At 44.9% G+C, this 57,671-nt stretch carries 51 protein-coding genes and 1 pseudogene (1 of these 52 running past the window's edge); 42 read left to right on the top strand and 10 right to left on the bottom strand.

Features of this window, described 5'->3' with window-relative positions; all coding sequences use genetic code 11:
• The 7 genes from wecB to MHI52_RS24905 all read left to right on the top strand — a co-directional run.
• Positions 1-1,006 carry the 3' portion of a non-hydrolyzing UDP-N-acetylglucosamine 2-epimerase gene (gene wecB, locus MHI52_RS24935; protein WP_076329077.1) on the top strand. Its footprint begins 86 nt before the window's first position, so only the last 1,006 of its 1,092 coding nucleotides appear in the window; its start codon lies off the left edge, out of view; its stop codon occupies positions 1,004-1,006.
• The gene (locus tag MHI52_RS24930; protein ID WP_017692517.1) at positions 999-1,985 is read left to right on the top strand and encodes a polysaccharide biosynthesis protein; all 987 of its coding nucleotides are present in this window, start codon (positions 999-1,001) and stop codon (positions 1,983-1,985) included. Before wecB ends, MHI52_RS24930 begins: the two co-directional genes overlap by 8 nt.
• Positions 1,982-2,809 carry an SDR family oxidoreductase gene (locus MHI52_RS24925; protein WP_339284143.1) on the top strand — a complete coding sequence of 276 codons (828 nt, stop codon included), beginning with the start codon at positions 1,982-1,984 and terminating at the stop codon, positions 2,807-2,809. The genes MHI52_RS24930 and MHI52_RS24925 overlap by 4 nt, the downstream gene beginning before the upstream one ends.
• The gene (locus MHI52_RS24920; RefSeq protein WP_405157830.1) at positions 2,791-3,732 is read left to right on the top strand and encodes an NAD-dependent epimerase/dehydratase family protein; all 942 of its coding nucleotides are present in this window, start codon (positions 2,791-2,793) and stop codon (positions 3,730-3,732) included. Before MHI52_RS24925 ends, MHI52_RS24920 begins: the two co-directional genes overlap by 19 nt.
• Positions 3,729-4,445, top strand: coding sequence for a glycosyltransferase (locus MHI52_RS24915; RefSeq protein WP_127547109.1), 717 nt, complete (start codon positions 3,729-3,731; stop codon positions 4,443-4,445). The genes MHI52_RS24920 and MHI52_RS24915 overlap by 4 nt, the downstream gene beginning before the upstream one ends.
• Before the next feature lie 96 nt (positions 4,446-4,541).
• The gene (locus tag MHI52_RS24910; RefSeq protein WP_282320348.1) at positions 4,542-5,258 is read left to right on the top strand and encodes a glycosyltransferase; all 717 of its coding nucleotides are present in this window, start codon (positions 4,542-4,544) and stop codon (positions 5,256-5,258) included.
• 249 nt (positions 5,259-5,507) lie between these two features.
• Entirely contained in the window at positions 5,508-6,038 is a 531-nt protein-coding gene (locus tag MHI52_RS24905) for a GNAT family N-acetyltransferase (RefSeq protein WP_282320349.1), read from the top strand.
• A 144-nt stretch (positions 6,039-6,182) separates the two neighbouring features.
• Here the strand turns inward: MHI52_RS24905 and MHI52_RS24900 are convergent, their stop codons facing one another.
• Both MHI52_RS24900 and MHI52_RS24895 read right to left on the bottom strand, forming a co-directional pair.
• Positions 6,183-6,353, bottom strand: a complete 171-nt coding sequence (locus tag MHI52_RS24900) for a hypothetical protein (RefSeq protein ID WP_164783209.1) — start codon at positions 6,351-6,353, stop codon at positions 6,183-6,185.
• Positions 6,350-7,588 (bottom strand): glycosyltransferase family 4 protein, encoded by a 1,239-nt coding sequence (locus MHI52_RS24895; protein WP_127547116.1) that lies wholly within the window; start codon positions 7,586-7,588, stop codon positions 6,350-6,352. The genes MHI52_RS24900 and MHI52_RS24895 overlap by 4 nt, the downstream gene beginning before the upstream one ends.
• 186 nt (positions 7,589-7,774) lie before the next feature.
• Between MHI52_RS24895 and MHI52_RS24890 the strand changes: the two genes are divergently transcribed.
• Both MHI52_RS24890 and MHI52_RS24885 read left to right on the top strand, forming a co-directional pair.
• Positions 7,775-8,134 (top strand): hypothetical protein, encoded by a 360-nt coding sequence (locus tag MHI52_RS24890; RefSeq protein ID WP_076253288.1) that lies wholly within the window; start codon positions 7,775-7,777, stop codon positions 8,132-8,134.
• A 218-nt stretch (positions 8,135-8,352) separates the two neighbouring features.
• Positions 8,353-9,882 carry a DHA2 family efflux MFS transporter permease subunit gene (locus MHI52_RS24885; RefSeq protein ID WP_235193922.1) on the top strand — a complete coding sequence of 510 codons (1,530 nt, stop codon included), beginning with the start codon at positions 8,353-8,355 and terminating at the stop codon, positions 9,880-9,882.
• A 92-nt stretch (positions 9,883-9,974) separates the two neighbouring features.
• Here the strand turns inward: MHI52_RS24885 and MHI52_RS24880 are convergent, their stop codons facing one another.
• Positions 9,975-11,048, bottom strand: coding sequence for a glycosyltransferase family 4 protein (locus MHI52_RS24880; RefSeq protein WP_235193923.1), 1,074 nt, complete (start codon positions 11,046-11,048; stop codon positions 9,975-9,977).
• A gap of 475 nt (positions 11,049-11,523) precedes the next feature.
• Between MHI52_RS24880 and MHI52_RS24875 the strand changes: the two genes are divergently transcribed.
• From MHI52_RS24875 to MHI52_RS24820, 12 genes and pseudogenes are all read left to right on the top strand, one after another.
• Positions 11,524-12,606 carry an ABC transporter ATP-binding protein gene (locus MHI52_RS24875; RefSeq protein WP_405157829.1) on the top strand — a complete coding sequence of 361 codons (1,083 nt, stop codon included), beginning with the start codon at positions 11,524-11,526 and terminating at the stop codon, positions 12,604-12,606.
• A complete protein-coding gene (locus tag MHI52_RS24870) occupies positions 12,603-13,319 on the top strand; it encodes an ABC transporter permease subunit (protein WP_017692528.1) in 717 nt (238 codons plus the stop codon). The genes MHI52_RS24875 and MHI52_RS24870 overlap by 4 nt, the downstream gene beginning before the upstream one ends.
• 4 nt (positions 13,320-13,323) lie before the next feature.
• Positions 13,324-14,718 carry a GldG family protein gene (locus MHI52_RS24865; RefSeq protein WP_282320351.1) on the top strand — a complete coding sequence of 465 codons (1,395 nt, stop codon included), beginning with the start codon at positions 13,324-13,326 and terminating at the stop codon, positions 14,716-14,718.
• Positions 14,715-15,731 carry a DUF4340 domain-containing protein gene (locus MHI52_RS24860; protein WP_405157828.1) on the top strand — a complete coding sequence of 339 codons (1,017 nt, stop codon included), beginning with the start codon at positions 14,715-14,717 and terminating at the stop codon, positions 15,729-15,731. The genes MHI52_RS24865 and MHI52_RS24860 overlap by 4 nt, the downstream gene beginning before the upstream one ends.
• A gap of 267 nt (positions 15,732-15,998) precedes the next feature.
• Positions 15,999-16,988 carry a YhcN/YlaJ family sporulation lipoprotein gene (locus MHI52_RS24855; RefSeq protein ID WP_341008710.1) on the top strand — a complete coding sequence of 330 codons (990 nt, stop codon included), beginning with the start codon at positions 15,999-16,001 and terminating at the stop codon, positions 16,986-16,988.
• Between the two features lie 246 nt (positions 16,989-17,234).
• Positions 17,235-17,459 carry a helix-turn-helix transcriptional regulator gene (locus MHI52_RS24850; RefSeq protein WP_017692532.1) on the top strand — a complete coding sequence of 75 codons (225 nt, stop codon included), beginning with the start codon at positions 17,235-17,237 and terminating at the stop codon, positions 17,457-17,459.
• A gap of 449 nt (positions 17,460-17,908) precedes the next feature.
• The gene (locus MHI52_RS24845; protein ID WP_405157827.1) at positions 17,909-19,135 is read left to right on the top strand and encodes a hypothetical protein; all 1,227 of its coding nucleotides are present in this window, start codon (positions 17,909-17,911) and stop codon (positions 19,133-19,135) included.
• A gap of 96 nt (positions 19,136-19,231) precedes the next feature.
• Positions 19,232-19,588 (top strand): DUF262 domain-containing protein, encoded by a 357-nt coding sequence (locus MHI52_RS24840; RefSeq protein ID WP_405157826.1) that lies wholly within the window; start codon positions 19,232-19,234, stop codon positions 19,586-19,588.
• A 44-nt stretch (positions 19,589-19,632) separates the two neighbouring features.
• Positions 19,633-20,913 carry a hypothetical protein gene (locus MHI52_RS24835; RefSeq protein WP_405157825.1) on the top strand — a complete coding sequence of 427 codons (1,281 nt, stop codon included), beginning with the start codon at positions 19,633-19,635 and terminating at the stop codon, positions 20,911-20,913.
• A complete protein-coding gene (locus MHI52_RS24830) occupies positions 20,906-22,795 on the top strand; it encodes a DUF262 domain-containing protein (protein WP_405157824.1) in 1,890 nt (629 codons plus the stop codon). Before MHI52_RS24835 ends, MHI52_RS24830 begins: the two co-directional genes overlap by 8 nt.
• 146 nt (positions 22,796-22,941) lie before the next feature.
• Positions 22,942-23,019: pseudogene (locus MHI52_RS24825) on the top strand (LuxR C-terminal-related transcriptional regulator); the annotation flags it as partial.
• A gap of 480 nt (positions 23,020-23,499) precedes the next feature.
• Positions 23,500-24,039 carry a DUF4303 domain-containing protein gene (locus tag MHI52_RS24820; RefSeq protein ID WP_405157823.1) on the top strand — a complete coding sequence of 180 codons (540 nt, stop codon included), beginning with the start codon at positions 23,500-23,502 and terminating at the stop codon, positions 24,037-24,039.
• Positions 24,040-24,179: 140 nt separating this feature from the next.
• Here MHI52_RS24820 and MHI52_RS24815 read toward each other — a convergent pair whose 3' ends face one another.
• Complete coding sequence (locus MHI52_RS24815) at positions 24,180-24,527, bottom strand: hypothetical protein (protein ID WP_405157822.1); 348 nt, start codon at positions 24,525-24,527, stop codon at positions 24,180-24,182.
• 581 nt (positions 24,528-25,108) lie between these two features.
• Here MHI52_RS24815 and MHI52_RS24810 point away from each other — a divergent pair.
• Genes MHI52_RS24810 through MHI52_RS24800 form a run of 3 tightly spaced genes read left to right on the top strand, consistent with a single transcriptional unit; the run spans position 25,109 to position 26,426 of the window.
• Positions 25,109-25,438 carry a hypothetical protein gene (locus tag MHI52_RS24810; RefSeq protein ID WP_405130749.1) on the top strand — a complete coding sequence of 110 codons (330 nt, stop codon included), beginning with the start codon at positions 25,109-25,111 and terminating at the stop codon, positions 25,436-25,438.
• A complete protein-coding gene (locus tag MHI52_RS24805) occupies positions 25,435-26,004 on the top strand; it encodes a hypothetical protein (protein WP_405130748.1) in 570 nt (189 codons plus the stop codon). Before MHI52_RS24810 ends, MHI52_RS24805 begins: the two co-directional genes overlap by 4 nt.
• Positions 26,005-26,009: 5 nt before the next feature.
• Complete coding sequence (locus tag MHI52_RS24800; RefSeq protein WP_405130747.1) at positions 26,010-26,426, top strand: hypothetical protein; 417 nt, start codon at positions 26,010-26,012, stop codon at positions 26,424-26,426.
• A gap of 606 nt (positions 26,427-27,032) precedes the next feature.
• On the opposite strand, the gene MHI52_RS24795 is transcribed toward MHI52_RS24800, so the two are convergent.
• Positions 27,033-27,272, bottom strand: a complete 240-nt coding sequence (locus MHI52_RS24795; RefSeq protein ID WP_405157821.1) for a hypothetical protein — start codon at positions 27,270-27,272, stop codon at positions 27,033-27,035.
• Positions 27,273-27,587: 315 nt separating this feature from the next.
• On the opposite strand from MHI52_RS24795, the gene MHI52_RS24790 reads away from it, so the two are divergent.
• From MHI52_RS24790 to MHI52_RS24775, 4 genes are all read left to right on the top strand, one after another.
• The gene (locus MHI52_RS24790; protein ID WP_341008705.1) at positions 27,588-28,451 is read left to right on the top strand and encodes a MurR/RpiR family transcriptional regulator; all 864 of its coding nucleotides are present in this window, start codon (positions 27,588-27,590) and stop codon (positions 28,449-28,451) included.
• A gap of 9 nt (positions 28,452-28,460) precedes the next feature.
• Positions 28,461-29,189, top strand: a complete 729-nt coding sequence (gene nagB, locus MHI52_RS24785) for a glucosamine-6-phosphate deaminase (RefSeq protein ID WP_076319846.1) — start codon at positions 28,461-28,463, stop codon at positions 29,187-29,189.
• Positions 29,186-30,406: an N-acetylglucosamine-6-phosphate deacetylase gene (gene nagA / locus MHI52_RS24780; RefSeq protein WP_405157820.1), complete on the top strand. Its 1,221-nt coding sequence runs from the start codon at positions 29,186-29,188 to the stop codon at positions 30,404-30,406. The genes nagB and nagA overlap by 4 nt, the downstream gene beginning before the upstream one ends.
• A gap of 164 nt (positions 30,407-30,570) precedes the next feature.
• On the top strand, positions 30,571-30,942 hold the full coding sequence (locus MHI52_RS24775) for a hypothetical protein (RefSeq protein ID WP_339185899.1): 372 nt from the start codon (positions 30,571-30,573) through the stop codon (positions 30,940-30,942).
• An 817-nt stretch (positions 30,943-31,759) separates the two neighbouring features.
• Here MHI52_RS24775 and MHI52_RS24770 read toward each other — a convergent pair.
• The 3 genes from MHI52_RS24770 to MHI52_RS24760 all read right to left on the bottom strand — a co-directional run bounded on the left by MHI52_RS24770 (position 31,760) and on the right by MHI52_RS24760 (position 36,510).
• Entirely contained in the window at positions 31,760-33,346 is a 1,587-nt protein-coding gene (locus MHI52_RS24770) for an oleate hydratase (protein ID WP_405157819.1), read from the bottom strand.
• A 155-nt stretch (positions 33,347-33,501) separates the two neighbouring features.
• Positions 33,502-34,077, bottom strand: a complete 576-nt coding sequence (locus tag MHI52_RS24765; RefSeq protein ID WP_405157818.1) for a TetR-like C-terminal domain-containing protein — start codon at positions 34,075-34,077, stop codon at positions 33,502-33,504.
• A 1,077-nt stretch (positions 34,078-35,154) separates the two neighbouring features.
• The gene (locus tag MHI52_RS24760; RefSeq protein ID WP_076253298.1) at positions 35,155-36,510 is read right to left on the bottom strand and encodes a dipeptidase; all 1,356 of its coding nucleotides are present in this window, start codon (positions 36,508-36,510) and stop codon (positions 35,155-35,157) included.
• Positions 36,511-36,725: 215 nt separating this feature from the next.
• Between MHI52_RS24760 and MHI52_RS24755 the strand changes: the two genes are divergently transcribed.
• The 7 genes from MHI52_RS24755 to MHI52_RS24725 all read left to right on the top strand — a co-directional run bounded on the left by MHI52_RS24755 (position 36,726) and on the right by MHI52_RS24725 (position 49,482).
• Positions 36,726-39,131: an AraC family transcriptional regulator gene (locus MHI52_RS24755; protein WP_405157817.1), complete on the top strand. Its 2,406-nt coding sequence runs from the start codon at positions 36,726-36,728 to the stop codon at positions 39,129-39,131.
• Positions 39,132-39,479: 348 nt separating this feature from the next.
• Positions 39,480-40,394: an ABC transporter permease gene (locus MHI52_RS24750; RefSeq protein ID WP_405159423.1), complete on the top strand. Its 915-nt coding sequence runs from the start codon at positions 39,480-39,482 to the stop codon at positions 40,392-40,394.
• A 12-nt stretch (positions 40,395-40,406) separates the two neighbouring features.
• Complete coding sequence (locus tag MHI52_RS24745) at positions 40,407-41,294, top strand: carbohydrate ABC transporter permease (protein WP_017692544.1); 888 nt, start codon at positions 40,407-40,409, stop codon at positions 41,292-41,294.
• 18 nt (positions 41,295-41,312) lie between these two features.
• Complete coding sequence (locus tag MHI52_RS24740) at positions 41,313-42,818, top strand: extracellular solute-binding protein (protein WP_076329047.1); 1,506 nt, start codon at positions 41,313-41,315, stop codon at positions 42,816-42,818.
• A 239-nt stretch (positions 42,819-43,057) separates the two neighbouring features.
• Positions 43,058-46,405, top strand: a complete 3,348-nt coding sequence (locus MHI52_RS24735; protein WP_405157816.1) for a glycosyl hydrolase — start codon at positions 43,058-43,060, stop codon at positions 46,403-46,405.
• A gap of 20 nt (positions 46,406-46,425) precedes the next feature.
• A complete protein-coding gene (locus MHI52_RS24730) occupies positions 46,426-47,247 on the top strand; it encodes a polysaccharide deacetylase family protein (protein WP_340984344.1) in 822 nt (273 codons plus the stop codon).
• 90 nt (positions 47,248-47,337) lie between these two features.
• Complete coding sequence (locus MHI52_RS24725; RefSeq protein ID WP_405157815.1) at positions 47,338-49,482, top strand: glycoside hydrolase family 105 protein; 2,145 nt, start codon at positions 47,338-47,340, stop codon at positions 49,480-49,482.
• A 190-nt stretch (positions 49,483-49,672) separates the two neighbouring features.
• Here MHI52_RS24725 and MHI52_RS24720 read toward each other — a convergent pair whose 3' ends face one another.
• On the bottom strand, positions 49,673-50,548 hold the full coding sequence (locus MHI52_RS24720; RefSeq protein WP_340984347.1) for a DUF72 domain-containing protein: 876 nt from the start codon (positions 50,546-50,548) through the stop codon (positions 49,673-49,675).
• Positions 50,549-50,734: 186 nt separating this feature from the next.
• Here MHI52_RS24720 and MHI52_RS24715 point away from each other — a divergent pair, with 186 nt between their 5' ends.
• A complete protein-coding gene (locus MHI52_RS24715) occupies positions 50,735-50,887 on the top strand; it encodes a hypothetical protein (RefSeq protein ID WP_353883418.1) in 153 nt (50 codons plus the stop codon).
• Between the two features lie 62 nt (positions 50,888-50,949).
• Positions 50,950-51,417 (top strand): Lrp/AsnC family transcriptional regulator, encoded by a 468-nt coding sequence (locus MHI52_RS24710; RefSeq protein WP_315370740.1) that lies wholly within the window; start codon positions 50,950-50,952, stop codon positions 51,415-51,417.
• Here the strand turns inward: MHI52_RS24710 and MHI52_RS24705 are convergent.
• The gene (locus tag MHI52_RS24705; RefSeq protein WP_315370739.1) at positions 51,398-52,603 is read right to left on the bottom strand and encodes an MFS transporter; all 1,206 of its coding nucleotides are present in this window, start codon (positions 52,601-52,603) and stop codon (positions 51,398-51,400) included. The two genes, MHI52_RS24710 and MHI52_RS24705, sit on opposite strands and share 20 nt — an antisense overlap.
• 741 nt (positions 52,604-53,344) lie before the next feature.
• Between MHI52_RS24705 and MHI52_RS24700 the strand changes: the two genes are divergently transcribed.
• From MHI52_RS24700 to MHI52_RS24680, 5 genes are all read left to right on the top strand, one after another.
• Complete coding sequence (locus tag MHI52_RS24700; protein ID WP_253502930.1) at positions 53,345-54,088, top strand: class I SAM-dependent methyltransferase; 744 nt, start codon at positions 53,345-53,347, stop codon at positions 54,086-54,088.
• Between the two features lie 27 nt (positions 54,089-54,115).
• Positions 54,116-55,099, top strand: a complete 984-nt coding sequence (locus MHI52_RS24695) for an MBL fold metallo-hydrolase (RefSeq protein WP_405157814.1) — start codon at positions 54,116-54,118, stop codon at positions 55,097-55,099.
• A gap of 198 nt (positions 55,100-55,297) precedes the next feature.
• Positions 55,298-55,714: a hypothetical protein gene (locus tag MHI52_RS24690; protein ID WP_036605873.1), complete on the top strand. Its 417-nt coding sequence runs from the start codon at positions 55,298-55,300 to the stop codon at positions 55,712-55,714.
• Positions 55,711-56,754: an FAD:protein FMN transferase gene (locus tag MHI52_RS24685; RefSeq protein ID WP_051446925.1), complete on the top strand. Its 1,044-nt coding sequence runs from the start codon at positions 55,711-55,713 to the stop codon at positions 56,752-56,754. Before MHI52_RS24690 ends, MHI52_RS24685 begins: the two co-directional genes overlap by 4 nt.
• Positions 56,755-56,790: 36 nt before the next feature.
• On the top strand, positions 56,791-57,447 hold the full coding sequence (locus MHI52_RS24680; protein ID WP_340984350.1) for a ferric reductase-like transmembrane domain-containing protein: 657 nt from the start codon (positions 56,791-56,793) through the stop codon (positions 57,445-57,447).
• The last annotated feature ends 224 nt before the right edge of the window (positions 57,448-57,671 follow it).

Below are 57,671 nucleotides of genomic sequence, written 5' to 3'. Positions count from 1 at the left end.
ACATATTCTGGTGCATACGGGACAGAACTTCACGGAAAGTCTCAGCGGTCTCTTTTTCAAGGAAATGGGCCTGCGCGCACCGGATTACGTTCTTCAGGATGAAGCGGCCACTCTGGGACGACAGCTATCCTCGATGTTTACGCAGATGGAAGATCTGATTTTGCAGGAGAAGCCCGATAAATTGCTGCTGCTCGGCGATACCAATAGCGCATTATGTGCAATATTGGCTGAGCGCATGGGTGTTCCTGTTATTCATATGGAAGCAGGCAATCGTTGCTTCGACCTGGATGTGCCTGAAGAGAAAAATCGTAAGGTTATTGATGCCATCTCCACCGTTAATATGCCTTACACGGAACAGAGCAAGAAACATTTGGTCAGTGAAGGGGTACCAAGCAGGCGTATCGTGCTAACGGGCAATCCCATCTATGAAGTCATGCAACACTACGACGCGCAAGTAAGTTCCAGCAAAATACTCAAAAAGCTCAAGCTGAAGTCCGGGCAATACTTCCTGGTTACTGCCCATCGAGCCGAGAATGTGGATCATGCCCCTCATTTGCTGGAGATCATGAAAGGGCTGAATCAGGTCGCAGAGGAACACGGGTTGCGTGTGATCTGCAGTATTCATCCGCGTACAGCGATCCGGATTGCGGAGCATCTTCATCTGGAGATGAACCCGCTGGTGGAGTTTCACGAGCCGTTTGGATTCTTCGACTTTGTAATGCTTGAACGTCATGCACGCTGTGCACTTACGGATAGCGGTACCGTGCAGGAGGAGTGTTGCATTATGGGCGTGCCGACCGTAACGATGCGTCGAACTACCGAGCGGCCGGAAACGGTCGATTGCGGCAGCAATGTAGTCTCCGGTCTGGATGCCGCGCGCATCGCTGATTGCGTGAAAGTCATGACAAAGATGTCTAGCGACTGGGATTGCCCGCAAGGTTACAAAGCCACAGATGTATCCAGTAAAGTGGTTAAATTTCTGCTTGGAGGGAAAATGCATGTTTGAAAATAAGCGTATACTCGTGACTGGCGGTACGGGATCATGGGGTTATGAACTTGTGGCTCAACTACTGCCCCAGCAGCCCAAAGAAATTATTGTATATTCCCGGAACGAGTCTAGCCAAGTGGCTATGAGTCGTGAATTTGAAGACCCGCGTCTTCATTTCCGGATTGGAGATATTCGTGACAAGGACGCTTTGACGGCGGCTTGCCAGCATGTGGACTATGTATTTCATCTGGCAGCGCTCAAGCATGTTCCGGTGTGTGAAGACCAGCCGTACGAAGCACTCAAAACCAATGTGATTGGTACACAGAACGTAATTGAGGCCGCTATTGAGAACAAGGTAGAAAAAGTAATCTATATCTCGACTGACAAGGCTGCCAATCCGTCCAACTTTTATGGCATGACAAAAGCGATCGGCGAGAAATTAATTGTATATGCAAACTTGTTACACAGCGATACCAAGTTTGTTACGGTACGGGGTGGGAATGTGCTGGGAACAAATGGAAGTGTGGTACATCTGTTCAAGAATCAAATCCGCCAGAAAGGGCAGGTCTCCATCACGGATATGAGTATGACTCGATTCTTTCTTACGCTGAAGGATGCAATTACCTTGCTGTTCAAAGCTTCGGTGGAAAGTGTCGGCGGAGAGATCTTTGTCATGACGATGCCTACCTGCAAAATCGTTGATCTCGCGGAAGTACTGATTGAGGATTCCGGTGTGGAGAATGTGAGCATTGTGGAACGGGGCATTCGTCCAGGGGAGAAAATCCATGAAATATTGATGAGTGAATTCGAGAGCATGACCACCGTTGTTTACGATGAGCAGTACCTGGTAATTCTTCCTACACTGGGCATACCGGGCCTGCGTGAACATTATACCAATTGTCCTCCGGTCTCCTTTAACAGTTTCAGTTCTGAACACCAACTCATGACCAAAGAGGAGATTCGTGAAATTCTGAAACGCGGAGGATTCTTGTCATGAAACTGCTGATACTTGGTGGAAACGGAATGGCCGGCCATATTTTGGTCGACTATTTCCGCCGTCAAGGTGTACACAGCGTCTTCTACACATCTCGGGATGTAACGGACCCCAATGGTCTGCTCCTGGATGTGAACGACAGCTTCATGGTTGATCGATTGGTAGAAGCTGTGCACCCGGATGTGATTATTAATGCTGTAGGTGTGTTGAACAACTTCGCAGATGAGGACAAAATTACTGCATATCATATTAACGGTTTCCTGCCACATCGTCTGCGGCGGGTTGCAGATACGATTGGTGCACGCCTGATTCATATCAGCACGGACTGTGTGTTCAGCGGAGAACGGGGAGCATACCGGGAAGATGATGTTACGGATGGGACTTCAGCTTACGCCATCACCAAAGCACTTGGCGAAGTTCAGGATGAAGGTCATCTGACGATCCGTACGTCCATCATTGGACCCGAGATTCGCCAGGGCGGCATTGGTCTGATGCAATGGTTTATGTCCAGCACAGGTGAAGTTGGGGGGTATACCCGCGTATTCTGGAACGGTGTGACCACCCTTGAGCTGGCCAAATGGGTAGACCATTACCTGGCCTCATCGGTTAGTGGTCTGATCCACTTAGCTCATCCGGCACCTGTCAGCAAGCATGACCTGCTTATATTGTTCAAGCAGACCTGGGATAAGCAGGATGTGACGATTGTGCGCGATGACAGTGTGGTGCAGGACCGTACGCTGGTGTCCACTCGCGAGGATGTGAAGACAGACCTGCCGGATTATTCTACAATGCTGAAGGAGTTGGCATTATGGATGGAGCAGAGCTGAGAGGCAAGAACGTACTGATTACAGGCGCCTCCGGTTTTACCGGGCGACATGCCGTATCTTATTTTCGGGAAGTTGGTGCAGTGGTTGCGGCGGTAGTCCGGAGGCAGGATGTGTATTCATTCGGAAAAGGTGCACAAGTCCATGTCTGTGATCTGAACGATAAACAGCAAGTACGTCATCTGATCGGCGAGGTGCATCCCGACTATGTGTTGCATCTCGCTGGCAAAAATTCAGTGCCTGATTCGTGGTCTGATCCGCTACTGGTCCTGGAGACGAATGTGATGGCCGTGCTGTATCTGTTGGATGCGCTTCGCAGTTGTCCGACAGCACGTACCGTTATTGTAGGATCGCGGTTAAAATATACGCCGGAACCTGGCCGGATTCCCCAGCCTCCGCATCCATACAGCCTCAGTAAAGCGCTGGAAGAGATGGTGTCCTTGTCGTGGATGTCGCTCTTCGGACAACAGATCATGCTGGCGGAGCCAGGCAATCTGATTGGTGCGGGTCCTTCCACAGGCATCTGTTCACTGCTTGCACGCCATGTTGTTGCCTGTGAGCAGGCGGGGAAAACCGAGGCATTCCGTCTGTCCGGACGGGACAATACCCGTGACTTTCTGGATGTGCGGGATGCAGTCAGAGCGTATGCAACCCTCTTGATACAAGGGTCCAGTGGTACAGTATACCCGGTGGTGTCTGGAGTTGAGCGCAGTCTTGGTGAAATTGCAGAACTGCTGTTGTCCATGACAGAAGCGGAAGTTCCTGTTCGCTGGGATGGGGCATCTTCTGGTCCGGATGGTTCGGGGAAACAAGAGGAATTATCACTGCTGCGCAAGCTTGGCTGGCAGCCGATGATTCCATTTGCCACATCACTTCAGGATATCCTGAGTGATGTTCGTGTCCAGCAAGGGAGGACGACAAGTTGAATCCGAGAGTATCCATTGTCATTCCATTCTATAACTGCCCTTATGTGCCTCAGGCGATTCAGAGTGCGCTGAACCAGACGTATCCCCATGTGGAGATCGTTGTTGTGAATGACGGTTCAACCCGGCATGCAGAGTTGCTTCAACCCTATCTTCCTTATATTAATGTGCTTGGCAAAAGCAATGGCGGGACGGCTTCGGCACTTAATCATGGCATACGCCATGCCTCTGGTGATTATGTAGCCTGGCTCAGTTCGGATGATTATCTGTACCCGGATAAAATTCGTTATCAGCTGGAGTTTATGCAACGCGAGAATGTGCTCGTCTCACATACGAACTTTCATTATATCAACGAGCATTCGGCAGTTACCAAAATGCATGGTGGGCCTGAACCGATGTCGGATATGGATTTACTAAGACGGTTTGTTAACGGCAATCCAGTGAATGGCTGCACGGTCATGATTCGCAAGGATCTCTTTAGTGGGGTGGGGCTGTTCGATGAACTTCTTCCCTACACCCATGATCTGGATCTCTGGATGCGTATTGTACTGAACGGTCATCGGTTCCCATACCTGAATGAACCGCTTACTGCCTATCGGTGGCATGGGGGAATGGGATCGGTACGTCATGCGGATGTCATCGGCAGAGAGGCATCCATGGTATGGTCCAGATATCGGGAACCGCTGTTGCAGCGAATAGCGACGCTTGGCGGGTAGCGTAGGGAGGGCAGTTATGAAAGCCAAAAGATGGCTGATTAACGCCCTCTTTGCGCAGCATTTTACCTAAGACAGTAAGAGGAGGGGAAGGCCCGAATGGAGCCAAAAGTATCGATCGTCATTCCTTTTTACAATTGTGCTTATATCGAGCAGGCTGTTCACAGTGCCATTCACCAGACGTATCCGCATATCGAGGTCATCGTAGTGGATGATGGGTCAACCGAGCACGTGGAGCGGCTACAGCCATTCATGGATTCCATCCGCTATATTCGCAAAGAAAACGGTGGAACCGCGACAGCATTAAATGAGGGCATCAAACATGCAACAGGGGATTACTTTGTTTGGCTCAGCTCAGATGATGTGATGCTACTGGATCGGGTGGAGAAACAACTGACGTTTATGCGCGAGGTCAAGGCTTCATTCTGCCATGGTGCCTACCATTATGTGAATGAGAAGAGTGAATGGTTGGATACGGTGCATCCGGAAGTGGGAAGTCGTCTGGAGATGTTGCAGGTACTGCTGGAAGGTTGTCCGATCAACGGCTGTACTGTCATGTTAGAGATGGAAGCATTTGAGCGCTTCGGACTGTTCGACACTGATTTTCGCTACACCCATGACTATGAGATGTGGATGAGGCTGTTTCCAATGTATGAGCTGTTCTACTACAATGAACCTCTGATGTGTTACCGATTGCATGAATCGATGGGGACCAAACGCCATTTCAAGGCACTGGTTGCCGAGATGGAACAGGTTCAGGCGAAGCATCGGCCTATTCTGTTCAACTTACTTCAGGTTGGCGGGTACTGGAAGTAGATGGTTTTGGTAATGATGGCTGAATGAAATAGGTATTAAATGGACAGGAGAGCACCCTTATGAAACACTTTTTAAGTGTTATAAGTGGAAGCTCTTTTTTTGCTTTATGGACAGATATGTGGACACAAAGGGTGATCGATTGCTGAAGTCTCTGTATAATGAAATGATTCATACACAGAAGGGACTGGACTATGCGCAGATATCAATATCTTAAACCCAACTATTAATAAACTAATGGAGGTAAGAGTATTGATTACAGAGTTACACACAGAACGGTTATATTTGCGACAAATGAACGTATCGGATGCGGCCGGCTTGTTTAAAATTTGGTCTGATCCGGATGTAACTAGATTTATGAATATCACTCATTTTACGGATGAAAATCAAGCTATAGCCATGATTAATCTTCTGAATGATCTTGCTCAGGAAAACAAGGCCATTCGGTTCTCTATCCTTGTGCAAGAGTCCAACGAAATCATAGGTTCATGTGGTTATAATTCACTGGATTTTGACAATCTCAAAGCAGAAATCGGGTATGACATTGCCAGATCACAATGGGGGAAAGGATATGCTACGGAAGCGATCTCTTCTTTATTAGCTCATGCATTCTCGACTATGAAGCTGAATCGTATTGAGGCAAAGGTTGACCCCGATAATGTGAATTCTATCAAGCTATTACAAAAGCTCAATTTCACATATGAAGGTACTCTCAGAGCATACGAGAGGGTAGGCGAAACGTTCAGTGATCTGAATATGTATTCCAAGTTGGCGACAGATTAGAGAGATCTGTAATAGCGTGTCCTCGGTCCGTTAGAACACATTTGAAGCGAACAAGGGGTGTCCTCAGTCATTCATATGACAGATGGGACACCCCTTGTTTGATATTTCGGTATGTTATATAAAGACGGCATATCATTGGACAACTCAATCTTTTGAATTCATGATCGCCATGGATGCAGGATCGGGAAATATATATCCTTTAGGCAACTTTTTCATCAATTCATTCATTACAGCGTAATCCACGTTGATGTGAGGTGTGGAAACTGGAGTCGAAAACCAGCGATTGTATAGATCACTTGGTACAAGTAACGTCATATTGTATGTCCTCCTCTGTAGATGGCTTCTTGGTAGACTTGAAATGTACGCAATCCCATCACTTCCAGTGAACGATTTTGTTCAGCCCAGGCTTTCGCCGCCGCACCCACTGCTCTCCGGGTAACATGATCCTCAAGTAGTGCATCCAACAGTTCACGGAGCGAGTCGACATCCTGCGGAGGAACAACCCATCCCGTGCGTCCAGGGTCAACCATCTCAGGCATGCCGGCTGTACCACTGACGATAACAGGTACACCCGCTAGTTGCGCTTCGGTAACGGAGAACGGCTGGGTGTCCTGCAGACTGGGCTGGACATAGATATCTGCATGGCGCAGGAAGGAAGGAATATTGTCCAGCTTGCCCCAGAACACAACATCGGCTCCAATCCCCGTTGACGCGGCCTGTGAACGCAATTCATCGGTTAGATTGCCTTCTCCTGCGATCCAGCAGACCCAATCGGAACGTTTATTTTTCAGACTGGCTAAGGCCTTGATTAACACATGAACGCCCTTGATATATTCAAGTCGTCCCGTAAAGGCAATGACTTTCTTGCCCGCAGGTGGTCGCTGGCGGAACTTCACAGCTGCTGAGGCACGGTAGGCTGGGAGATCTACAGCATAGGGAATCTGTCTGAACTTTGATTCAGGAACGGCAAGCTCTGTAAGCGTACTCTTGATCCAGTGGCTTGACACGAGAATGAGCTCGGACTGTGCTGCACTTCGCTCTTCCAATGAGAGAAAATAACGTCCACGCTTGGATTGCAAATATGAAGGGAGAGTAAGCTGTGGGTTGGAATTTTGAGCATCGTAAAAGGCTTCGCGTGCAAGAGCGCCATGATAGCTTGTAACCAGTGGGATATTGCGGTTCAAGATGCGTTTTATGGCTACGGCAGCTACCGGATCTTGCGCATGAATAACGTCATAGTCCTCCACCCCCAGATAAGCGGCTGCCATCTCGAAGGCATATCTATTCAGTTCATAATAAGCGAGGAGAGGATCGGCAGTGAATTGTGGAAGATCAGTCGGATTGAGTTTGGCTTGCAACATGGGCCACACCTTATCCTTGGAGAAAGCTCGGTTCAGATTACGAACATATACTTCGTTATTGGCACCATTTGTGCCCATGATATCAACCTCTACACCAAGTGCGATTAACCTGTCGGCCAGTTGTTTAACATATGTCCATATGCCTCCCATATGTGTAAGCTCCCAATACGTAACGAGCAGAACTTTCATAGCTACCTCCTTGTCACGGCCTGCACCGGCCGAGCTTCTATCCTTTTATTCTATGAAAAAAGAGGACCGGAAGGTCGGGCATTTCCGTGTAATTGGTCGAAAATGGGTGAATGCAAATGGCAATGGACGAGAGGAAGCATATCCTATGTACAGGAAGGTTCGTGTGCTCCGAAGGAGGGATCTACAGTGGCGGTATATTTACTTGAGATTCATGAGAATCTGTTACAGACATTTGTTCCCGTCAAGTACATGGATGTGGAGTTGGCCTATGTGGGCGGCGAGGAAGGGACGGATGTATTTGTTGGTGGAGCCAGTATTCACGGAGAACTGTATCGACACCTTTTTCACCTAACGTCAAATTCGGGGGGAGCGGGCGGTAATCAGGTCATTCATAATCTGGATGTGTCATCCGAGCCTTATGAACTGAGGATCATCAGCAACAGTTCTTCACCGAAGCATCTGGTTATTCGAATATATTGCAGAAGTATTCACGGTCAGACATTGGGCATACTGTCAGAATATCAGATGATGAAGCTTGCAGATTGATATGGACATCATTGCATAATCATGATTTACCAACGTGTGGAGCAGGGAAGGTGCCTGTTCCATTTTTTTGTGGTGCATCCATAGTAGAATTGTCTGAAAAAATAGCTTGACAGCAAAGGTATTTTCATTAGAATTAGATCAGTATTAAACGAAAGTTTAAAACGACGATTTAAAACGATAGTTTGAAATTAGTCGTCAATATAGGCTGAGTGAGACGCATGGATAAGCCTGCGATCTACTGGCTGGAAAAGAGTGTGGAGAACGTGAAAGAACAAACAGCAGTACCCCAGGAGCCGGCAGAGTTTTCGCTTAAAGCCATTATACTGCCACTCCTGGCAATTATCGTCGGAATGATTATGGTTATTCTGGACAGCACGGTGGTGAACGTGGCCATTCCAAATCTGGTTCAATATTTTGAGACGGATCTTAAAACGATCCAATGGACGGTTACGGGTTACACCTTGGCTTTGTCTGCAGTTATTCCACTGGCAGGCTGGTTAACGGACCGTTTTGGTGCCAAAAGAGTATTCCTGTTCACCATTGCCATGTTTACCTTGGGTTCAGTGTTATGCTCGATCGCTCAATCACCTGAGCAATTAATCATTTACCGTATCATTCAGGGTCTCGGTGGAGGCATGGTTGCTCCTATTGGTATGGCGATGGTCTTTCGTCTGGCTCCGCCTGAGCGAAGAGGTTCCATCATGGGGATGCTGGGAATTCCCATGCTGCTTGCCCCCGCATTGGGTCCGGTGTTGTCCGGGTGGTTTATTGAATCACTGAGCTGGCACTGGATCTTCCTGATTAACTTGCCTATTGGTATTGCAGCTTTCATTCTATGTATCAAGTTTCTGCCTGATACAGATCGTGGACGCACACCTGCACTGGATCTGCTCGGCATGATTCTGGCGCCAATTGCGTTCTCGATGCTGGCTTACGGTGTGAGTGAGGGTGGAACGAGCTGGACGTCTGCAACAACTTTGACGGGTGTCATTGTGGGTGGTGTAGCGCTCATTTTGTTCATTATTGTGGAGCTTCGTCATCAAAATCCATTGCTCGAACTCCGGGTATTCAAATCATCTGATTTCTCACGGGGAATTATTCTCGCATGGGTGTCACAAGTGGCGCTGTTCGGTGCGATGATCCTGATCCCGCTTTATTTGCAGCAGATTAAAGGTTACACTGCACTGGAAACAGGATTGATTCTACTGCCACAGGCATTGGCTTCCGGAGTGGGTATGCCGCTTGGTGGTCGGTTGTTTGATAAAATCGGTGCTAGACCTCTGGCCTTCGTGGGTCTGGGTATTATCTCAGGAGCATTGTTTATTCTGTCCTCCATTACGGCAGAGACAGGTCTTGGCCTGATTATAACGGCTCTGGTCATGATGGGTCTGGGTATGGGCTTGTCCATGATGCCACTCAATACGCATGTATTAAATGCTGCTCCGCGTAAGTTGGTTGGACGGGTGACACCGCTCACGGCTGCTGCACAGCAAGTGGTCGTGTCCTTTGCGGTTGCAGGGCTTACAGGCTTCCTGACTTCAAGAATCGCAGACAATACAACGAGTACAGAGCCGACCGCTATCGTGCATGGTTTGGTAGCTGGTTTCAATGATACGTTTTTCCTGGCCGCTTGTATTGCATTGTTCGGATGTTTGCTCAGTCTGATTCTGCGGAAACCAAAACCGATGCCGGAAGAAGAACTTCAAAATGGCGACAAGCCTGATCCCGCGATGATGATGGGACACTAAGATTTTATAAAAACCATAAAAACCATAAAAACCATAAAAACCATACTAAGGCAGTTCAGAGAAATTTTGCTGAACTGCCTTTTTTGCTATGCTCAATGGAAAATTCGCAGTGCTGTCATCATTTCACGGAAAGAAATGGCATATCGATCTGGTGAAAAAGACAAGCTCATATGCTGTCTGCCCTGAATGCGAATATACTCACGCAGTTTCTTGTTATTCATGAGGTCCCTTGCTTCGGCTACAGCGGCCTCTACATTTCCAATTGGATAAAACTTACCAGTCTTATTATGTGTGATAAATGAACGCACACCATCCGAATCCGTGCTGAGCACCGGGCAGCCACAAGAGATAGCTTCAGCGACGGCATAACCGAATCCTTCAAGCAGAGAAGTGGATAACATGATGCCCCCTGAAGCGGCAATCATGGAATAATATGCAGGCATCTGAGAATGAGGAACATTGATAAAAATGCCAATTCGATCCTCAAGCCCGTATTCTGCCAGCATGTGCCGGAACATGACTTCATCTTCTGGATTAGCCAAAGTTGGATCGTGGAATAACCATAGTCTGGCTTCCGGATTTTTTTTGACGATTTCACTCGATATGATTAGATATTCACGCCAATTTTTGTTGTGTTCAAGTCGTCCTACCCAAGCCAGCACCGGATAGGGTGGGGTATCCACCAAGATTGGTGCGAAGGTGTCCGTATCCAGCATGTTGGGAATAACAAACCGATGAAGCCAAGGACAGATATGAATGAACATATCCAGCAGGTGGTCTGTGGGAGGTATAACGGCAGCATCACAATGAGCTTGGAGGTAAGGGACACCCATCTGTATCGTTTCCAGAGCTTGATCGCGCGCTCCGAGTCCCTGCGCTTCAAAAATAATCCGTCCGGTATAACCAAGTCCTCTCAAGCGGCCAGGCATAGCGATGTCTGAAGTGGCAATGATGGCATCATAATGATGAGTATGGATGATATGATGGATATCCTCGTCACTGGACGCGGTGAAAATGGGTGTATCACTGTTGTTCTGCAATCCCGAGCCTGTGCTGAGATACAATAGGTGCGCTTCAATGCCATGGCGTTTCAGAACAGCGGTGCGCAGTCGATTTAACGTATCCACGCCACCGCTCGGAACATAAAACGTGAATAATACTTTCACACGATTCACCCTCTGACTTTTGGTCAGGAGCACATTCTCCTGTACTCTATGTTACGTTGGCTTTAAGCGCAGGGTGTGGGTGTTGGTCAGAATGTTCACATTTTGGACATATATTTTTAAGCTGTCTTTTAAGTGTCATTAAGCTGAGGCTAGGATAGCTCCCGTAATATACAAGGAACTTCCCGTGCCCATCATCTATTACATAAGTTCAACGTAACATTTACACGATAACGGAGAGGGCAGAAATAACTTGAAGAAGCGAAGCGTTCGCCTAAAAGCTTTCTGAAAAGAAAGCTACATCGGAAGCATACGCTATCTCCGGATTTTTCCTTCTGAATGAAGGAATCAAAAAAATCTGGGGATAACAGTGATCGGAAGGTTATTCTGCCATCGGAGTGCAAGTGTAAATATTTTCAGTTGAATTTATATAACGAACGATGCTGCACGGGTATTTTAACGGGAAAGGATGAATGATGTGCTCGAAGTGAAACAGGTCAGCAAAGTTTACGAAGGGCAACGCGGCGTACATCAACTGGATTTCACCATGGAACGTGGTGAGATTGTTGGCTTTCTCGGACCCAATGGTGCTGGGAAAACAACAACGATGCGTATGATTACGGGTTATGTGCATCCAACCGCGGGTACCATTATGGTGGATGGGGTATCAGTGCATGAGCAGGGTCAGCGTGTTCGTTCCAAGATTGGGTATCTGCCTGAAACGCCGCCACTCTATCCGGATATGACCGTGCAGTCCTATCTTAAATTCGTAGCCAATTTGCGAGATGTCCCGGCACGTGAGGTTAAGCTACGGGTCAGTGAGATGGTTAGCAGACTTGGACTTCAGGGTCGGGAAAGGCAAATGGTACGTGGGTTATCCAAAGGATACAAGCAACGCCTCGGGCTAGCAGGAGCCATTATTCACAAGCCGGATCTGCTGGTTCTGGATGAGCCAACATCGGGCCTTGATCCAAATCAGATTATTGAGATCAGAGATCTGATTCGAGAACTGGGGGAGAACCATACGGTGCTGCTCAGTACGCATATTTTGCCTGAAGTGAGCACGCTCTGTAATCGAATGTTGATCATCAATCAGGGACAGCTCGTGCTGGATGGTTCACCTCAGCATTTCGGATCAGCAATGGGGGATCAGTTCAAAGTGTCGATTGAAGTGAAGGCCACTGCGGAGCAATTACATAATGTGCTGACACCATGGGAGAAGGTGCGGAGTGAAGTCATTCATACGTCGGATGCGAATACCGCCAAAGATACTTCACTTAATTCAGATTCGGCGAATACGGTTAAAATGCTGCTTACTGGAGAAAACTCGGAAGATTTCCGGGAGGAGCTGTTCTACCTTCTGTCAGGTGCAGGATTACCGATACTGGAGATGAAGAAGGAGAACCTGAGCCTGGAGCAAATCTTCCTGAAGCTGACCACAACCGAGGCAACAGACACAGACGCAAATTCGGACATCGACTCGTCGAGTATATCGGGAACATCAGTTGGTACATCAGCCGATACTTCGCCCCAAGCTCACAAAGGGGAGGACTCCAAATGAGACGAATGATGGCGGTATGTAATAAAGAGCTGCAAGCTTATTTTCTGTCACCAACGTCCTATTTTGCTTTTGCCGTGTATGTACTGATGACTAGTTTGCTGTTTTATTCAAGCTTTGTATATTACCAGCCGAGTATTGTCGATTATCGTCTCGTGTTGGGCGATACGTTGTCCATGCTGCTGTTTGTCGTGCCATTGTTAACGATGCGACTGGTTGCAGAGGAATTTAGACAGGGAACGGATGAATTGTTGCTGACTTCTCCGGCACGTGTAACAGAAATTATTTTTGGCAAATATCTTGCTTCTCTGGCCATTCTGGTCGTGCTCATCCTGTGCAGTCTGGTGTACCCATTCATTATGTCGTTCTACGGGACATTGGATATGACGACGGTATGGATGTCTGCGCTGGGGTTATTTTTCCTGGGCGGAAGCATGATGGCGATTGGACTGTTCGCTTCTACATTATCCCAGCATCAGATGGTGTCTGCGGTGGCGGGTTTTATTATTTTGCTCGTTTTGTGGATGCTTGATTCATTCGCAGGAAATACAGGTTCTGCTTTGCAACAGTGGCTGGACCCGTTTGCTCTGACCAACCGGTTCGACAGCTTCATGAAAGGTGTGCTTAGTGGGCCGGATATCTTGTATTATGTCACCCTTTCGGGTGTGTTTCTGCTGTTAAGCATTCAAATTGTGGAACGGAAGCGGTGGAGGTGAGAAGATGAAAAAATGGTTAAGTCATACCAACAGTACCGTGCTGTCCGTAGCGGTGATTGGCATCTTTATTTTGCTAACACTGTTCCTGAATTCACTTGGCGGCTTCCAGCTGGATCTGACCTCGAACAAACAATACACGTTATCTGACCAGTCTCTTACTGCGATCAAAAATGTGAAGGATGACGTCAACATTCTGGTGTTAACGGTCGAAAATGCCAACAACACCGTCCTGAACCGTGAGGTGACGGATATGGTCGAGGAATACACGAAACGTAACAGCAAGTTGAAGCTAAAACAGTATAATCTGACGCAGGAACCTGCGCTTGCATCCAAATATGGCATAACAGGCAGCTCCATTGTGCTGGAGCAGGGAGATCAACACAAAGTGATTGATATCGCCAGTTTGTTTACCGCGACAGGTGACGGCAGTGACGGATCATATCAGTTCACAGGTGAGGAAAAACTTACGCAGGCGCTCATGAATATGTCATCCACGGAGATGCACAAAATGGTCTTTTTGACTGGGCATGAAGAGCTGAGTCTCGCTCAGATGACTACGCTGCAATCCTCCTTGGAACAAAATAATGTGCAGACGGAAGAGTTGCAGCTGAATCAAGCCGGAAAGGTTCCGGAAGATGCAGATGTACTCGCCATTATTGGCCCACAACGCGATCTCAGTGATACCGAAATGAAAGCCATTCGTACATATCTGAGTAATGGAGGCAAGCTGTTATTATCCCTCGGATTTGTAGAAGATATGAAATCCAGTTGGAAAAACATCGATGCCCTCATGGCTGACTATGGCGTCGTTGATGAGCATGCGGTCATGGTGGATAATCAGCAAGCCAGTACGATGGGACCACTCTGGGTGGTGCCGGAGTATGGTACACATGCAATTACGGACAAACTTGCTGCAAGCCAATTGTATCCGATGTTGTCGTTGTCGATTGCGCTGACCAGCAAAGAACAGGATAAATATACCCTTTCACCGTTAATGCATTCTTCGAATGACAGTTATGGGGAGACAAATATCGGCGGCTTATTGCAGAATGAAACAACCAATGATGCCGAAGAGGACATTCAGGGCCCCGTTGAATTAGGATATGCAGCCGATACGACGGATGGTAAACCGAAGGCAGTTATTCTGGGCTCATCCATTTTCATGCAGGATTCGGAAATTGCGAATGGTGGCAATCGGGACTTTATTTTGAATACGGTAAACTATTTGAGTGAGAAAGAAAATGGATTGACGATTCGCCCACGTGTACAAGCTGGGTATGAGATGGCATACCTGAATGGCGAACAAGCCAGAACGATTTTCTTCGTGGCTATTGTAGCATTCCCACTCATCTTTGTTATCATTGGTGTACTCTTATGGTGGAGGCGCAGACGAGTATGAGAAAATGGGTTCCAACGATTCTGGTGGTCATCGTACTAATTGTGGGCTGGATGTACGCGGCTAGTCAAAATTATTTTCGAGAAGAAGAAGCGGTGCAAGCCAAGTTGCTTGGTATTCAATCCGGGGATGTTCAATCTATTACAATACATGACACAACGGAGGCGACATCCGATGCAGCAGCAACTTCGACTTTGACGCTTGAAAATGGCGTATGGCAGATGGTTGAGCCAAAAGCCTATCCTCTGAACGGTTACAGTGTTAGCAGTTGGTTAGATGCTCTGAGTGGTGCAAATCAGGAACTGGTGGTAGAAGAAGCGCCAACGGATCTGGATAAATACGGATTAGGAACAGATGCTACACGTATGGATATCAAACTCAAAGATAATCGGGAGATCAAACTGGCTATTGGCGGCCAGCTTCCAGCAGATGATGCATGTTATGTGCGTGTTGATTCGGGCCCTGTGGTTGCCGTGCAGACAGAGGCGATTACCAGCATAGCTTTGTCTCGTCGTGATTTGTTGGACACTATACCTTTTAACATGGATGAGACAAATGTTGGGTCTCTGGAGTGGGAAGGTGAAGCAGCTACCTGGATGTTAAAAACGACATTGGAGAACGATGCGGCAGAACAGACCTGGACATTGAATGGAAAAACGATTGAAGCCACAGATGCCGTATCTCTTATCGGCAAAATCAAAAACTTGTCGACAGCAGATGATGTGCGCAAAGCTTCCGAGCTGAAGAATTCGGTTCCCCGATTCACCCTGTCTGTTGAACAGACGGTCAATGGGCAACAAGTTCGAGATGTATATCGAGGAATTACGGTGCCATCCGAATCGGATCAGATCTGGGTCATTACACCGGATGGTCAATGGGCATATGGCATGGATGCGACAAGTCTAACGGAAGCCGAGAAATTCCCGGATACAATTAAAGCATCCATAACTTCTTCAGAAGAGTCATCTAGTTCTCCAAAGGACGAAACGACTTCCTCATCAACAGACGGGAAATGAGCGGGGCGGAAGATAAGTGATGTTATTGTGTTGAGATGCAAATATGATTTCGAGGCAGTGCTGCGAACAAGCAGCACTGTTTTTTTTATTTTATATAGCGAAGAAACTCACGGTCCACAGATCAAAACTAAAGATCAATAAACAAAGACCAAAACCAGAATACCTGAATCTACAGGGTAAGGTACCATATCCTTTCAGCATATCGGTACGTACAGAAGCGCATCCTATCTTTGTGACCAAAACCAACAAACATTGGAGGATGAGTACATGCCAGCAGTCAAAAAGGCAACAGCTATTACGTTATCATTATCTACTGCAATCTTTGTAATGGCCGGTTTGACAGGTTGTGGCACGAATCGGGATACCAACAATATGCATACGCAAAGTGTTCGTCAGCAAGCCAACGGCATTAACCGTTATGGTGTGGAAACAAATGGCATGGATGGCATCCGTGCGAAAAGTTATCGCATGCACAATGTTACTGACCTGAAATCCAGTGAAGAGCTGGCAAAACGTATCACGGAGATGAAGGAAGTAAAATCCGCCCGTGTCATGTTAACGGATCGTAATGCTTATGTGGCAGTTCGTTTGGCAGATGGTCATGCAGGCAAGTTGGAGAGCAAGTCCAATGGTCGTACGAGCATGCTGAATGGAACGATGCGTAATCATGCCAGTGATACCATGCGTGGGGGCAACATGAATCACGATATGGGTGGTATGCGTGTGAATGGCGGTACGGGCACAATGTCTCCGTACAGCACTAGCGGAATTGCTCCAGGACTGAACACAAATTCGGCAACGGATCGCAGCCATATGGGGAATGACCGCAGCATCTATGGAACCATGGGCACAGGCGCCGTTGGCATGATGCGTGGTCTGACAAACAGCGGCAAAGCACGTGGGACAGACGATGGGCATTATGGTATGAAAAGTGAAGGACAACGTGTAGATAGCACGGACGATAACACATCAGCTGAGATTAAGGGTAAGATTTCAGCCAAAATCAAACAGTTTGCACCAAATATCGAGAATGTATATGTATCAGCCAATCCAGACTTTGTGGAGCATGTCGAGAACTATGCCACAGATATTCGTAACGGTAAGCCCGTTAGTGGCATGATCGATACGTTCCAATCGATGGTGGAGCGCATCTTCCCAACGAACGGAACAGATACGAATCACCGTGATGGCATCCTTGACGATGGCCTGATGAACCGTAATAATAACGATGGCATGATGAACCGAATGAATCGGTAGTTCTGAAGACAGATGAACAAGTGTGCCTTTGCGCGGATGGCAACATCTGCTGCAGGGGCATGTTTATCTTACATAATCTCAAATATATAGACAACTGCTCACGTTCTCTTTGGACAATGAATCACATGTTTACTGCCCATTTTTCTTATAAAACTGAACCAACGCCCTTGACCTGACATAAGATGAGTTGACTGTATCCCCTTAACCTTGTTACACCAACACAACCCGAGCAAGGAGGGGTGAACATTGAAGGGTATCGATCATAAAAGCAAATTTTTGTTGACCCACCGTGAACGCGAAGTATTCGAATTACTGGTTCAAGACAAAACAACGCGTGACATCGCAGGGCAGTTATTCATCAGCGAGAAAACGGTGCGTAACCATATTTCGAATGTGATGCAGAAACTCAATGTTAAGGGTCGTTCGCAGGCAGTTGTCGAGCTGATTAAGCTTGGAGAACTGAAGATTTAGTTGCGAATTACAGTTAGGATTAAGTAGCAGCATGAAAGCCTTTCTCTATTCTTTGTCATGAAGAATGGGGCAAGGCTTTTTTGCTGCAGAAATTTTGAAATTAAATATCCTATATTCCTCAATAAGTATAGTTTGTTTTGTTTTTAATCTAAGTGCAGTTTTTCGTGAATAATAAAAGGGGAATTATAGTATAGGTACTTTCGAATGAAGGAAGTACATGTGGAGTTTGTCATGATATGGTAGGGTATGAATATTATTTACTTGAATTTAGATTTTGACAGAAGTAAGCTGTTATTTTAGGCGTAATGAAATATGTGCTTAATTACAAAATAATCACCTTAGCTAACATAATACAAATACTCTAGTCAATATCAAGATGAAAATGGTATTTATTGGTAAAATTAAAAGGACGATATTTAAAAATACATAGTATAACGAGGGGAAATCATATGCAAGATATCTTTGAACGAGTAAAGAAAATGTATGAAAATAGGCAATTGGGTTTGTGGAGTGTCCCAGAAAATAGTGTGTTAGAAGAAAAATTACAGTATTTGATTTTAAAGCAAAGATATTTAAATTTGAAAATGTTTTTAGAGAAACAAAAGAAAAAATTTGAATTTTTAGATGTTCAAGAACTGCAAGAATTATTGTTTTTCTACAATGATCTGAATGAAATAAATTTTATTGGTACAGATATGTTTGCGAATGCTTTGTTTCTGAAAAATAAGGTGCCATTTTTATATCGTAGTGTAGGAAAAGATATAGATAAGGATAGAGTATTCGGGGAAACGGAATTGGAGTATTCAGAACATGTACAAATGATTTTCAAGGAGTGCCTGAATCAGATTGAAACTGGTGGAGCTGGAAAATTATTTTCATATACTAAATGCTTTGGTAAAATGCTGTATAAGTATGCTACGTTACGCAACAGTAATCTAAATACAATTATTGAGGTAAGAAAAGAAGCCATTATTAATGCCATATCGGAAGAGGGAAAGGATGTTATAAGTATTCAACGATATATAAGAAATTGCGCAATGAGAAATGGGAAAAGTGGTTTGCCTTATTTCACAATTGATATGAGTAATGCAAGAGATAATAGTGTTGAATATTTAAAATATTGGATAATTGAATTTCTTGGGAAACAGGAGTGGTATAGGTATAAAGATATTGTGGATCCGATTGGAGATGCAGAAGTAGTCTGTAATTTTACCAATGCTTCGCGATGCGATCATATAAAATTTTATGATAATGTTGAGAGATTGGAATTTAGTAGGGATGAGTTTTGTGTTTTGCTATATAAGTATTTTAAAGAATACGCGACAAAGATTGAAATTCAAAATTGGTTTGGTAGTTTTGTTTCTAGAACATTGGAAATACTTAAAAATTTTGAAGAAGGAAATTATAAATGTTTTTATCAAAAAATAATAGATGATGATTTACAAGGTATAGACCATAAAAAAATCAATAATATATTAAATATGGTTGATTGGGAAAATGAAATTAGATATATGTCCAGACGAAAAGGAGAAAAAAAGGAGCAAAATCGTGAGCCATCACATATGAAGGTTTATAAAGGCGATAATGCAGAAATGCTTTCAAAGCAATGGAAATATATATTGTTTAGTGCTATTGAAAGAAAATATTCTCATATTGATTATTCGAACAATACATAAGTGAATGTTTTTTGCAAAAAAAATACAACTTTATGGAAAATTAAAATCTTATTTGTTGTGCAAACAATACATTATGTATAGGATAGGGGGAGTGAAATGGGTATTACTGGTAATATGAAAAGCATGGCTCAAATAATGAATTTTATCGAAAATGAGTATACTTATATTCCATTAATTCAGAGAAATTACAAATGGTCGATGGAATGCGCTTCAGAACTAGCCGAAGATTTGTGGGATTCTTATATAAATGATAAAGAAAGGCCATATCAACTTAATATGATTACAATCTACAACAATTCGAAAGAACAATCCTTACAGATACTAGATGGTCAACAACGCCTAATAACTCTGAAGTTATTTTTAGCTTTTTTAGAGAGAAAATCAATCAATCTTAATTATGAATTTGAACGAGATTTCAAATTGATGAAAGAAATGGAAGAAGGCATTTTATAGATTATTATCTTAAACAAGATGACACTTTTAAAGAAGACATAGCATTGTCAGTTGATGTTAAAAGGTTATATGATAATTTTATTTCAATGATAATCCCAATATCATTTCGCTCAGTTTATTTGTTCTACGGCCAATGCCTTGATAAAGCTGAAAATGAATCAAGAAAAGCGGAGGATATTTTTGAAGAGAGATTAACAAAGAACGTTATAGAACCTCGTTTGACTAGTATTATTGATAATAAAGTGCTAGATAAAGTGAGATTATATATGAATATAGATGAAGATGAATGTTCGAACATATATAAACTATGTGAAAATTTTCAAAATTTATTTTCTATGGTGGATACAGATGACGAGTTAAGTAATGATGAAATTAGAATTTCAGTATACTCGTATCAATTCCAAAAAATTTGGAGCAGTAAAATTAGAAAGGTTATAATTGAGTTGGGAATTAAGGATATTGTATCTGATAGCAAAAAAGGGTTGACTAAATATATTAATGAAAAAGTAGAAATGTTATATCATGAAACGTCCTCACTACCTATCGATGAGTTTTTAAATATAAATGAAAATAAGACGCGTTTTGTTATATCTGATTATATTAGAGCTAATATGATTAGCGATAATCCTTTAGATGGTAATATTGATAATGAAACAAAAATTATACATCAGAATAATCGAAATAAGATTTTGAACATATTTAGTTCTCTAGCAAACTATTTGTATAATACAAATTATGAGACCATGTGGGAACTTGTCAAACAAAGATACGATGATTTTGATAAGTATCCAGATATTAATCGATTAAAGATTTTGTTTTGCGATAAATATGCAGGCACAAGTACAAAAGGATATTCATTTGAAACTGAAATTAAACGGTTAGAGTATTTCGAAATAATATTGAAAAGTCTAGTAAGTGAATTAGAAATTGAAAATGTTGAATCTAACAAACATATGATATGGAACACATACAATGCGGTATATATACTTTTGGAATGTAAAAAAAAATATAGATTTTTTAATTTATTTACACAAAATGATATAGATAAAAATAGTGTATTAAAAGATGTTGTGGCAAAAGAGAGATTTTGTTTTTTTGAATGGGCGTATGAATTTTCAAAGTCTTCGGATGACTTTTGGGATATCAGTTATTTTCTAGAATCACAGCTTTATACAGAAAAATGTGATAAAAAGAAGGCAGACCATCTACCCAAAGAACAGAATGAAGACTGGTGCTATATAAATAGAGGAATGGATGGTGATGAGTTACATGAATGTATAGAACAACTTACTAACAGGATTAAGGAGAGTAGTTGCGATGAGTGAGTCTAAAAAAATAACTTTACTCGATTTGAAAACGCAATATAAAATGGGCTTGCGGATTCCTGAAATTCAAAGAGATTATGTAATGGGGGCAGGCGGAAAAGACGGAGATGGAAAAGACAAATTAATTAAACTCCTGAATGTAATACTTGCAAAATGTAAGGGTGGAGAAGATTTTGATTTTAGCTGTATTATTACATATTGTAGTGATACTGAAAATACACCACTTGAGATATATGATGGACAACAAAGATTGACGACTCTCATGATTATAATGCTGTATAAATTACGAGTTGAAATACAAGATGTTTCTAGATTTGAAAAATGGTATAGTTTTGCAGGAAGACCAAAAGCAAATGAGATTTTTAATTTGTTAACACAAAAAAAATCCCAAATAAATAATATAATAGTGACTGATTTCACGTCATTTTCTATGAAGAAACTATTGGAAAAAATAGCACTTCCAAAATATAAGGATATAAGTAGCGATTATTTATTAAACCACGTTAAATTTGATATGGTATCCATTGGAAGTCAAAATGAAATAGAGCAGTTTTTTATGGATTTAAATTCTGGTGTGAAATTAAAGGATTATGAATTGTATAAAGCTAAACTTACACATCGAGTTGGTCAATTGAAGCATGAAAATGTGATTGATATGTATGATGAATCACTTGAAATGTGGTCACATAAGGTAGATAACGATTGGTTAAATTATTTTGATATATTTGCTGATTATGAACATCCAGCAGAAGAATATGAAATAGCATTTCTTAAATACTGTATTAATATGATTTGTATTGATAATGAAGAAGATCCATCAAATTTGAAAATAGATAGTATTACTGCTGACATTATCAAACAAATATATGACAAAATGCAGATGGTCACAAAATTGAACTTTAATTTTGTTAAAAGAAGCGCTAGTTTTAAAGGTGTATTGCATTATTCGTGGGGATTATCTGATTCAGATAACTTAAAATCTTATAATTGTAATAGACGAGGAGCGTTTTGGAATCTGGATTTTGAAGAATATGATAAGGTGTTGTATTGTATAATTAAATTTGTCTTGCTGGATCGAGATAAAGGAAAGGAACTTAAGAATGATGTTTTATTGTGGTGTTTTATTACAACCTTAGGTTGGAAAGTCGATTTCCAAAATGAATATTTAAGATTGGTGAAAATTATATTAAATCATAATGTCGTAGAAAATACTGCTGCTTGGTACGAGTGTCAAAATAAAGGTCAATATTTATATTACTGTAAATATAGTGTTTATGCTATACCACAGTATTACGGTAAGCATATTGATTTAGAGATCACTGATGATGGGATCAAACACAGGCATTTAAATGTGTTCTTATTTAACAAGTTCGCTATTCAGAATGTCATGATATCAAATATGTTGAGCAGGGAAAAGATAACAAATAGTCTTATGGACCAGATTAAGGATACTTCAATCAAGCATATCGAATTTATAATTAATTCTCGAATTCGACTTTTGCAAAGCCATAAATATAGCCAAGAATATATAGCAAAAGAAAATGCTGTGTTTGGCATTATTGATAAAATTGAAACACCCATTAAAGTTGGGTATTATCTTGGAAAAGTAATTCTGAGTTGGCCGACAAGAGGACAACAGTCACCATTGGATTGCTACATTAGGTTAAAATGTAAGTCTGATTTAATGTTTTTACAGTTTGACGATGCCGAAAATCAAATAGTTGAAAAAACGGTCAATAAGATGGGAAAAGAATTTATTGATAAATGCTTTTGGACGCATTCGAATACAGTTCATAAACTAATAGATAGAGTAACTCAAACATCAACCACATACAATAAAAAAGATAGTGAAAGCGGTTGGAGAGAAACAGTGTATTTATAATAAATTTTCAGCTAAATTATTAATGTTAATATGTTCCGACGAATGACCAAGGATATATTTTGACTAACTATCCTCCAGCTTCATATGTCATCGCCTGCACTGTTCATTTCTATACAATGGTCATGGACCATATTTAGCATACTTCAAACCATATTTCGAATGTGATGCAGAAACTCAATGTTAAGGGTCGTTCGCAGGCAGTTGTCGAGCTGATTAAGCTTTGAGAACTGAAGATTTAGTTGCGAATTACAGTTAGGATTAGGTAGCAGCATGAAAGCCTTTCTCTATTCTTTGTCATGAAGAATGGGGCAAGGCTTTTTTGCTGCTATGGACCATGAAATGAGTTAGTTAACAATAAATTGAGGGAAGATCCGAAACGTAGCATCGCTTGTTTTCAATTTTTGTAGACCATAATGATTACATATATGAAGATAAGGTAGTAGAATTGAAACAATGGTTTGAACGGACGATTGGGTTCTTAAAACACATTTCCATCAGTTAGAATACACAGTTACATTAGAAGGTGGAGGACAGAAATGACCTGAAGAAGCGGAGCGTTCGCCTTTATCCCCAGATTTTCACCTTTATAAAAGTGATTCGAAAAATCTGGGGATAACAGTGATCGGAAGGTTATTCTGTCAGCGAAGTGGCAAGTGTAACTATTCGGTATTTCAACTTATAATAATAATGAAAGGATGAGCTAAATGGACCGCTTTTTAAATGAATTCGAAGACCAATTTCGAGCGGGTTTTCTATCCGATCTGGAAAAAACGCTGGCTAAGGTGCAGCGTGAGAAAGTATATGCTTGTGCATTTGGAACAGACAGTGATTGGGTTACCCTGTTTTTGGCGGTAAATACAGAGGAGTCATTAAGCAAACATATTACCAATATGAAGGAACAGGGGTTGTGCGACAGCGAGCAGGACGAGATCTATTACAGATGGGGCTGCTCCGAATATCAATATGGCGAGGATACGCACTTTAACCACATCAGCCGATTGTTGTATGGAACAGAGGAGGTTCAGAAGCATAAAGATGAGATCATTCGAATCATCGCCAAAGTTGTGAATGAGACAGTAGATGACGTTTTTGCCCGATATGGACAAGCCAAAGCAGACATTACGTTCTTTGTTTCTCTAACAGATGACGATCTGGCAGAGGAGATTGAAAATCAATCGGTTCATCAAATGACTGTCCCCAGCTTAGCCAGCAAGTTCTTAAAACGATATGATGGCATCAACTAGAACGAGTTAACTTTAGTTAAATTGAATCAAAAGAATTGAATTGTTGTACCGCGAAAGTCTTTCCTATTCTTTATTTAAAAAGAAGGGAAGAGGCTTTTTTGTTTTAGCGTGAAAAAATGAAACAACCGAATCCACATTACTTATAGATTCCTATTCGTTTGAATGAACATTCTCCATCTTTTCTTCGAAAATGGCCGATAAAAAAACTGCTCCAGTTGCTCAAACTGCGCTTCGTTCAGATGAATTTTTTTCGCTCTTTTTGCAATCTTGGCGGCAGGTTGGGAAGAAAATTTCCGGCCTACAGCTTTTCGTTTGATCGGAATATGAAATTGCAGCAAGTCTTCAAGTTGATTCCAGCCTTCCCAACTCAGCCGACCTCCGCGTTTCCAATCAATAGCATAGAGGGCATGATAGGCACGTGCTTCTGTTTGTTTGGTAGCCATAATCCAGGTGGAAGGAATGAACTTTCTCCGTTGTCTTCGATTCATTGAATTGCTCCTTCTTTTATTACGATCATATCTCGATTCTCAATATAAAGGATACTCACTATATGCGACAACTCCTGGAAAGGGGCAGAACGTGGAAGAACAATAGGCAAAGATTGCGGAACGTATTAAGTCTAATAACGACGCAAGAAAAGTTTACGAAGATAAAATAGTTTATAATGAAAAGATTATTGAAGGGTTAACCACCCAAGCTGAAAAGGGACTTTATCTCGCGGCAATTGAAAGCTACAAATCGAACATTTAAAACTTTGGATGAAGGAAACGCGAAGCTCGAAGCTCGACTGATTGCGTTAGACAAGTAAGTAGTTGCAACGACGTTCGCGAAGCGCTAATATTATGTTATCGGATGTTCCAACATTTGGTCTATCCTAAAAAGTAGCATATCTCGTATATGTGGGGTTTTCACTTACTAGTGGGAATCCCTTTCGTGTACAGAGATTCATCTATATTTAGATGCTTGGTGAGAAGCATACAACTAGATATAGATTATGGAAAATATTTCTTTTAAATCTGGTAAGCAGTGGTTATACTCTTATTAAATTTATCTAGGGTGGTGTACATATATGATAGAAGCAACAGAGACTCAAATTATTAAATACATTGATAGTAAAAGTAGTGATTACAAAAAAACATATGCAAACGGTGCTTCCCTAACTGTGAACCCTCAAGGAGATATCTCAATTTATTTCTTCGAGGAATCAATTAAACCACTTATGATTACTGAAAGGCCTCTAGAGGTTCATTATGAAGAAGATGTTAAATTTAATCACCCACGAAATGTACTAGAGGTTGAAAGAGAAATGAAAGTAACAGTTACCATGGAAAGAGAACAAGCAAAAGAGTTAGCGAAATGGCTGCTACATAACATCCTGGAAGAGGAGGATCTACTATGACGACTAAAGCAGAATGGATTGCAAAAGCGGACGAACAACTAACTATGGGAATAAGGTTAGGTACCGTTTCCTCAAGTCATGTATCCTCGACAGGCACTTTTGTTACTGGCAGTGGTAAGAGCGGAATCGTGATGAAACAGCTTATATCAAGAGCTTCAAGAGGGTATGTTGAAGCGGTTTCGAGAGGTGCCCGAATTCTTGGAGACAGTTTTGAAACATCTGCCCAGCTTCTTGCAAGGTTAGGAGTTAAAGATCCTGAATATACACCGATTGATGATCATATAGTGGTTTCAGGCGGTGATGATGCAATGCTGAAAACAATAGCTACTGCATTCATGGGATTGGAAGGCGCGAGCGAAATTTATTATTGCAAAGAAGACGGTGACCATTTCTTTACTGTCGTATTTGACGAGAGTGACGCTAAATTAGGTAGAAAATTAGCTGAAGTTCAGGTAAGGGCCTTTAAAGAATTTAAATTATACGTTGAAGCAACTTATGTTGTTAAAGGTTCGGAGGGTTGGAAGAATCTCCCTGGTAATAGCGTTAAGCTAGATGTAGGGAGGTAGTAATTGTGCCAACAGCTTTTGAACATCTCCGTAAATCAAATGAAAATAGATCTGCTATTGAGCATCTAGCTTTAGGGGTTCCAATTAACCCTCCACCTAATGCTTGGCTTGTCACAATGTATTTCTACACGGCATTACATCTAGTTGAAAAAAAACTAGCTGTAAAAGGATTGCATTCAAGGAGACATGCAAAAAGATTTGAACATATCGCAGGTCATCTATCTGAAATAGATTCTGTTTATCTAGCAATGTATAACGATAGTATGAAAGCTAGATATGGTTGTGACCCAATAGAAGATGATTTGGTCAGAGAGGCAAAAGAGAATCTCGAAACAATATGTTCAGAACTTGGTGAAACACTTGTAATACCTGAGGTTGTCGTTATACCTACTTCTGATATTGATCTGAGCGATGCTAAATAAACAAATATCAAAGGACGCTTAGTGTAAAAACTAGGTGTCCTTTTTCTTATGATTGCTTCCGTAGGAAACAAGACAAGAAGAATCCTCAGTTTGAGACGTCCTTTTTTACATCTATCAGATTGACGGGCATGAGCTGGGCTGAAAAGTCAGCCGAGCTAATCTCCTGAAATTTCAGGAGAACTCAGACATGGTGATTCGCCATATCCGGAACTCTAACCTTCTTAATCGGAATGTTAGATACATTTTTCATACTCACTTTATGAGTACTTCGAATTTGGGACCTTCTGAATCGATGGGTCCGAAAGGAGGCGGTTTTTAAAACACCGCCATTAGTAAGAAAAACGAAATTTTGTTCCCCTTTGCTTCGTACGTATTAAGTACGAAGTAATCTGCAATATAGTGACAATGTGTACTGAGTGAGTCAGGGAGAGGTTTCCCTATTGATAAGCAATTTTGATTTTTTTGTTTAAATTCGAAAACAACATAAATAGGAATATAAACAGAAAAAGAACCCCTGAGATTCAGAAGTTCTTTTTTTAGACAGTACTTTCTTGAGCACTTTGGAGATTCTTAACAAGAAAAAAGTAATGTTAATACCTATATCGCTTAGTCTTTCTCATCATTGTTAAGTAGATTATGGAAGGATTCATCGTTTTCATCGAGTATAGCCAAATCTCGAGGAAGAGATTCAATATCCTTTAAATTAGAAATGATTGCATAATAAGCGAATACTAAATCTACAAAATGATTATTAGGCATTGCTTCAAATTTATTTAAAAATTCAAATGTTACAGCAACAATGAATTTTTCAAAGTCAGGTTGAATGCCACAAAAAAATAATTCCACTTTGAGGCTGCTCGTTAATTATGGCATCTAGTTCGATAACAAGTGTTTTCAAACTTGGCAGGTGTTTTCTTATGAATCATTAATCCAGCTGTATAGTGAGAAATCAATTCTCCTGGAGTTATTTCTAGTGCTAAGCAGATTTGGTCCATTTGTATCAAGCAGGTGAGGGTCTTTATACGCTCAGCATACTTGCAAAAGTCATGTTAAATTCCTCTTGATTTGCATCATCGTCTTGATTAGAATAAAGTTATAAAAATAATTTTCTTAATTTATTAAAAATAAATAAAAATAATTTTCATAAAGCGAGGTGTCCTCATGGCAGCCATATTACGTGCGTTGCAGCAAGAACTGAATAACCTTCCGTCTCAGGAGCGACGTATCGCCGAAGTCATTATGCAATCTCCATCGGACATTCCCGGCTGGACGATTAGTCATCTGGCAGAGCAGAGTGGCACAAGTGCGGCGACGGTAACCCGCTTTTGCAAGTCGTTTCATTTCAAAGGTTTTCCCGATTTCAAAATGAAACTCGCCGCAGAATTGTCCCACGCATCCGATGAAACGGCGTATCAGGATATTGTAGCGGGCAATTCACTATCCAAAATTGTTGAAGCTATCGAAGCCAACCACCTCGCGTCGATTGCAGATACCACCCGTTTGCTGGATTTGGGCAGATTGGAGCAAGCCGTTCAATTGTTGTGCCAGGCTCGCCGCATCGACCTGTACGGTGTGGCCACCTCTTCGATTGTTACACAGGATTTCTATCAGAAACTGGTGCGGATCGGCAAGAGCTGTACGGCTTTCTCCGACTCACACATGCAGATTACATCCGCATCTTCGCTCGCCGAGGGAGATGTGGCGATGGCCGTATCCTATTCAGGCGAAACACCAGAGACCATCGATGCCCTGCATTGTGCCAAACAGGCCGGAGCTTCTACGATTTCACTGACTTCCTATGGCAGTAACGCGCTCGCAACTGTATCCGATATCCCGCTGTTCACCTCTTCTCTGGAAGAAGGCATGAGGCGTGGAGATATGGCTTCCCGTATTGCACTCCTGCATGTGGTCGATATTTTGTTCACAGGCATGGTAAGTGCCGACTTCGACCGTTTTATCCCCAGACTGGAACAATCCTATCACAATGTGCAATCTTATCGAGTCCAACACAACGGAGGTGCCTGACAGATGAAGATGAATATACGCATTTTTGAAAATGAAGAAGATTTGAACGCCACAGGTGCTGGCCTCATTGCCAGCTTGTTGCAGACCAAACCACGGGCTGTATTGGGGCTTGCGACAGGAAGTTCTCCTGTAGGCATATATAAACAGCTTATCACGTTATATCAGAAGGGGCTTGTCAGCTTTTCACAGGCTTCTTCTTTTAATCTCGATGAGTATGTTGGACTTCCAACAGAACATCGCGAAAGTTACCGCAGTTTCATGAACGAACAATTATTCAATCATATCGATGTAGATATTGCTAGAACGCAAGTGCCTGATGGTCAGGCTGCAGATCTGGAACAGGAATGCAATTCCTATGAACAACGGCTGGACGATCGTGGACCGGTAGATCTTCAACTGCTGGGCATCGGACATAATGGTCATATTGGCTTCAATGAACCGGGAACTGAACTGACTGGACGAACGCATGTCGTGGATTTGAAAGAAGAGACGAGAAAGGCAAACGCACGCTTCTTTGACAGCATTGATGAAGTTCCGGCTCAGGCGATTACAATGGGTGTTGGTACCATTTTGAAAGCCAAACAGATTCTGCTCATTGCCCGTGGCGAGGAAAAAGCCGAGATTATTCGCGAAGCTTTTATGGGTCCAATCACAACGGCCTGTCCTGCATCGCTTTTGCAATGTCATCCAAATGTGGTGGTACTGCTGGACCGTGCAGCAGGGAGGCTGGTGAGATGACCGGAGCGAATAGCCATGAACCTGGGAGCCAGCGTGATGAAAATATTTATCTTCTTCGGGGCAAGCTGCTCCTTTCAAATGAGATATTGGAAGACGGTGTATTAGCTTGGAGGGATGAGAAAATCCTCTATGCTGGGTTACCTGAAGGTCTGCCCGAACAGATTCGAAGAGAGGCTTTGCCGCTGTCTGTACCGGAACGCGGCCTCATTGTGCCTGGATTCATTGATATCCATGTGCATGGTGGGAACGGAGAAGACTTTATGGACGCAAGCCCGGAGGTGTTGGACAAGATCACTTCTTTCCATAGTACACAGGGCACAACAGCGATGCTTGCGACTTCCATGACGGCTCCGAAAGAGCGCCTGGACAGCGTACTTGCCGAAGTCGACCGCTATCGTTCGAGTGAAATGCCCTATGCACAGCTTGAGGGTGTGCACCTGGAAGGTCCCTTTTTCAGTCCGAAATGGCCTGGTGCGCAAAATCCGGAACATATCATACTGCCTGATGTATCCTGGCTCGAAGCATGGGAGAAGCAATATCCTTGCCTGATCCGTCAAGTTACGTTGGCACCGGAACGTGAAGGCGCGTTGGAAGTCATTTCATGGCTGCGAGAACAACGGATTACAGCGGCACTTGGTCACACGGATGCGACCTATGAAGAGGTGGAGCTGGCAGTTGAGGCAGGACTACATCATGCAGTACATACGTTCAATGCCATGACACCGTTACATCATCGGCTACCCGGGGCTGCCGGAGCCGTGCTGAGTGATCCGCGCATCAGTGCTGAGGTGATTGCCGATGGTATTCACGTACACCCTGCGGCGATCTCGGTCCTCGCTCAGCTGAAGCAACATGATGATCAACTCGTGTTGATTACAGATGCCATGTCTGCTACGGGATTGGATGATGGGGAGTACAAAATCGGCGACCTGCCCGTAATTGTGAAGCATGGCGAGGCCAGACTGAAGGACGGCGGCGCACTGGCGGGAAGTACGTTGACAATGATTCGCGGTTTCCGTTACCTGATACAGGAAGTGGGCTTGAGTCTGAACGATGCATCACGTGCAGCAAGTCTGACCCCGGCACGCCTGCTGGGCATTGATCACCGGACAGGTTCCCTGGCTCAAGGCAAGCAGGCAGATATCGTTTTGCTGAATGCGGAGTTGGATATTGAGGGTGTGTGGGTGAAGGGCAGACAGATCGGCGAGTCATATTAGATTTAGAAAATTAGTATCGTGCTAATAACTCTCATTTGTGATGAATTAGTCTTCGGAGTTAAAACTTGGCTTTTATCTGTGTAGAGGCAACACCTTGCACAATATGTTAAAATAGATCTCAAAAAGACGGGATCTGCGGATCACGCATAACGGAGGCGTGAAACATGGAACGTAACGCTATGCTCGAACATGATCCGTTCATCACAGTGTTGGCGGAGAAGTTGCACATACACGGATATTATGCCTTTTATGGTGAGCATTACAATGAGACCGATATGGAGCTGTACCGCAGGCATCTGTTCACATCATTTAGCAACATCGTATGGGTAGAGCTGGATGCACGCAAAAAGTATATGATTGTCGATCATCGTGGACGCAACACGGTCATGAAACTGATCGAAGGTATGCTGAACACGCGCAGAACGCTGCGAGCAAACCAGGCAATGGCAGGTATGGACACCGCTGGAGTCCAGCAGGAGATCGCACATTTATCCAAGCTTGTGCACATGCTGAAGTTCACAACATTCCGCACTTAAGCGAAGTGTGATATGTAGGCTGTAATAAGCAGCGTGAGTAGGAAGAGTATAATATGTGGCACTCATAAGCAATGAGTATCAACGAAAAAATTAAAATAAACACCAAGAATAATAAGAACACTACAAGAGTATACGTGAGTAACATGGAAGAGTAATAAGTTAGGCTTCAAGAAAGAATGGACTAGGATCTCGAAAACTACATTTCACTACGATTCCATTCTCATAAGTAGTTTTCTCCGAAGACCGCGTAGTGCTAACGAATCTGTGAAGCCTTATTCCAATGATTTGGCAGTCATAGAAAATGTAACGAATCTCAGACACGCTATTTAATGCAATTTAACGATATTTCGTTACTTAAACATGTCTACAGCGCAAATAAGATGTCTACGATTCGTTAGATTTTCAAACCTGCGAAATTTCAAGTAATAAGGTTTGTGAGGTTCTTTAGACGACAGTTGGCAATCTCGATGAAAGCTATGGGTTGGACTTAGATAGTAAACGAGTAAACGAAAGAGAGGGTCCTGTCATAGCTGACGGAACTCTCTCTATTTTCTTTATACAACGACTCTTCAGTTTAGCAACAACCATATTCACTCATTAACTCGTTCAACGGGGATGCAATCTTCTGAAGCTAACTCATGTAGTAACTCATATCTTACTAACTTGGCACTATCCGTAGAATTAAGATAACAAAGCTTCCTAAAGATCACAAAGTTACTCACCGAATTCTATAGATATCTCCAAAGATCTATCCCCATCCACAGATCCATCCAACATTCCTTCATTCATCTAATGTCTGAATCCTCATGAAAAGTGGTCATCTAAACGAAGTCACAAAACTGCTGAACAGCGTCCGGACATCATACTGATACTTATTGATCGGCTCAATTGGCCGGTTCTCTCCGAGAAGAGTGTATACCGCGATTCGTGCTGCTCGGACCGAATATTCTTCTGTGAATACCACGTCATCGGGAATCTCGCAGAATTGGCTGATAAAGGCCAGGTTGGTGGAGCCTTCAGGTACAACCTTCGGTCTGTCGCTGTTTAGTCTAGGCATGAATTGCGCTGTAATGTATGGCATCATGCAAGGAATGCAGTTGGCGGTAGCCATGATGTCCTCTTGATGTTCCTGAAAATGAAGATGGCCGATCAACTCCTGCATAATCTCTTCCCCTGTACAGTCGCACATTCTTTTCTTCACGTAATCGCCCACGTTATCCGGGTATAATCCGTATCCCCAGAATACGTTGACATGCTCCGGCTGACCGCGGAAGTGCGGCTGGAAGGCGAGAACGACAGACATGAACCAGCTGGAATCCTTGAAAGTAATCAGAGCACCGGTACCTGCCCGGTTGCGTGTGAATTTCTCCATCAGATCAAAGAAGACCGAATCCTGGAAGGTGACCGTAAACGATTCCCATTTGGACTCATCCACATGATCATTAAATGAAGAAGGATTGCCCAGCAACGGTTTCTTGGCGGCAATGTTCTCCCACAGCTTCCATGAGCTGCCCTTGCCGTTCAGTTTCGGTGCGGAAGTCATGGAGCCGATATCGGCCCCTTGGGTCATCGAACCGTTTGTGACAATGACGAGATCACCTTCGAGGATGTCAATGACTTCCTCTTCACCTTCCCTGAGCACATGCATCCGACTTACCGTAATGCCGTCTCCGTCTTTGAAATCCAGATCGGTAACCGTACATTTCAGGGTGAAATCTACGCCAAACGGCTCCAGGTAGTTATGCAATGGCAGGATAATCGAGTCATATTGGTTGAACGGTGTGCGGGTGACACCTTCCAGCGTTTGAATTCTTGGGAATTCGTGAAAAAAGCGAAGCATGTATCTTTTGAATTCCACGGCGCTATGCCAAGGCTGGAAAGCGAAGGTGGTCGCCCACATATACCAGAAGTTTGTTTTGAAAAAGTGAGGGCCAAACCAGTCGTTGATTCGCAATTTACCCAGCGTGTCTTCAGGAGTAATAATCAGTTTGCCCATCGCCAACCGGTCCGCCATATCAAAACCCATGGAGAGCACATCTTCGACCTTGCCGTCACGGTTGATGAGCCGTGCATTGGAATGTGTGGGATTGGCATCGTCAAATTCGGTGATTTCCTGTCGGACAGATATGCCCGGACGGTCGATGGAAGGGATGGAAGCCAGCAACTCCCACAGATTCTCATAGGCCTCATCATTGAGCATTCGCCCGCCGCGGATGATATAACCTTGATCGGGATTACCAGCTCCGTCATTGCTGCCGCCGAGAATCGGCATTTCTTCGATAATGTGAATATGTTCTCCGGGAAAGTCACAATCTCTAACCAGATAAGCTGCACCCGCCAAAGATGCAATGCCGCCGCCTACAAAATAGACCTGTTTATTACCATGTTCTTTCTTCACGATCATTCGCCTCCAAAAGTTACTGTAATCACATCCCTAATGTAAACCTTGCAGGTTCCGTAAGGTATGATCAAAAGAAAGGGAGTGTCCAATTTTTGGTCACTTGTAGTAAAGTGTCTAAAACCTAGGCATAGATCACATGTGAAAAAAGCCGCGCATCCTTAAGTGGATGGCAGCTTATTCTCATACCTGTGCAGTGCTCTCAGGACATTGCCTTCGATTAGCTCACTAAGCTTCTCAATAATCTGTTTTGGCGGTTCTTGCATGTTGCCCCTCATCCATTGAATGATCAGCCCGGTGAAAGCCAGGGTATAAAAGTTGGCGACAAACTCTTTGTCTTCACCGCAGACCTTAATCCCACAGGCCAGCTCATCAATAACACCCATGATCAGATCATGGGTTACTTCATAGAGGTATACATCCAGGTGGGTACGCCCGAGCGAGTTGAGTGTGTTGCAGCAGAACGTTTTGTTGTTCTCGATGTAACAAAAGATTTTATAGAATCCGTCCGTCCATGTGCTGTAGCTTCGGTACTCCGTAAGACTCTCCACCGCTTCAGTCTGATAGATCCACCCAAGTAGCGCGTAAATATCCTGAAAATGATAATAAAAGGTTTGCCTGTTCACTCCGCAATTCTCCACCAGATGTTTGACCGTAATCTTGTTCAATGGAGTATGCTCCATCAGTGATTTAAGCGAGTGAGCCAGCGCATTTTTGGTCAGGTGAGAAGTAGACACAACATTCACCTCATCATTTTGGATTAGCTTGCCGGGGCGCAACAGCAGGTAAACACTCATGGCAAAGTCCCGCGCCGAAGTCGCTGAACATAAGCAAGTCAAAACGCAGGAATCCCGAAAGACCCTCCCATCCACAAAACCCCTTTAGCTATCAACATCTTCGTTACCCGATCCACATCATACTCCATAAGGTTCATTCTAAGTACTGAATATACTGAATATCAATCGATTCAAACAAACCTCCAAAGGCCAACGCTTGAGTTATCTCTATCAAAACCCTTAAAAGTTAGCCGTCGTCTAAAACCAGTCACAATAAAGCAACCGCTGTAAAAGCTGAAACCTAGTGAAGGAGACCGAATCAAAAAAGACTATAAGGTCGCGTATGTTATCTCCCATACACTAAACCATTAAAACCGAGACCTCGTCTATAAAATCAGTCATAGGAACAATGATAACGAAGTTATCGAGAAAAAAATCGAAAAAGTGTTCAGTAGCCCATCGTTAAGGTAATCTATCACACTAACCCATCAAAGTGAGACACAATCCTTCGAAGCAGCCGCGCTAAGGCTCCGACGTAATGATCGATACAAAATTCAAAGAAAGCTTATAGGGCTGCCATGTTGTTATCACTAAAACACTAACCCACTTAAAAGTAAGCCTCCATCGTCTCCATCATAAAAAGCAACCATCAAAAAAACTACAATTTCACCAAAGAACCAAAGAACCAAAGAACCAAAGAACCAAAGAAAAAAGAAACAAAAAAACAAAGAAAAAAATAAATAAAATAAATAACAAAAAAACGACCCGAAGGCCGTCATTTTGTTCTCCCCATTACACTAACCATTCAATAGTTAGGCTCAATCTTAAAATCAGTCATGCGAGAAGCTGCAACGTAGTGGAGGGGACGAAATCGATTCTGAAGAAGCGGAGCGTTCGCCTTTATCGTCGGATTTTACCCTTTGAGAAGGGGAATCCAAAAAATCCGACGATAACAGCGATCTAAAGAACGATTCGGCACCGGAACGTCTACTCAGCACGCCCTCATGAACTGGTTTTAAACACGACGAGTCCGAACTATTACAAACTCTTCAGAAATTGAACAATCGTCAACAACCCTTTATCAAAGTTCTCCAGGTTGAAGTGCTCGTTCGGTGCATGCAGGTTCTCATCCGGTAAACCAAAGCCCATCATAACAGCAGGGATTTCGAGTACACGTGAGAGTTTCTCAACAATCGGAATGGAGCCGCCATCTTTGGTAAAGAGGGCACGAACGCCATACACGTGCTCATACGCATCTGCTGCTTTTTGCAGAATTGGATTCGAAGGATCGGTATTGAAAGCAAAAGCTTTCTCGATCTGTTTCACATGCAGCGTTGCACCTGGTTGAACGTGAGCACGCAGATGTGCTTCGATACGATCCAATACATGTTGTGGATCTTGATCCGCCACGAGACGGCACGTAATTTTGGCATGAGCTTCCTTCGGAATAACCGTTTTGCTGCCTTCGCCCTGGAAACCACCCCATACGCCGTTGAGTTCCAATGTTGGACGAGCGCCTACACGTTCCACGAACGAGTAACCTTCTTCGCCGTACAATTGCTCCAGCCCAAGGTCTTGACGAAGCTGTTCTTCATTGAAGCCTTGTTTCACAAATTCTTCTCTCATCTCAGGAGACAGTGGCAGTACGCCGTCGTAGAAACCATCTACACTTACACGGCCTTGCTCATCATGCAACGAAGCGAGCAGGGATACGAGTGCGTGCAGTGCGTTAGGTACACCACCACCAAATGAACCGGAGTGCAAGTCGGTATTGGCTGTGTTCAGATCTACGTGAAGCGAGCAAAGGCCGCGCAGGCCTGTAGAGATCGCCGGTTTACCTTTTTCAAGCAAGGACGTATCCGAGATTAGTATCATGTCTGCACGCAGCTTGTCTGTATGTTCATTCAGATAGATGGGCAAGTTCGGGCTGGAGATTTCCTCTTCGCCTTCAATGCAGAACTTGATGTTAACTGGCAGTTCTTTGTTTTCGGCGAGAATGGCTTCTACTGCCTTGATATGTAGGAAGATCTGTCCTTTGTCATCCGTTGCACCACGGGCATACAGCTTGCCATCACGAACGGTAGGTTCAAAAGGAGGTGTCTCCCACAGGTTAAGCGGATCAACAGGTTGTACATCATAGTGTCCATAGATCAGAGCCGTTGGTTTGCCGGGTGCATGCAGGTGATCTGCATAGACAATCGGATGTCCAGCCGTTTGAATGACCTCTACGTTTTCCATGCCTGCACGTGTGAGCGCATCTGCTGCCCATTGTGCTGCACGATTAATATCCTCTTTATGCTCTGAAATGGCAGAGATACTTGGAATGGACAACCATTCATTCAGTTCTGCCAGGTGTTTTTCTCTATTTTGTTCAAAATAAGTCTGTTCTTTCATTAAAAAGGCCTCCTTCATGTTTGCTATATCTCATTGTAATCCATTTTGTCATGTTAATAAAACATTGGTTAAAAAAATGATCGGTTACAGATCGTTTCATTCACCTGAGGATTGTGCGTATAATACAAGAAAAGGATTTCATCCATATATTCTCAGGGGAGTTGAGGAAGTTTCCATGACAGTCAGACTCGATGCAAGCAGGCAGGTGAGCAACGATGGAACCGACTAGGAGCGATCGAATATTTGGCAGATTCAAGTGGTTATCCGATTTGAAGGCTGGAAGGCATAAAGGACGATTTTATCGGAACAGCCTCATGCTTATTTTACTCATTGCCAGCATTCCCGGACTAATCACAGGTATCGTCATGTATCAACAGGTTGTTGGCCGGATGGAATCCGAGTTCAATCAGATGCACCAGAACCAGATTGAGAACCGGGCACGTAATGTGGATGACCAGCTGGCTTATCTGGAGATGAACTTATCCCATTGGGCTTTTGAACCGAGGTTTGGCAATGCACTGCGAACGCTGGATTTTGTGTACTATTTTAATGAAACGCAGGAGATTGTGACTACCTTATACGTATTACAAGGTTCCCATCCACTGATCAAGTCAGCACAGCTGTATTTGCAGGAACCGAAGCCAATCTTGTTTAATCGGGATTATACCGAATTGAACGATGAAGCGAAAGTACAAGCATATGATCGATACCTTTCCATGGGGAACCACGTGTACTGGACAGATTGGGTTTCCAGCATCAACAGTGATACCGAACCTTCGACCAACGATAGTCCACTGCATACGGATGCAGGCAATGCACTTGTTCTAGTACATAAGATACCGGGGGAGAGCATTAATCCGTTTGGTGCACTGATCATCACGCTGGATAACGAGAAAGTCGCCAGTTTATTGAAAACGCTTACTCCGTATGACGAAGGTTTAACGTTCCTTATGGATCAGGAAGGAAACACACTGGTTACCGGGAATCCGGGAACGGCGGGAGAGACTTCTGCTTTTGAGCAGCAGCTAAAAGAAGAAGTAGCCCTGCATGCGGGCAGCCGCTCATTCCTGTTCCGATATGAGGATCAGACCTATTCTGTCTCATACGGTTCATTGAGCCGGATCGATTCAGACTGGACTTATGTCTCCGCAGCACCTCTGACCTCAGTCACTTCGCCAGTCAAACTGGTATCCAAAATCATCGTCATTGCGAGTGCAGGCAGTCTCATCCTGGGATTATTGTTATCCTGGTTTGCTTCCCGCCGCATCTATTCGCCTGTAGCACGGATGCTGCATCTGCTTACGCCTGGCAGAAACGAAACAACACCAACGGATGCCAAGCTGGACGAGTTTAAGCTACTGGAGCAACAGTGGAACGAATTGACCTCCCGCAATGTCACGGCACATCGCCAATTGCAGGAGCAGCTTCCCCATCTGCGCGACAGTTTTGTCTTACAACTTGTACAGGGGCATCTATATGCCTATAACGAGCAGGATCTTCAGCAGCGGATGCGTCATCTGGGATTTGAGTTGGAGGGCCAGCAGTTTTTGTTGGTGCAGATGTATTTTACGGGGTACGAGCAGCTGCAAGGCAGATTTGGAAGCCAGGACACGGGATTAGTTACCTTTGCAGCAGTGAATATTACACAGGAAGTTGCGAAAAATTATTTCAGGCAGATCAGTGTCATGAACTTTCATGACCTGTCTTCCGCCATGCTTGTGATCGCTCCCCAGGACGAACCTGTGAAGTCACAAGCGCTGTTATGGGGACGGGAACTGGTGGAGGTCATTGGACGGACGCTCAAAATGAAGGTGACCTTGATGGTCAGTCGCCCGGCAGCTTCACTACAGGAACTGCCCGGACGATTCGTCGAGATGGAACAGGCCGTGGCTTATCGCAGTGTGGAGGAAGGAAGTCAGATTCTCGATCTGGAGGATGAGGCGTGTTTCCGCAGAAATGAAGCAGCTTCCTATCCGCTTGGGTTGGAACGGGAATTGTTACAGGCGGTCAGGCTGGGCAAACAAGCCGAAGCGGAACGTGTGCTGGAACAATTCATGAGTGAGATTACGCGGACGGGCAGTACCGAATTTCAGGTGCAACAGATGATGCTTCAATTGCTCGGTAGCATTCAGCACATGATGCTGCAAACGGGAGTCACACCTTATAAGCTGTTTGGTGGTAGCAACATGTATGAGCGTTTATCCGGTATTCGTGAACCTATACAGATGAGACAATGGATGATGAATGAGGTATTCATACCTTATATACAAGAGGTTGAGGTACGATCGCAGGAACCGCTGAAACTGGTGGTGGAACGAACGATGTTGTATATCGATACACATTACCGCAGCGACATTTCGCTGGAGAATTGTGCTGACGAGGAGCAGATGACACCCTATGCACTGAGTAAGGCTTTCAAACAGGTATCGGGCATCAACTTTATTGATTATTTGACACGTGTGAGAATGGATGCGGCGAAGCAATTGTTGCGGGAGACAACGATGAAAATCAATGATGTTGCAGCGGCTGTGGGATATCAGCACAGTTATTTTAATCGGATCTTCAAGAAACAGGAGGGAGTTACCCCGAGTCAGTATCGCGATCAATGGTTTGGACAATAACCTTTTATATCTTTGTCATTTCAGACCGGCATTCGGCTTTAGAGGATGCCGGTTTTTTCTTTTTTTTACCGTGATACAAAGAAGGATAAACCCGCAAAAATGTGCAATTCTACCCGCTACGTTATGTGCAATTTCTTGTGAAAATGGCGTTATAGCGGGCTTTCCGAACATCATGTCGTAGCAATGCAAAAAATGAAGGTTGCCGGAAACCAGGCGTCTGTATAGTCTGAATAACAGGTTAATTGATAACGCTTACATCGTTGAGGGAGGGGAGACATGATGAACGGGAAGACGGACTGGAATACCAACGGCACTGCAACCACCCAAGCGGATAGGGCCACAAGGCCCATGAGACGAGAGTCCAATTGGAAAAGGCAGATCAAACGAAACAAGTGGTTATATGTGCTTGTGCTTCCCGGCTTTTTGTACTTTGTCATCTTTAAATACTTGCCCATGTGGGGGATCATCATTGCCTTTCAGGACTACCAGCCTTTCCTGGGCATCCGGGAGAGTAACTGGGTGGGGTTAGAGAACTTTACGAACTTTTTCTCCAATCCGGACTTCTTCCGACTATTACGTAATACGCTGGTCCTTGCCCTGTATGATCTCATCTTCTTTTTCCCGGCACCAATCATTATCGCTTTGTTATTAAATGAAATTCGGGTCGCTTTCTTCAAAAGAATGATTCAAACGCTGGTCTATGTACCCCATTTTGTATCGATGGTTATTATCGCCAGTATCACGTACGTGTTCCTGACCCCGCAGGGCGGAGTGTTATACGACCTGATCGCCTGGATTACAGGCAAGCCCATTGATGTACTCTCCAGCCCGGGTTCGTTCCGCCCGCTCATTATTGTTCAGATGATGTGGAAGGAGATGGGATGGGGCACAATTATTTTCTTGGCAGCCCTCGCAGGTGTCGATACGGAACAATATGAAGCCTCCATTGTGGATGGTGCAGGACGGTTACGGCGGATGTGGCATATCACACTTCCAGCCATTCGTACGACCATAGTCATTTTGCTTATTCTCAGACTGGGGAACTTCCTCGATACCGGATTTGAGCAGATCTATCTGATGACCAACTCCCTCAACCGGGATGTGGCGGACGTATTTGATACGTATGTGTACACGGTGGGGATTACGCAAGGTGCATTCAGTTACAGTACCGCTGTGGGACTATTCAAGTCTGTGGTGGGGATTATTCTGGTGCTTGGCAGTAATAAACTTGCGAAAAAATTCGGCCATCCCGGAATTTATTAAGGAGGAGCTCCCATGAACAGCCGTCTATACAACAGCCCTGCCGGCAAGGTATTTGATATCTTCAATTACGTCATGCTGGGGATTCTGGGCATATTAACCGTCCTTCCGTTCCTGTATATTATAGGGAATTCTTTCGCAACGGAAGCCGAGATCACCGAACGCAGTTTTTTCCTCATTCCGAAGGTGTTTTCCTTCAGCGCGTATGAGTATATCTTTTCATCGTCCACGATCTTTCGCAGCATTGGTGTTTCCATTTTCATCACGGTGGCAGGTACACTGGTCAATCTGTTCTTCACACTAACGATGGCTTATCCACTATCCAGAAGTGACTTCTGGGGTCGTAACGTCATGATGAATATGGTGATTTTCTCGATGTTATTTGGCGGTGGCATGATTCCAACGTATCTCGTCATTCGTGGACTGGGACTGCTCGATTCTTACTGGGCCCTTATGCTTCCTGGCGCGATCAGCGCTTTTAACTTAATAGTTGTCAAAAACTTTTTTCAGCAAATGCCGCCCGGGCTGGAGGAAGCGGCCCGCATCGACGGCTGTTCGGATTTAGGCGTGCTGTGGCGAATCGTTCTGCCTTTATCCAAACCGGTCATTGCCACGTTTGCCTTGTTCTACGCCGTAGGCCACTGGAACAATTTTTTCTCGGCACTGTTGTACATTTCCGACAGTGACAAATGGCCGTTACAAGTCATGCTGAGACAGATCGTGTTGCTCTCACAAGCCAGTGTCGGAGATATGGCTAACATGGACCCCAATTTTGTGCAGCCACCAGAGCAGTCGATTAAAATGGCGGTGATCGTTGTAGGTACCATTCCGATTTTGCTGGTGTATCCGTTTTTGCAGAAGCATTTTGCCAAAGGTGTCATGTTAGGTTCAATCAAAGGCTAAAGCCAAGGGGGAGAACGTATGGGACAAAAAACGGGATTCAAAAAAGGTGCACTGTTACTCTCTGCGTCACTGGTATTGAGTACAATTCTGGGAGCATGCTCCACGGATAAAACAGGTTCAGGGAGCGCTGCCGGTGGCACAGACGAAATTACCATTATGCTGCCGAACTTTGAAGCGGAGAATCCGCCGGAGAACAGCCCGGTCATCCAGAAGCTTGAAGAACTGACCAAGGTGGATGTGAACCTGCAGTGGGTGCCAAGCAGCTCGTACGAAGACAAATTTAACATCACACTGGCTTCGGGAAAGCTGCCTCAGATTATGGTGGTGTTAGGGAAGTCCCCAAGTTTTATTAATGCGGCCCGAACCGGAGCATTCTGGGAGCTTGGTCCTTATCTGAAAGATTATCCGAATCTGAGCCAGATGAATGAAATCATCACCAACAATGCGTCAATCGATGGCAAAACCTATGGGATCTACCGGGCACGCGCCTTAGGACGTAATGGGGTCACAATACGCAAAGATTGGCTGGAAAATCTGGGGCTGGAAGAGCCAAAGACGATTGATGAATTTTACAATGTATTAAAAGCGTTCACGAAGGATGATCCAGACGGTAACGGCAAGGATGATACCTATGGTCTGGTTGCCAGCAAGTTCACGGGCCCATGGGATAACATGCAGGTATGGTTCGGTGCACCCAACAAGTGGGCAGATGATGGCAGCGGAGGCCTGATCCCGGCGCATGAGACACCAGAATACATGGAAGCTCTGAAATTTTTCCGTCAAATTTATAGTGAAGGTCTGGTCAACAAGGACTTTGCCGTGATGGATGCAACGAAACTGCCTGATCCTTTTGTGAATGGTCAAGCAGGTGTCATGGTGGATGTAGCAGATAATGCACAGCGCATGGATCAGAAAATACTCGATAAAGACCCCAATGCGACAGGACGTGTGGATGTGCTGCAAGCGATGGAAGGTCCAAAGGGATTGCGTGATATGCCAACGTCCGGTTACTCAGGCCTGATTGCCATTTCCAAAAGCAGTGTCAAAACGGAAGAAGACCTGAAGAAGGTACTGAGCTTTCTGGATCAGCTGAATGAACCGGAGTTGCAGGCATTGTTGTACAACGGACTGGAAGGCAAGCAGTATGAGAAAAAAGAAGACTACATCATACCGAGCACTGACAAGCTTGCGCTCCGCGACCTGCAGGGTTTAAATCAGATTTTGATGTTTGTGCCGGAGGACAGAACGCTTCGTGTCCAACAGACACCTGTCCGTGAAAAGGTTGCACAGGTGCAGAAAGCCAACGAAGAGATTGTCATTGCCAATCCTGGCGAACCGCTGATCTCTGATGTTTACGCTCAGAAAGGACCACAGCTGGACAATATCATTAACGATGCGCGGATCAAATATATCGTAGGTCAGATTGATGAGAAAGGATTCGAAGATGCTGTTGCCCTGTGGAAGAACAACGGCGGAGACGATTATGTCAAAGAAGTCAATGAATTGTACGCTGCACTGAAGTAGTCTTATAAGCCAAAGCCCGGTAGCCGTACTTTCAGTGTAGCGGAAACAGCCGGGTTTTTCTTATCGCTGTGATGGCTTGATCCGTGAACAAAGATTCATCCAACTTTCTGGGAATTATGACTTCCTGAATATGGTTTTTGATGTATAATCAAATCGAAAAAAACCTATTTGAACTGAAATGAACGTTATTGGTAAAGCTGGACACCACACACTCTTGGACACGCAGGGAGGAAGGCAACATGTGGAACGGGGATGCTTTTGAAAATCCCGAGGCGCAGTACAGGGTCCATCCCTTTTGGTTCTGGAACGGGGATATGGAAGAAGAACAGGTTAAGCGGCAAGTGGCTGAGATGGCGGCGCAAGGTGTAGGTGGATTCTTCATCTGTCCACGTCAGGGACTGCAAATTCCCTATCTGTCGGAAGCGTGGTTTGATAAGGTGCGGATTGCAGTGGAAGCGGCGGCTGCTCACGGCATGCAGGTATGGTTATATGACGAATATCCATATCCAAGTGGGATGGCTGGTGGGGAAGTGACCCTTGATTTCCCTGAAGCGAAGCAACGACAGCTCGTGCATCACCAACTGGTGGTTCAGGGCGGAGAAGCTGTGGATATGGAGTTGCCATGGGGACGAGTCTTGGTTGCCAAGGCGATTCCCAAGGATGAACAGGGCAAGCGTCTGTGGCATGGGTCCATCGATCTGCGCAGCAAAATCGGCAATATCCAGACCGATCAGGTCTATCAGGAGACCGGACTCACATCGTATAACCGCAAGCGGTTCTTCACCTACCGAACAGCGTTCCGCTTGTTGTGGGATGTTCCCCCGGGTGATTGGGAGTTGATTATATTTCAAGAAATGGAGATCGATGATTTCAAATATTACGGCAACTTTGTTGATCCTTGCCACAAGGAAGCGATGAGTCGTTTTATTGAACTGACACATGAGCGTTATAAGTCAGCGGTTGGAGATCAATTTGAAAGCGTAATCAAAGGTATGTTCTCGGATGAGATCGCACCGCTGGGTCGTATCCCTTGGTCGCAACAGCTTCCCCGTTATTTCAGCGAGCGTTGTGGTTATAGTCTGATCGATTCGCTACCGGCGCTGTTATATGGTGATGTTCCGGACGCGCATCGGATTCGGTATGACTACTATCAGTCCCTACACCTGCTTCTCAGGGAGTCCTATCACAAACAGGTGCATGACTGGTGTGAGGAAGCAGGAATCCAGTACGCGGCTGAAGTGCCTGGTGTACGGATGACGACCCAGTTGTTCAGCCATATGCCAGGTGGTGATTCAGCACATGAGAAAATTGGACGATCCTTATCGTGGATTCTGGAACGGTATGGTCAAAAGATGCGTGACAATCCCAAGATGGTCAGTTCGCTTGCCCGGCAATTGGGCCGAAGCCGCAATCTGATTGAATGTTTTCACAGTGTAGGCTGGTCCATGACGCTACAGGATGCCAAGTGGATGATTGATCGAATGGCCGCCATGGGCACCAATTTTTATAACTTTCACGCCTTTTTCTATACGATTGGTGGGCTTGCGAAGCATGACGCACCGCCATCTCAATTTTTACAGAATCCCTACTGGAAGCATTTCCGGCAGTTGGGGGATTACACCGGACGTTTGAGCTATCTCATGAGCACTGGAGCAGCAGACATTCGAATTGCTGTACTTGACCCAACGACGACATTCTGGAGTCTGATGGGTAATCCGCTGCATGGATTTGAGTATAGCGGCGAGGACGAAGCAGAACGGGTGCAACTGGAGCGCCTGACGAAGGACTGGATGAGGATCACGACACTTCTGCTCGAAAACAGACGTGACTATGATCACCTTGATCCCGAATTGTTGGCGGAAGCTGACTTAACGGATGGTATCATTCAGATCGGCGTTGCCCGTTATGACGTATTAATTCTGCCACCGATGCTGAATCTGGAGGCCGTGGCCTGGGAACAGGTGAAGCGATTTGTTCGGCAGGGAGGAACTGTCATCTCTGTTGGGATGCCTCCGCATATTGCGATTCAGCAGGGAAGTCCAGAGGGAGATGAAGCTGCCCAGTTCTTTGGTGCGGGCGAGCAGCCACAAGAGGTGTACTGGGGCCGTAGCGTGACAACAGATCACGATAACCGTGAAACCATGTGGCATCAGGGTGAGGGGAATGCCTATTTTCTACCCGCAGGAACGGGGCAGGGAGATGACTTTTCGCTGGAGCTAATCTCTCTCCTGCTCGATCAGGTATTGCCGGAACCCATCTGTTGGATCATGGAGGAGGAAAGCGCCTCCCTGCTGATGCATACCCGTCAATTGTCGTCTGGCGACCAGCTTCAATTGACCAATCAGGAGGGTCAGGACCTGATTGGTCAATTGAAGCTGGTCGCCAGACAGCTGTGGGATGGAACGGAGTTGACAGAGGGTGCTTGTATTGTGGCAGAACGACTTGATCTGGAGACAGGGCGGCTTCAGATATTGCCGTATACGAGCAGTGGTGGGGAATGGTGCATTTCACTAACACTGGCACCTTATGAAGCGCATGCTGTTCGTCTTACTTTACAACCTGCGAAGGAAGAGGCATTAACAACGAAGGTGGATGTAACAGACAAAACGGGTTCGGCGTTCGTAACGGATGTATTGGCAGGAGCTAATCAAGCCTGTAAGATCATGGTCCCTTCGGAAGGGCCATGGCGACTGGAAACGGTGCAACCTAACATTTTGCGAATGGGACAATTCCATCTTCAGGCTTCCAATGTTAATGGTGTGATTCTGGAAAGCCAGCATGTAGCTGTAAAACCGTTTATTGATCAGGCGGCAGAATTATCGGAGCAGCAGCATCTGCCAGTCCAGTTTAATCAGGTATTTGGCACACCGAAAAAAGCATCCTTAGCCTATCCCATCGAATGTCGATATACGACTACATTTGAGCTAAGAACGGCATTGCCTGCATGCCTTTTATTCATGGACAGAGCGGCGATCTCGGGCAGTTGGTCCATGGAGATTAATGGGCAACCACTTGGAAAAGAACAGTTCGATCCAATTGAAATCACCGATCACAATAATATCGCTTGTGATATCACGGAGTTGTTGCACAGCGGTCTCAACGAAATGGCGGTGATTGTGCAGGTAACGAAAGATGAGGATGGCATCGTGGATCCCTTGTATCTACAGGGAAGATTCGGCGTGGAGTTCCATCATGAAGGCATGGTTTCGCTTGTGCGGGAACCGGACACGGCCCTTTGCATCGGACCTGAACCGCAGCCGCTGTATCCCCATTTTGCCGGGGAAATGAGTTATAAACGCACGTTCTGGCTGGATGAGCCAGGTGAAGATATTACCTCGTTTGAACTGGAATTTAGCGATTGGCGTGTGCAGGATGTGGTGGAAGTGCGGGTAAACGGACATAGCCCGGGTGTAAGATGCTGGTCTCCGTATCGTTGGAAGGGAGAGACCTCCTGGTTGCGTCCGGGAGACAACGACATTGAAGTGCGGATTACCAACACATTGATCGGCCTGCTGGAAGGTACGTATTTTGATTCGGAACATCATCGATTACAGGATGCAGGTCATGTACCTGTTGAAGAATTGTGATAAAGGAGTGGAAGTAAGGGATGGGACATCGTATTCAGTTTGACCGCTATCCAGGTGGTGTGATGAAAGCGTTAACGCTCAGTTATGACGACGGAGTGGTGCATGATCGTAGACTGGTGGAAATCTGTAATCGGTATGGTCTGCGGGGAACCTTTAATCTGAACTCCGGTACCCTGCGTAATCCAGGCCGCATTGAGGCTGGGGAAGTCGCTGAACTTTATTCGGGGCATGAAGTAGCCGTTCACACGGTTACTCACCCTACGCTGCCTTATGTTCCGAATGAACTACTGACCGAAGAGATTACGGAGGACCGAAAAGCATTGGAGCAGCTCGTCGGTTATCCGGTACGAGGCATGGCTTATCCCAACGGAGGGTATGACCGTGCGTTAAGTACAAAGCTGGAGTGGCTTGGCATTGATTATGCCCGTACCGTTGAATCACATGGGAGATACACGTTGCCAGATCGGCCGCTTGAATGGCATCCGACGTGTCATCATAACCATGATCTGGCGGCGCATGCCAAACGTTTTATCCAACATTCCAAAACAGGTACGCCACTATTACTCTACGTCTGGGGTCACAGTTATGAGTTCAATGACAACGACAACTGGGAGATCATCGAACAGTTCGGTGAGCAGATTGGCGGCAGGGACGATATCTGGTATGCCACGAACATCGAAGTGATTGCCTATTGGAAAGCGGTGCAACGATTGGAGTGTTCAGCAGATCGCTCCATCATCCATAATCCGTCTGCCATCCCGGTTTGGTTCACGGCTGACCAGCAGGTTGTTGAAGTGCAGGGTGGAGAAACATTGCGGCTAAGCGAACGAATCAAGGTATAAGGAAGGGAGCTGACGATCATTCGTTATTTTCATGAGAACGAGGCGATTGCAGGCAAGGTATACGATTCAATTCCGGATATATTAACTACGGTGGCTCAGCGTTATATTGGCGATCATCCGAAACATTCCTTTTTGTTCAGAGCTTATCATCAGGGAGGTTTTCGTAGACTTGGAGATTATCGTTACGACCTGAATCTGAATGAGAAATGCGTTGGGGCGCATGCAGGGCAGTACGTGTATGTATGGGGCAAGTTATGGAGCGAGCAGAATACAACGTTAAATACGGGCTTGAACTGTTATAGTCCGGTGACGATTTACGTGAACGGTGAAGAGGTATTCAAGTCTGAGCTGTTGCAGGAATTATTTCCCGAGCGAAGAACCCAGATTCCGATTTCCGTGAACTATGGCTGGAATGATGTATTGCTGTGTTTTGTCAAAACAGAAGTGGGATTCGGCGGTATCTACGGAACAGCCTCGTTCAAAAATTTCCCGCTGCACTTCCTCACTCCTGGGGCAGATCGTCAGGGTCAGGAGGGCTGGTTATATTCGGAACCCGTCGATGAACCTGTAGTATCTCTTCCTCGTGACGGCATGACGGAAGAAGAAACGGGTCTTACCTGGTATCCGCGCAGGGGCTGGACAGATGAGGAGCAGAGCATGGGTTCTTTTGCCCGCATCTTTGGTACAGAAAAGCCCGCTGTTGCCTACGCATGGTCCAGATTGGATGTAACTTTGCCAGGAACATCACCAGTTATTTTAAAAGGTCGTCATGATGGAGCTTTGACCCTGTATGTGGATGGCACGGAAGTATACTCTGCTGGAAGCAGCGGTAATTTCCGCGTTGAACTTCCTCGCCGTTACGGTACATCCGATCTGGTGGCGAAAGGTGAAATTCAGGCAGTCGGCGGCTCATGGGGATTCACGTTGGAATATGCCGAGCGTTCGGATTCCAAAGGCTGGAGACTGAAATCGCCTCATCCGGTTGCGGGATGTTCTAACCCCTTGCTGTACACGGGTGTGTTTGCTCCCGGTGCTGAACCATCGCATGTCGACATCGTGCGAACAGATACCGTATTTGATGATGGCGCACAAGGTGTGTATTGGCGGGTAGATCTTCCCGACACCCATGTTCGTCCTTACCTGGAAAATACACATTACGGAAAGTGGAATTATCCGCTTGGCGTTACCCTGCTTGGACTGCTACAGATGGGACAGGAATTGGGACGGGATGATTACATTCAGTATGTGCGGCAACATATTGAACTGAGTACTTCATTTGATCGCTATGGTCTGTGGGATCGGGAAGGGTACGGTGCGGCAGGGATTAATAATCAGCTGTCTGCCATCGACAGTCTGGATGATTGCGGTTCGTTTGGGTCTACGCTGCTTGCTGCGATGGAGTTGGGTGATATTCGTGGGGGAAGAGATACTGCGGATCGGATTGCGGGCTACATTACGGATGAGCAGGAACGTCTGGAGGATGGTGCCTTTTACCGGGTTCGCGGCAGTGGAGAGATGCGTCAGGAAACGATGTGGTGTGATGACTTGTACATGAGTACACCTTTTCTGATGCGTTATGGTCAGTTGACAGGAGATGCGACGTATTGGGATGATGCGGTCAATCAGTTCCTGATGTTCCGTAAATACCTCTACCTTCCCGAACAACAGATCATGTCCCATGTGTATGATTTTGTGCGTGGTCGGGCTACAGGTATTCCGTGGGGACGCGGGAACGGCTGGGTGCTCTTTTCATTAACCGAATTGTTATCCATCCTGCCACATGATCATGTGAAACGGTCGGACCTATTACAGTTCTATCGTGATTTAAGTGAAGGTTATTTGGCGCTGCAAGGGGAAAATGGACTATGGCATCAGGTGCTGAACCGCCCGGATTCATATGAAGAAACCTCCTGCACATCGATGTTCATCTACGCTTATGCCCGAGGTATTCGGGAAGGCTGGCTGGAACAGCCAGAGCCTTATCTGGAGGCCGTACGCAAAGGATGGGAAGGCATGACACGTTTGTCGATTGACTATAAAGGCAATATATACGGGGTATGCCGGGGCTCCGGGTACTCGTTTACCGCCTTGTATTATCGCGATGATTTGGGATGGAATCTGAACGATACCCATGGGATCGGCATTGTGCTCTTGGCAGGCATTGAAGCGCATAAAATGAACCAGCAGCTCCGTGAGGCGCATATCGAGTCTTCGGTTACAGCCGCGCAGCGCTGATGTTTGACACAACGAAACGAATGTATGTGGATAGCCTTCTATAGATAGATTACCAGCTAAAGAAAGCGGCAATGCCCTCGGGCTTGCCGCTTTTAGTTTGTTTCCAATATCGAATCCGCTCTGCATAATAGCAATGATAAATACACTTACCTTCACCCAATAATATGAATAACTCCGTTTATAGCACGTATTAAAATAGCTCCAGCTGCTCCGGTCCTTCTTCCTTCTCCGGTTCAGAACGGTCAGGGAAAGGCTTCACTGGCTGGTCCAGCAGGTCCATCATCATCTGGGCATTCGCTGCTGCATCACCACCGGAGTTGTTGTTGAAAATAACATAGACATCCTTGCTCTGCTCCTGCAATTGCTCCAGATACCCTTTCCACTCCAACAGCTCTTCCTTGTTGTAACGGTACAGGTAACGGGTCTCGCGCCAATTAGGCGCACCATTCTGATGCCAACCGGACACATTGCGTCCGTGCAAGCGCACCAGCGTCATCTCGGAATCCGTCGCCTGTGGCACGATGGGGATAGAACCTAGACCTGCCTGAGGTTCGTCACAGACGCTGTGAATCCAGCCTTGCTCTTTCAGGAACGAAAGCGTGCGCTCTCGCATGTCACCTTCATACCAGCTACGATGACGGAATTCCAGGGCACACGGAATGCCCTCCATTCTCAGTTTCACTTCACGAAGCTCTTTCACGTTGTCTTTATTGCACTCAAACCAAGGCGGATATTGAAACAAGGCTGCCTGCATCTTGCCGGCTTCAATGACCGGTTCCAGTGATTCCCGAAAAGCCTTATACATCTCCGACGTGCTGGTGAAGTATGGTTTGCCTCGCAGATGTCCGGTCATTCCCTGATAGGCTTTGATGATAAAAGCAAAGGATTCGGGCGTCTCTGCAACCCACCGTGCCATTCGATCCCGCGGCTGAACGGCGTAGAAAGAACTATCCACCTCCACGGTGGAGAAGTACTGTCCGTATAGACTGAGCTTGTCTTTGGCTTTGGTACGGTTTGGATAGAGATCTTCCTGATCCCCCCATCCGGTAAGTCCGATGCGAATCATAAGAACACCTCCTGTTGCTTTTTGAACAACCTCTTATAATTAACCGATTTGCAGGCATATGTCTAACATTATATCGTGTGCATTTTGGCTCTTCAATGTTGGAAACTTACTGGGATTTTTTGAGTTTTGCAGAATAAAGACGTTACAATACATTAAAGCTAGGGAGATGATCAGGCTTGTACAATAGTGACTACAGACAGAGGGCCAGTGACCAAGTGGAGGGCGAGAATGGAGGGCGGAGAACAACTGAAAGTATTACGTGCCATTCATCGGATGCTTCGCCCGGGTGGCAGCTTTATAATTGATTTTATGAATACGGCATTGATGTCCATGAATTGATAAATTAATTTGTATAAACGATAATATAATAATACCTTTCAATTATAAGGAGGATACTTAGAGTGGATCATGTTGATAACCAAATCCTTTTACACCTTCAAAATCAAGCTAGGATTTCCATGACTGAACTCGGTAGATTGGTGGGGCTATCCCAACCTGCTGTAACGGAAAGAGTCAAACGGATGGAGGAAAAGGGAATTATTCAGGAATATCGCACAATCATTTCTCCGCAAAAAACCGGAAAAAATGTTGCCGCCTATTTCCTGTTTAGTACTAGAAACTGTAATGTTTTTCTCGATTTTGTTCGGTCGTCACCCTTTGTTGTCGAGTGTCATCGTATGAGCGGAGAACACAATTTTTTAATGAAAGTCATTGCCGACTCTACATACGCACTTGAAGAGTTCGGCAATGACTGTGATAAATATGGAACGTATACGATTCTAATTGTTATGTCTTCACCCATTGATTATAAACCCATCATTCCATCTCTCGAAGAGTTGAAAAATGAATCTATCCACTCTTTGTTGTGAATCCATGTTCTTTCGCTTTCCATACTACGAGTAGCGCAATGAGTACGAGAATAAGCATAACCCATGGAAATGAGAGGACATCAACTGTTACAAGAAGGGCCGCACCAATTAACCCGCCAGCGCTTACAGCCAAATTCCATGCTGTTACCAGCATAGACTGAGCCACGTCCACATTATCACCAGAAGCTTCAGCTACAGCCGTTTGAAGCAGTGAAGCGGCTCCGCCAAAAGTCAGCCCCCACAATGCAGCAGCCAAAAAGATCCCTACTGGCTGACTGCTACTTATCCCAAACATCATAGATGCTAGAGCGAAACCCGCAAGGCTGCATAGAATCAATGGACGAAGCATGCGGTCAATCCATATTCCTGTAATCCAGAGCCCCACAACCGATGCAATACCAAAAACAAATAGTATAATGTCAACACGTTGAACAAGCCCAACTTGAGCGAGGTAAGGCGTAATATATGTGTATAGAATATTGTGAGCTAGTACCCATATTAGTACGACAAACAAGATAGGGCGAATCCCCGGTTTAACGAAAACTTTATGAAGGGGAAGTCTCTTATTCGTTGATTGACCAGCAAAGTCTGGAACTTTTAAGAGTATCCAAACGATTAACAAGACAGTAAACACTGACATGATTCCAAAAACTGTACGCCAGCCTACAAGAGTGCCGAGTATTGTTCCCGCGGGAACACCAAGCGCCATAGCCAAAGGTGTACCTATTCCTGCTACCGCCATAGCTCGACCTTTGAGCGAATCAGGCACCATGCGGCTAGCATAACCTGCTAACATTCCCCACAAAACACCTCCGGCTGCACCTGCCAAGAATCGGGCAACAAGAGTTATTGTGTAACTGGAAGATAGAGCTGTAACACTGTTAAACAAGAAAAAACAAATCAAGCTTAGCAACAACAGTGGCCGCCTCCGCCAACCGCGTGTAGCTGTAGTTAGTGGAATTGCTGCCAAGACAGAGCCAAGGGCATACAACGTTATGAATTGCCCAGCTAATGCCTCTGAGATTCCAAGTCCTTCGCTTATCTGTGGCAATAAACCAGCCGGAATGATTTCAGTTAAGAGACTTATAAATCCAGCTAAGGCAAGCGGAATTAGCCCTACCCATGGGAGGCGGACAGAAGATGCAGCATCCGCAGTGTTACTATGTGTGGTTTTAAGTTTTTTCAATTTATGCCCTCTCCTTTTGAAAATCTTGTACTTACAAAAATATTGCTCAATTGGCATATATAAGCTTATCAAATCAAATAGCAACCTTACATAATCGAATTAAAGTAAATGTATTTTTAAACCTATATATTATATTTATAATGAGGATATTTCCTTTGATTTTAATGTAAGCGTTGTTACCACTTAAAAATTCATGAATCAGATCCATAACAGATTAACTGTTACAGACAATATTTGAGACTTATAAATAGATACCTCTACAGATTATGTTAAACAACCTCTCTAAGAAGGGAAAAACTTCTATTCCTCGAATTTTTTTGATTGTGTATTTAAAATTAATGAACAGAATACGATTCAAAAATAAGCTAGCTATAAGTTAATTGAAATAAAGATAGGAAAAGAAGGTAGTCCAGAATAAAATTCTGGCTACCTTCTTTATTCAAACGGTTCTTTCTATTAAATCTGGGTTTTTATTAACGTTGATTTGTGTAAATATTATTCATTTATGTACATGTTTTAAGTGCTCAAGGTTAATTATGTACATTTTAATAATGTTGTACATTCAATAAACAGAGTATTCCCTCGTGTGCATTTTGGCTCTTCAATGTTGGAAAATTACTGGAATTTTTTGAGTTTGCAGAATAAAGACGTTACAATACATTAAAGCTAGTGGAAATGATCAGGCCTGTACATAGCGTACTACAGATAGAGAGCCAGTGACCAAGTGGAGGGCGAGAATGGATGACGGAATGGTATGAAAAGAGTTTTGGAGAAGATTATCTTCTCGTATACAAGCACCGGGATGTGCAGGGTGCCCATCAGGAAGTACATAAAATGATTAATTGGTTGAAGCTTGAGCCCAATTCTGAAGTATTGGATCTATGCTGCGGTATGGGACGGCACTCCATGGCACTTGCTGACGCAGGATTGCGAGTGACCGGAGTTGATCTGTCCGATGTGCTTCTACGTGAAGCGCGCCTAATGGACACTGAACACCGAGTATCTTGGTGTCACGCAGACATGCGTGAACTGCCGCTGAAAGGTGGCTTTGACGCTGTAGTTAATCTGTTCACATCGTTTGGTTATTTCCTGGAGGACGGAGAACAATTGAAAGTATTACGTGCCATTCATCGCATGCTTCGCCCAGGTGGCAGCTATATTATTGATTTTATGAATACGGCTTATGTAACGCGTCATCTGGTGCAGCACTCCGTTCGAGAGGATGAAGGACAGCGTATTGAGGAGTATCGCAAGATTGAGGAAGGGTTTGTGCAAAAGGAAATTCGCATTACGGATACCACATCCGGACATGAACCGCGGGTATATCAGGAACGTGTGAAGTTGTACACACGGGAACAACTGAGTCAGATGTTAAGTGCCGCCGGACTCCGGGTAGATCAGGTACATGGCGGCTATGACGAAGAGAAATATGACGAGCAGACTTCTCCGCGCATGATTTTTGTTGGTCGTCGTCCTGTGGAGTGAACAGAGACAGTTTGGAAGGGGGATAACATGAAGCGCACAGAAGAGATGTCCATGACAGAGGGCATACACCGGGTCAAGATCAGCATGACGTTTCCCTTACGATGGGTGAACAGTTATGTCTTATCAGAATCGGATGGGAAGATAACTATTATAGATCCGGGACCGCGTAATTCGGAAACAGAACAGGAGTGGAGTGAAGCGCTGGCAGATCTCGGCCTGACCTTTAGCGATATTCGTCAAATTGTACTCACCCACCATCACCCCGATCATCTTGGGTTGTCGGGTTGGATGCAACAGATGACGGGGGCACCCGTTCGAATGTCCACACGCTCCCGCCAAGAGGCCGATTATATGTGGGGATCTGATTCACGCATCAATACAATATTACCTGATTATTATGGTCGTCATGGTATGCCGGAAGACAATACTGAGCAGATACATGAACATATGAAGGCATTTACTTCGCAGATCACACCACTTCCGAAGGTGACACCCATTGAAGATGGCGAGTGGCTTAATATGGGCGGGAAACGTTGGATTGCTGTGGAGACGGGTGGACATGCCCCAGGCCATTTATCCTTTTATGCGCCGGAGTCCATGGAGATTCTGTGCGGAGATGCAGTTTTGCCACAGATTTCACCGAATATTAGTCTGCAACCCGGCAGTGACCCTCAGCCATTATTATCTTATATGGAAGGATTGCAACGTCTCGGGGAGCTGAATGTCAAACAGGCGTATCCAGGGCATCGGAATCCTTTTGCCCAGTTCACCGAACGGACAGTTCAATTGCTGGCTCATCACGAGGAACGTCTTCAGAAGATGACGGAACGAATTCAGGAGTCACCGGCGAATGCTTATGACATCTGTGTGCACATGTTTGGCAATCGGCTGGGTACCCATCAACTGCGGTTTGCCATGAGTGAGACGTTAGCCCATTTGCAGGAGTTAATTCGACGCGAACTAGTGAAGCAAGAGCAGCAACCGGATGGCACGTTCTATTTTCAAATCTAAACGGAATGATGATATCGATATGAAATGATAATACGATCTTATATAGAGGCTCGGGACAGGAAATTCACCTGTTCTGGGCCTTTTTAGCCTCTCTTAACGGTTCATTCATCTATTTTTAAGCCAGCGCGCCTATGATACATCTATGAACTTCGCTAGGGCATGTCTTGAGACACACCCTAAAGAAAGCAGGGAAGAGCGATGACCAGAAGAAAACGGAATCAATGGAGAAAATGGCAAGCTTCAGCGGCAGCAACGTTGACTGTGGCTGCACTTTTTCAATATGTAAGAACTTCGGATGCCTTTGATGTGGCCTATGCAGCAGCAAATGGCACAGATACAAGCGTTACTGCTTCAAGCCAAGTGGATACGCATGATGATGTGATGGATGAATGGATCAACAGTACAACGGACAGCAACAACTGGAACACGCAGGACAATGACAATAATGATAGTCAATATAATGGAACATCCGATAGCACACAAGCAGCTCGGCCAGATCAGAGCTCGAGTAACGAGGGGAATTATTCAGATTCTCAGCGTATCGGGCAAAATAACCAGGGTACAGACTCCGGATACAGCAGTGGCAACTATCAGTCACGTACAGGTGCATCATGAGCCGCACGGAGCAAGTTGCTCGTCCGCTCCGATTTCAATTCCGTGCGATGAACACGGATGTTGAAGTGCAACTGTCAGCTGGGCGGGAAGAAGCTGAACATGCAGCAACCGTGGTGAAGAATTGGTTTGAGACGCAGGAGCAGCGCTTCAGCCGATTTGTTGCAGACAGTGAACTGAATCGTTTGAATGCTTCAACCGGATGGATGCCCATCTCCGCTGCGATGGATGAAGTTTTGAGTTTGGCCTATGGATATATTGGCCTGACCGAAGGGATTTTTCAACCGGGTATCTCGCAGGCTCTTCAGGCTTCGGGATATGATCTAAGCTTCGAGAAGGTGCAGCAACGACAATTGAAACGTCCATTAATTGAACGTGTATTGCGAACGAGAACACCTGAATCATCAGGCTGGATGGAAGATCGATATGACCACAGCCGTCCGAGCTGGATTCAGCGGGAAGGTAGCCGGATGGTTCATCTGGACCCCGGAGCTGAGTTGGACTTAGGAGGCATTGTTAAGGGCTGGGCAGTAGAGCGTATCGCAGACTGGTTGCAGCGAACATTGCATATTCCAGCGGGTTTGATTAACGCGGGTGGAGATATTCAAGTATGGGGTTCACCAGACCATTCCCAATGGACCTTGCAAGTAGCAGATCCTTTGCAGAATCAGGGTGCTATGTCGGGAGCGATCCGTTTACAGCGAGGAGCTGTTGCCACTTCGGGTATTTCCCGCAGACAATGGCAGAATACGGATGGAAGCTTTGCACACCACCTCATTGACCCCCGGACGATGGAGCCGGCAGATACGGACGTATTGCAGTGTACCGTTCTGGGACAGCATGCTTCGCAATGCGAGATCATTGCCAAGACGGTATGCATTCTGGGGAGTGCCGAGGCGGTGGGCTGGTTAAACCGACATTACGATCGGCATGACGTCCTGTGGATGACACGGGATGGGAGTAATTATTTTAGAGGGAATACGGATACGCTTGCTGAGCACTGGCCCGGTTTTGATCCGGATCATCGCTTCAGTCTATTATAAACGAGGACAAGTCTAACAGATATGGGGGAGCCGGTTATGGCACAATGGATTGTAGATTACCTGCCAACGTGGAATATCATTCGAATTAGTGGAATTGCTGCTTATGTGTTGCTCTTTGCCGGTGTGTTTCTGGGTATTGCGCAAGGGATGCCTATGGCCAAAGGCAAACCAAAAGCAGCCATGTTCAAATGGCATACCCGAACGACCTGGCTCGCCTTCGGACTTGGACTCGTGCACGCATTAACGTTATATATTGATCATTACAGCCCATTTACCTGGGGAGAACTTCTGATTCCTTTTACCGCCTCCGTACATCCGATCGGCAGTGGTCTGGGAACGTTAGCCTTCTACGGATTAGTGATTGTCCTGTTATCCAGTGATCTGCGGAACAAGCTGGGCCGTAAATGGTGGTTCATGTTCCACATGTTGTCCTATCCGGTGTTCATTGGTCTGCTGGTTCACGGCATGGTTACCGGAACGGATTCTGGCAACATCATCATGCGGATGATATATGTATTTACCGGACTCAGCATTCTCGGTATCACCGTGCTACGTGGCATGTTGCGAGAGCGTAAAGGCCCGGAAATCACGATTGGACCGAAACGTGCAACATCTGGTTCACCTTCCGAGCAGAATTGGGTTGAAGGTTTTGGTTTGGTGGGAACGGTACGACCTAAACATCTGAAATTATAACATGTGGATTATCCAATATGTATCGTTACACATGCAAAAAAGCGGCCATCAGGCCGCTTTTTCCATGAACAGTTATTTCCATGAACAGTTATTTCCATGAACAGTTATTTCCATGAACAGTTATTTCCATGAACAGTTATTTCCATGAACAGTTATTTCCATGAACAGTTATTTCCATGAACAGTTATTTCACGAAGCATCCATACACATGTCCATTATTCCAC

Source organism: Paenibacillus sp. FSL H8-0283 (assembly GCF_045040675.1).
Taxonomy (GTDB): Bacteria; Bacillota; Bacilli; order Paenibacillales; family Paenibacillaceae; genus Paenibacillus; species Paenibacillus amylolyticus.
This window is presented reverse-complemented; position numbering and strand designations above follow the sequence as displayed.

What these genes read in the sequence shown, in the direction of transcription:
- MHI52_RS24685 (WP_051446925.1), top strand. Translation starts at nt 55,711, where the DNA reads ATGAGCCGCACGGAGCAAGTTGCTCGTCCGCTCCGATTTCAATTCCGT.
- MHI52_RS24680 (WP_340984350.1), top strand. Translation starts at nt 56,791, where the DNA reads ATGGCACAATGGATTGTAGATTACCTGCCAACGTGGAATATCATTCGA.
- MHI52_RS24865 (WP_282320351.1), top strand. Translation starts at nt 13,324, where the DNA reads ATGAAAAAATGGTTAAGTCATACCAACAGTACCGTGCTGTCCGTAGCG.
- MHI52_RS24720 (WP_340984347.1), bottom strand. Translation starts at nt 50,548, where the DNA reads ATGATTCGCATCGGACTTACCGGATGGGGGGATCAGGAAGATCTCTAT.
- MHI52_RS24760 (WP_076253298.1), bottom strand. Translation starts at nt 36,510, where the DNA reads ATGAAAGAACAGACTTATTTTGAACAAAATAGAGAAAAACACCTGGCA.
- MHI52_RS24830 (WP_405157824.1), top strand. Translation starts at nt 20,906, where the DNA reads ATGAGTGAGTCTAAAAAAATAACTTTACTCGATTTGAAAACGCAATAT.
- MHI52_RS24740 (WP_076329047.1), top strand. Translation starts at nt 41,313, where the DNA reads ATGGGACAAAAAACGGGATTCAAAAAAGGTGCACTGTTACTCTCTGCG.
- MHI52_RS24925 (WP_339284143.1), top strand. Translation starts at nt 1,982, where the DNA reads ATGAAACTGCTGATACTTGGTGGAAACGGAATGGCCGGCCATATTTTG.
- MHI52_RS24895 (WP_127547116.1), bottom strand. Translation starts at nt 7,588, where the DNA reads ATGAAAGTTCTGCTCGTTACGTATTGGGAGCTTACACATATGGGAGGC.
- MHI52_RS24920 (WP_405157830.1), top strand. Translation starts at nt 2,791, where the DNA reads ATGGATGGAGCAGAGCTGAGAGGCAAGAACGTACTGATTACAGGCGCC.
- MHI52_RS24845 (WP_405157827.1), top strand. Translation starts at nt 17,909, where the DNA reads ATGCAAGATATCTTTGAACGAGTAAAGAAAATGTATGAAAATAGGCAA.
- MHI52_RS24820 (WP_405157823.1), top strand. Translation starts at nt 23,500, where the DNA reads ATGGACCGCTTTTTAAATGAATTCGAAGACCAATTTCGAGCGGGTTTT.
- MHI52_RS24870 (WP_017692528.1), top strand. Translation starts at nt 12,603, where the DNA reads ATGAGACGAATGATGGCGGTATGTAATAAAGAGCTGCAAGCTTATTTT.
- MHI52_RS24775 (WP_339185899.1), top strand. Translation starts at nt 30,571, where the DNA reads ATGGAACGTAACGCTATGCTCGAACATGATCCGTTCATCACAGTGTTG.
- MHI52_RS24855 (WP_341008710.1), top strand. Translation starts at nt 15,999, where the DNA reads ATGCCAGCAGTCAAAAAGGCAACAGCTATTACGTTATCATTATCTACT.
- MHI52_RS24805 (WP_405130748.1), top strand. Translation starts at nt 25,435, where the DNA reads ATGACGACTAAAGCAGAATGGATTGCAAAAGCGGACGAACAACTAACT.
- MHI52_RS24745 (WP_017692544.1), top strand. Translation starts at nt 40,407, where the DNA reads ATGAACAGCCGTCTATACAACAGCCCTGCCGGCAAGGTATTTGATATC.
- MHI52_RS24900 (WP_164783209.1), bottom strand. Translation starts at nt 6,353, where the DNA reads ATGACGTTACTTGTACCAAGTGATCTATACAATCGCTGGTTTTCGACT.
- MHI52_RS24860 (WP_405157828.1), top strand. Translation starts at nt 14,715, where the DNA reads ATGAGAAAATGGGTTCCAACGATTCTGGTGGTCATCGTACTAATTGTG.
- MHI52_RS24690 (WP_036605873.1), top strand. Translation starts at nt 55,298, where the DNA reads ATGACCAGAAGAAAACGGAATCAATGGAGAAAATGGCAAGCTTCAGCG.
- MHI52_RS24885 (WP_235193922.1), top strand. Translation starts at nt 8,353, where the DNA reads ATGGATAAGCCTGCGATCTACTGGCTGGAAAAGAGTGTGGAGAACGTG.
- MHI52_RS24730 (WP_340984344.1), top strand. Translation starts at nt 46,426, where the DNA reads ATGGGACATCGTATTCAGTTTGACCGCTATCCAGGTGGTGTGATGAAA.
- MHI52_RS24770 (WP_405157819.1), bottom strand. Translation starts at nt 33,346, where the DNA reads ATGATCGTGAAGAAAGAACATGGTAATAAACAGGTCTATTTTGTAGGC.
- MHI52_RS24755 (WP_405157817.1), top strand. Translation starts at nt 36,726, where the DNA reads ATGGAACCGACTAGGAGCGATCGAATATTTGGCAGATTCAAGTGGTTA.
- nagB (WP_076319846.1), top strand. Translation starts at nt 28,461, where the DNA reads ATGAATATACGCATTTTTGAAAATGAAGAAGATTTGAACGCCACAGGT.
- MHI52_RS24790 (WP_341008705.1), top strand. Translation starts at nt 27,588, where the DNA reads ATGGCAGCCATATTACGTGCGTTGCAGCAAGAACTGAATAACCTTCCG.
- MHI52_RS24750 (WP_405159423.1), top strand. Translation starts at nt 39,480, where the DNA reads ATGAGACGAGAGTCCAATTGGAAAAGGCAGATCAAACGAAACAAGTGG.
- MHI52_RS24700 (WP_253502930.1), top strand. Translation starts at nt 53,345, where the DNA reads ATGACGGAATGGTATGAAAAGAGTTTTGGAGAAGATTATCTTCTCGTA.
- MHI52_RS24815 (WP_405157822.1), bottom strand. Translation starts at nt 24,527, where the DNA reads ATGAATCGAAGACAACGGAGAAAGTTCATTCCTTCCACCTGGATTATG.
- MHI52_RS24840 (WP_405157826.1), top strand. Translation starts at nt 19,232, where the DNA reads ATGGGTATTACTGGTAATATGAAAAGCATGGCTCAAATAATGAATTTT.
- MHI52_RS24910 (WP_282320348.1), top strand. Translation starts at nt 4,542, where the DNA reads ATGGAGCCAAAAGTATCGATCGTCATTCCTTTTTACAATTGTGCTTAT.
- MHI52_RS24695 (WP_405157814.1), top strand. Translation starts at nt 54,116, where the DNA reads ATGAAGCGCACAGAAGAGATGTCCATGACAGAGGGCATACACCGGGTC.
- nagA (WP_405157820.1), top strand. Translation starts at nt 29,186, where the DNA reads ATGACCGGAGCGAATAGCCATGAACCTGGGAGCCAGCGTGATGAAAAT.
- MHI52_RS24735 (WP_405157816.1), top strand. Translation starts at nt 43,058, where the DNA reads ATGTGGAACGGGGATGCTTTTGAAAATCCCGAGGCGCAGTACAGGGTC.
- MHI52_RS24810 (WP_405130749.1), top strand. Translation starts at nt 25,109, where the DNA reads ATGATAGAAGCAACAGAGACTCAAATTATTAAATACATTGATAGTAAA.
- MHI52_RS24930 (WP_017692517.1), top strand. Translation starts at nt 999, where the DNA reads ATGTTTGAAAATAAGCGTATACTCGTGACTGGCGGTACGGGATCATGG.